At 63.8% G+C, this 48,767-nt stretch carries 47 protein-coding genes; 21 read left to right on the forward strand and 26 right to left on the reverse strand.

Going from position 1 to position 48,767, the window contains the following annotated elements; translation table 11 throughout:
- Positions 1-12: 12 nt before the first annotated feature.
- The 5 genes from J7359_RS18185 to J7359_RS18205 form a co-directional block, all read right to left on the reverse strand.
- Positions 13-1,404 (reverse strand): FAD-binding oxidoreductase, encoded by a 1,392-nt coding sequence (locus J7359_RS18185; RefSeq protein WP_209058858.1) that lies wholly within the window; start codon positions 1,402-1,404, stop codon positions 13-15.
- Positions 1,405-1,412: 8 nt separating this feature from the next.
- A complete protein-coding gene (locus tag J7359_RS18190; protein WP_209058860.1) occupies positions 1,413-1,820 on the reverse strand; it encodes a nuclear transport factor 2 family protein in 408 nt (135 codons plus the stop codon).
- Between the two features lie 16 nt (positions 1,821-1,836).
- Positions 1,837-3,177 carry a TRAP transporter large permease gene (locus J7359_RS18195; RefSeq protein ID WP_209058862.1) on the reverse strand — a complete coding sequence of 447 codons (1,341 nt, stop codon included), beginning with the start codon at positions 3,175-3,177 and terminating at the stop codon, positions 1,837-1,839.
- Positions 3,177-3,734, reverse strand: a complete 558-nt coding sequence (locus J7359_RS18200) for a TRAP transporter small permease (RefSeq protein WP_209058864.1) — start codon at positions 3,732-3,734, stop codon at positions 3,177-3,179. The genes J7359_RS18195 and J7359_RS18200 overlap by 1 nt, the downstream gene beginning before the upstream one ends.
- A 75-nt stretch (positions 3,735-3,809) precedes the next feature.
- Complete coding sequence (locus J7359_RS18205; protein WP_209058866.1) at positions 3,810-4,814, reverse strand: TRAP transporter substrate-binding protein; 1,005 nt, start codon at positions 4,812-4,814, stop codon at positions 3,810-3,812.
- A gap of 111 nt (positions 4,815-4,925) precedes the next feature.
- Between J7359_RS18205 and J7359_RS18210 the strand changes: the two genes are divergently transcribed.
- Positions 4,926-6,398 carry a PLP-dependent aminotransferase family protein gene (locus J7359_RS18210; protein ID WP_209058869.1) on the forward strand — a complete coding sequence of 491 codons (1,473 nt, stop codon included), beginning with the start codon at positions 4,926-4,928 and terminating at the stop codon, positions 6,396-6,398.
- A gap of 85 nt (positions 6,399-6,483) precedes the next feature.
- Positions 6,484-7,308: a DUF6635 family protein gene (locus tag J7359_RS18215; RefSeq protein WP_209058873.1), complete on the forward strand. Its 825-nt coding sequence runs from the start codon at positions 6,484-6,486 to the stop codon at positions 7,306-7,308.
- Positions 7,309-7,366: 58 nt separating this feature from the next.
- Here the strand turns inward: J7359_RS18215 and J7359_RS18220 are convergent, their stop codons facing one another.
- From J7359_RS18220 to J7359_RS18260, 9 genes are all read right to left on the reverse strand, one after another.
- Positions 7,367-8,392: an extracellular solute-binding protein gene (locus J7359_RS18220; protein WP_209058885.1), complete on the reverse strand. Its 1,026-nt coding sequence runs from the start codon at positions 8,390-8,392 to the stop codon at positions 7,367-7,369.
- Complete coding sequence (locus J7359_RS18225; protein WP_209058887.1) at positions 8,389-9,204, reverse strand: ABC transporter permease; 816 nt, start codon at positions 9,202-9,204, stop codon at positions 8,389-8,391. Before J7359_RS18225 ends, J7359_RS18220 begins: the two co-directional genes overlap by 4 nt.
- Positions 9,197-10,096: an ABC transporter permease gene (locus J7359_RS18230; RefSeq protein WP_209058889.1), complete on the reverse strand. Its 900-nt coding sequence runs from the start codon at positions 10,094-10,096 to the stop codon at positions 9,197-9,199. Before J7359_RS18230 ends, J7359_RS18225 begins: the two co-directional genes overlap by 8 nt.
- A complete protein-coding gene (locus J7359_RS18235; RefSeq protein WP_209058900.1) occupies positions 10,093-11,142 on the reverse strand; it encodes an ABC transporter ATP-binding protein in 1,050 nt (349 codons plus the stop codon). Before J7359_RS18235 ends, J7359_RS18230 begins: the two co-directional genes overlap by 4 nt.
- Before the next feature lie 119 nt (positions 11,143-11,261).
- Positions 11,262-13,337, reverse strand: coding sequence for an OmpA family protein (locus tag J7359_RS18240; protein ID WP_209058902.1), 2,076 nt, complete (start codon positions 13,335-13,337; stop codon positions 11,262-11,264).
- A gap of 123 nt (positions 13,338-13,460) precedes the next feature.
- A complete protein-coding gene (locus J7359_RS18245) occupies positions 13,461-14,225 on the reverse strand; it encodes an amino acid ABC transporter ATP-binding protein (RefSeq protein ID WP_247740518.1) in 765 nt (254 codons plus the stop codon).
- Positions 14,222-14,893: an amino acid ABC transporter permease gene (locus J7359_RS18250; protein WP_209058904.1), complete on the reverse strand. Its 672-nt coding sequence runs from the start codon at positions 14,891-14,893 to the stop codon at positions 14,222-14,224. The genes J7359_RS18245 and J7359_RS18250 overlap by 4 nt, the downstream gene beginning before the upstream one ends.
- 74 nt (positions 14,894-14,967) lie before the next feature.
- A complete protein-coding gene (locus J7359_RS18255; RefSeq protein ID WP_209058906.1) occupies positions 14,968-15,726 on the reverse strand; it encodes a transporter substrate-binding domain-containing protein in 759 nt (252 codons plus the stop codon).
- Between the two features lie 129 nt (positions 15,727-15,855).
- Positions 15,856-16,530, reverse strand: a complete 675-nt coding sequence (locus tag J7359_RS18260) for a DnaA N-terminal domain-containing protein (RefSeq protein ID WP_209058910.1) — start codon at positions 16,528-16,530, stop codon at positions 15,856-15,858.
- 496 nt (positions 16,531-17,026) lie between these two features.
- On the opposite strand from J7359_RS18260, the gene J7359_RS18265 reads away from it, so the two are divergent.
- Both J7359_RS18265 and J7359_RS18270 read left to right on the forward strand, forming a co-directional pair.
- On the forward strand, positions 17,027-18,331 hold the full coding sequence (locus J7359_RS18265) for an AAA family ATPase (RefSeq protein ID WP_209058914.1): 1,305 nt from the start codon (positions 17,027-17,029) through the stop codon (positions 18,329-18,331).
- On the forward strand, positions 18,328-19,434 hold the full coding sequence (locus tag J7359_RS18270) for a ParB N-terminal domain-containing protein (RefSeq protein WP_209058918.1): 1,107 nt from the start codon (positions 18,328-18,330) through the stop codon (positions 19,432-19,434). The genes J7359_RS18265 and J7359_RS18270 overlap by 4 nt, the downstream gene beginning before the upstream one ends.
- A 31-nt stretch (positions 19,435-19,465) precedes the next feature.
- On the opposite strand, the gene J7359_RS18275 is transcribed toward J7359_RS18270, so the two are convergent.
- Positions 19,466-20,188, reverse strand: a complete 723-nt coding sequence (locus tag J7359_RS18275) for a hypothetical protein (RefSeq protein ID WP_247740519.1) — start codon at positions 20,186-20,188, stop codon at positions 19,466-19,468.
- A 51-nt stretch (positions 20,189-20,239) separates the two neighbouring features.
- Here J7359_RS18275 and J7359_RS18280 point away from each other — a divergent pair, with 51 nt between their 5' ends.
- Together J7359_RS18280 and J7359_RS18285 are read left to right on the forward strand one after the other, a co-directional pair.
- Positions 20,240-20,482, forward strand: coding sequence for a type II toxin-antitoxin system Phd/YefM family antitoxin (locus J7359_RS18280; RefSeq protein ID WP_209058920.1), 243 nt, complete (start codon positions 20,240-20,242; stop codon positions 20,480-20,482).
- A complete protein-coding gene (locus J7359_RS18285) occupies positions 20,482-20,889 on the forward strand; it encodes a type II toxin-antitoxin system VapC family toxin (RefSeq protein WP_209058922.1) in 408 nt (135 codons plus the stop codon). Before J7359_RS18280 ends, J7359_RS18285 begins: the two co-directional genes overlap by 1 nt.
- Positions 20,890-21,230: 341 nt before the next feature.
- Here the strand turns inward: J7359_RS18285 and J7359_RS18290 are convergent, their stop codons facing one another.
- Positions 21,231-22,370, reverse strand: coding sequence for a tyrosine-type recombinase/integrase (locus J7359_RS18290; RefSeq protein ID WP_247740520.1), 1,140 nt, complete (start codon positions 22,368-22,370; stop codon positions 21,231-21,233).
- A gap of 126 nt (positions 22,371-22,496) precedes the next feature.
- Here J7359_RS18290 and J7359_RS18295 point away from each other — a divergent pair, with 126 nt between their 5' ends.
- Both J7359_RS18295 and J7359_RS18300 read left to right on the forward strand, forming a co-directional pair.
- Positions 22,497-23,381: a DUF1403 family protein gene (locus tag J7359_RS18295; protein ID WP_209058924.1), complete on the forward strand. Its 885-nt coding sequence runs from the start codon at positions 22,497-22,499 to the stop codon at positions 23,379-23,381.
- A gap of 3 nt (positions 23,382-23,384) precedes the next feature.
- Positions 23,385-23,996, forward strand: coding sequence for an SMC-Scp complex subunit ScpB (locus tag J7359_RS18300; protein WP_209058926.1), 612 nt, complete (start codon positions 23,385-23,387; stop codon positions 23,994-23,996).
- A 55-nt stretch (positions 23,997-24,051) separates the two neighbouring features.
- Here the strand turns inward: J7359_RS18300 and J7359_RS18305 are convergent, their stop codons facing one another.
- Both J7359_RS18305 and J7359_RS18310 read right to left on the reverse strand, forming a co-directional pair.
- Entirely contained in the window at positions 24,052-26,448 is a 2,397-nt protein-coding gene (locus J7359_RS18305; RefSeq protein ID WP_209058927.1) for a 1-deoxy-D-xylulose-5-phosphate synthase N-terminal domain-containing protein, read from the reverse strand.
- A 6-nt stretch (positions 26,449-26,454) separates the two neighbouring features.
- Positions 26,455-27,474, reverse strand: a complete 1,020-nt coding sequence (locus J7359_RS18310) for a 1-aminocyclopropane-1-carboxylate deaminase (protein ID WP_209058931.1) — start codon at positions 27,472-27,474, stop codon at positions 26,455-26,457.
- 140 nt (positions 27,475-27,614) lie between these two features.
- On the opposite strand from J7359_RS18310, the gene J7359_RS18315 reads away from it, so the two are divergent.
- The gene (locus tag J7359_RS18315) at positions 27,615-28,091 is read left to right on the forward strand and encodes an Lrp/AsnC ligand binding domain-containing protein (RefSeq protein ID WP_209058934.1); all 477 of its coding nucleotides are present in this window, start codon (positions 27,615-27,617) and stop codon (positions 28,089-28,091) included.
- 69 nt (positions 28,092-28,160) lie between these two features.
- Here the strand turns inward: J7359_RS18315 and J7359_RS18320 are convergent, their stop codons facing one another.
- Together J7359_RS18320 and J7359_RS18325 are read right to left on the reverse strand one after the other, a co-directional pair.
- The gene (locus J7359_RS18320; RefSeq protein WP_209058937.1) at positions 28,161-28,352 is read right to left on the reverse strand and encodes a hypothetical protein; all 192 of its coding nucleotides are present in this window, start codon (positions 28,350-28,352) and stop codon (positions 28,161-28,163) included.
- A gap of 190 nt (positions 28,353-28,542) precedes the next feature.
- The gene (locus tag J7359_RS18325; protein WP_209058939.1) at positions 28,543-29,373 is read right to left on the reverse strand and encodes an alpha/beta hydrolase; all 831 of its coding nucleotides are present in this window, start codon (positions 29,371-29,373) and stop codon (positions 28,543-28,545) included.
- Positions 29,374-29,534: 161 nt separating this feature from the next.
- On the opposite strand from J7359_RS18325, the gene J7359_RS18330 reads away from it, so the two are divergent.
- Positions 29,535-30,533 (forward strand): GlxA family transcriptional regulator, encoded by a 999-nt coding sequence (locus J7359_RS18330; RefSeq protein ID WP_247740521.1) that lies wholly within the window; start codon positions 29,535-29,537, stop codon positions 30,531-30,533.
- Positions 30,534-30,572: 39 nt separating this feature from the next.
- Here J7359_RS18330 and J7359_RS18335 read toward each other — a convergent pair whose 3' ends face one another.
- On the reverse strand, positions 30,573-30,731 hold the full coding sequence (locus tag J7359_RS18335; RefSeq protein ID WP_209058941.1) for a hypothetical protein: 159 nt from the start codon (positions 30,729-30,731) through the stop codon (positions 30,573-30,575).
- Positions 30,732-30,840: 109 nt separating this feature from the next.
- Between J7359_RS18335 and J7359_RS18340 the strand changes: the two genes are divergently transcribed.
- Positions 30,841-30,981 (forward strand): hypothetical protein, encoded by a 141-nt coding sequence (locus tag J7359_RS18340; RefSeq protein WP_209058953.1) that lies wholly within the window; start codon positions 30,841-30,843, stop codon positions 30,979-30,981.
- 92 nt (positions 30,982-31,073) lie between these two features.
- On the opposite strand, the gene J7359_RS18345 is transcribed toward J7359_RS18340, so the two are convergent.
- On the reverse strand, positions 31,074-32,108 hold the full coding sequence (locus J7359_RS18345) for a LacI family DNA-binding transcriptional regulator (protein ID WP_209059005.1): 1,035 nt from the start codon (positions 32,106-32,108) through the stop codon (positions 31,074-31,076).
- Positions 32,109-32,275: 167 nt separating this feature from the next.
- On the opposite strand from J7359_RS18345, the gene J7359_RS18350 reads away from it, so the two are divergent.
- The 9 genes from J7359_RS18350 (at position 32,276) to J7359_RS18385 (ending at position 42,783) form a co-directional block, all read left to right on the forward strand.
- Positions 32,276-33,685 carry an aldehyde dehydrogenase family protein gene (locus J7359_RS18350; protein WP_209058956.1) on the forward strand — a complete coding sequence of 470 codons (1,410 nt, stop codon included), beginning with the start codon at positions 32,276-32,278 and terminating at the stop codon, positions 33,683-33,685.
- Complete coding sequence (locus tag J7359_RS18355; protein ID WP_209058959.1) at positions 33,682-35,211, forward strand: AMP-binding protein; 1,530 nt, start codon at positions 33,682-33,684, stop codon at positions 35,209-35,211. The genes J7359_RS18350 and J7359_RS18355 overlap by 4 nt, the downstream gene beginning before the upstream one ends.
- Positions 35,212-35,332: 121 nt before the next feature.
- Positions 35,333-35,551 (forward strand): hypothetical protein, encoded by a 219-nt coding sequence (locus tag J7359_RS20075; RefSeq protein WP_247740523.1) that lies wholly within the window; start codon positions 35,333-35,335, stop codon positions 35,549-35,551.
- Between the two features lie 11 nt (positions 35,552-35,562).
- Positions 35,563-36,216 carry a tripartite tricarboxylate transporter substrate binding protein gene (locus J7359_RS18360; protein ID WP_348524420.1) on the forward strand — a complete coding sequence of 218 codons (654 nt, stop codon included), beginning with the start codon at positions 35,563-35,565 and terminating at the stop codon, positions 36,214-36,216.
- Between the two features lie 9 nt (positions 36,217-36,225).
- A complete protein-coding gene (locus tag J7359_RS18365) occupies positions 36,226-36,840 on the forward strand; it encodes a tripartite tricarboxylate transporter TctB family protein (protein ID WP_209058964.1) in 615 nt (204 codons plus the stop codon).
- Between the two features lie 12 nt (positions 36,841-36,852).
- The gene (locus J7359_RS18370; protein WP_209058966.1) at positions 36,853-38,349 is read left to right on the forward strand and encodes a tripartite tricarboxylate transporter permease; all 1,497 of its coding nucleotides are present in this window, start codon (positions 36,853-36,855) and stop codon (positions 38,347-38,349) included.
- A gap of 22 nt (positions 38,350-38,371) precedes the next feature.
- Complete coding sequence (locus J7359_RS18375) at positions 38,372-41,161, forward strand: molybdopterin oxidoreductase family protein (protein WP_209058968.1); 2,790 nt, start codon at positions 38,372-38,374, stop codon at positions 41,159-41,161.
- The gene (locus tag J7359_RS18380; RefSeq protein ID WP_209058970.1) at positions 41,158-41,907 is read left to right on the forward strand and encodes a 4Fe-4S dicluster domain-containing protein; all 750 of its coding nucleotides are present in this window, start codon (positions 41,158-41,160) and stop codon (positions 41,905-41,907) included. Before J7359_RS18375 ends, J7359_RS18380 begins: the two co-directional genes overlap by 4 nt.
- Positions 41,908-42,783: a DmsC/YnfH family molybdoenzyme membrane anchor subunit gene (locus tag J7359_RS18385; RefSeq protein ID WP_209058972.1), complete on the forward strand. Its 876-nt coding sequence runs from the start codon at positions 41,908-41,910 to the stop codon at positions 42,781-42,783.
- 90 nt (positions 42,784-42,873) lie between these two features.
- Here J7359_RS18385 and J7359_RS18390 read toward each other — a convergent pair whose 3' ends face one another.
- Genes J7359_RS18390 through J7359_RS18405 form a run of 4 tightly spaced genes read right to left on the reverse strand, consistent with a single transcriptional unit; the run spans position 42,874 to position 47,024 of the window.
- Positions 42,874-43,656 (reverse strand): IclR family transcriptional regulator, encoded by a 783-nt coding sequence (locus J7359_RS18390; RefSeq protein WP_209058974.1) that lies wholly within the window; start codon positions 43,654-43,656, stop codon positions 42,874-42,876.
- 38 nt (positions 43,657-43,694) lie between these two features.
- Positions 43,695-45,053: a TRAP transporter large permease gene (locus J7359_RS18395; protein WP_209058982.1), complete on the reverse strand. Its 1,359-nt coding sequence runs from the start codon at positions 45,051-45,053 to the stop codon at positions 43,695-43,697.
- Positions 45,054-45,062: 9 nt separating this feature from the next.
- Positions 45,063-45,731, reverse strand: a complete 669-nt coding sequence (locus J7359_RS18400) for a TRAP transporter small permease subunit (protein ID WP_209058987.1) — start codon at positions 45,729-45,731, stop codon at positions 45,063-45,065.
- Between the two features lie 54 nt (positions 45,732-45,785).
- Positions 45,786-47,024, reverse strand: coding sequence for a TRAP transporter substrate-binding protein (locus tag J7359_RS18405; RefSeq protein WP_209058990.1), 1,239 nt, complete (start codon positions 47,022-47,024; stop codon positions 45,786-45,788).
- Positions 47,025-47,147: 123 nt separating this feature from the next.
- On the opposite strand from J7359_RS18405, the gene J7359_RS18410 reads away from it, so the two are divergent.
- Complete coding sequence (locus J7359_RS18410; protein ID WP_209058993.1) at positions 47,148-48,737, forward strand: choline dehydrogenase; 1,590 nt, start codon at positions 47,148-47,150, stop codon at positions 48,735-48,737.
- Positions 48,738-48,767 lie beyond the last annotated feature (30 nt).

Here is a 48,767-nt window from a genome sequence, read left to right on the forward strand (position 1 = left end):
CGGCGTCGCTCCTTATTTGCGCTCGTCGCGGAAGTGGTAGAGATGGTAGAGGCCCCATTGGCCAAGCCGTCGGAAGGGCGTCTTCCATCCCTCATGCGGCAATTCGGTATTGAAGATCGGCAGGTCGGGGACCGTCTCGCCGGCGACAAGCTGCGCCATGCGGCGGCCGGCCATTGCGGAATACATGACCCCGTTGCCGCCATAGCCAAGCGCGTAGAACGCGCCGGGCAGGTCGGGCAGGCCGGTGATGCGCGGCATCATGTCATGGCTGACATCGACCCAGCCCCACCATGAATAATCCAGATCGATCCCGCGCAGGACCGGGAATTTCCGCGCCATGCCCTCGCGCAGCGCCTTCAGATGCGCCGGGTTGGCGGCGTCGCGCCCGGTGATCGCCGCGCGCGATCCGATCTGCAGCCGGTTGTCGGGCAGCAGGCGGTAATAATGGCGCAGCGTCCGGGTATCGGTCAGCGGCGACAGCTTGCGGATGCCCACCGCGTCCAGTTCGTCCGCGGTCAGCACCCGCGTCACGACGCTGTTCGACATGATCGGCATCAGCCGGTCCTTCAGCCGCGGATGCAGCGCGCGGGGCGCATAGGCCGCTGTCGCCACCGCTACCCGCCGTGCGCGGACGGTGCCGCCCGGCGTGCGCAGATGGTGGATTCCGTCCTTCAGCACCCAGCCCTGGACCGGGCTGTCGGGATGCACCGTCGCGCCCAGTTCGCGGGCCACGCGCAGATAGCCGAAGGCCAGCCGGGCGGCGTGGATGCCGACGCCGTCGGGTTCCCACATCGCGCCATGCGCCTCGTGGTCGCGGGCGACGGTCCGAAACAGCTCGTCCCGGTCCAGCATCCGCGCGCCATAGCCGAAGGTCTCGTTCAGCAGCCGCGTCTCGGATTCCAGCGCGGGCATCGCGGAGGCCTTGTGGGCGATATAGTAATGCCCGCCGTCCTGTGGCTGGCAGTCGATGCCATGATCGCGGATCAGGCCGCGGAACAGGTCGAAGGCTTCGACCACCTCGTCATGCAGCGCACGCGCGGCATCAAGGCCCCAGCGGGCGATCCACTGGCTGCGCTTGAGGCGGCCCGAGCTGATCTGCGCCTGACCACCGTTGCGGGTGGAACAGCCGTAAGCGACACCATTCGCCTCCAGCACCGTGGCCTTGATGCCGTGCATCTTGGCCAGGTGGATGGCGCAGGACAATCCGGTATAGCCCGACCCGATCACCGCAACATCGACATCCATATCGCCGGTGACGGGGCCATCGTCATCGGGGATCTCACCCGCCGTGCCGATCCAGTAGGTCGGCGCGTAATCGCTGCCCGGACCCAGTTTCGGGGCGGTCATGGGATCGTAGAACGGGTCGAACGGCACTGACCCTGCCCTTTTCGCCATTACGTCCATTGCGTTTCTCACTTGGCCGGCACAGAGGGACGTTGCTTGCGGATCGCCTGTTTCTCGACGATCTGGCCGTCACGGATGCGGAACAGATCGACGCCCTGCACCTCGGTCCGCGTGCCGTCGGGATTGGTGGCGCGGAAGGTCCACTGGCTGACGCCGCGAGTGCCGTCCTCGGACAGGAAATGGCTGTGATCGGCCCACTGGACGTCGGGCATCGCGGTCCAGACACCCTCGAAAGCCTTGGCGATCGCGGGCTTGCCGTCGATCCGGTTGCCGTATTCATTCTCGCCCGCGACGGTGAAGAATACGCAGTCATCGGCGAAATGGGTCATCACCCCGTCAATGTCGTGGCGGTTGAAGGCGTCGAAGGTGGCCTTCAGGTCGTCGGCGGTCAGTGTGCGGGTGGTCGTGGCGGTCATGTGTGGACTCCTTGCGTCAGTAGCCCATCATCCGGGGCAGCCACAGGGCGATTTCCGGGAAGATGGCGATGATGAAGATTGCGGTGACAGAGGCGATCGCGAACGGGATCGCCCGCAGGCTGATCCGCTCGATCGAGATGCCCGAGATGCCCGAGGCGATGAACAGGTTCTCGCCCAGGGGCGGGGTCTGGAAGCCGACCGACAGGGTGCAGATCATGACGATCCCGAAATGGATCGGATCGATGCCCATCATGTAGGCCACCGGCAGCATGACCGGCACCAGGATCATGATCGCGGCCAGCGTTTCCATGAACATGCCGATGATCAGCAGAAGACCGATCACCATCGCCCAGATCAGGTAGATGTTGTCGGTCAGCGACAGGATGCCGCCGGCGATCACGCCCGGCACGTTGTTCTCGACCAGGATGCGGCCGAAGATCGTGGCGGTGAACAGGACCAGCAGCACACGCCCGGCAAGCCAGGTCGTGGTGTCCAGTGACTTGATCATCTGGCGCAGATCCAGTTCGCGATAGATCACCCCACCAACGAACAGCGTGTAGAAGATCGCGACGATGGCGGCCTCGGTGGGCGTGAAGAAGCCGGAATAGATGCCGCCCAGGATCACCACCGGGGCCAGCAGCGCCCAGAACCCGTGATAGCAGGCCGACAGGATCTTGCCGACCGACAGCGGCTCGGACGAGCCGTGGAAGCCGCGCATCCGGCAGCGGATATAGTTCATGGTCAGCAGGCCGCCGGCCATCACCACGCCCGGCAGGAACCCGGCGATGAACAACTTCGAGATCGACACCGACTGGAACGCGCCATGCGCCTCGATCGCTTCGGGTGGCGGTTGCATGCCCATGGCCGAGATGCCGTAGATCACCATCGGGATCGATGGCGGGATGATGATGCCAAGCCCACCTGCCGCGGCGGTCACCGACGCGGCGTAGCCCGCGCCGTACCCCTGCCGCACCATCGCCGGGATCATCAGCATGCCGACGGCGGCGGTGGTGGCCGGACCCGACCCCGAGATCGCGCCGAAGAACAGGCAGGCCATCACGGTGGCGGCGGACAGCCCGCCGGTGAACGGACCTGCCAGGCTTTCGGCCACGTTGATCAGCCGCCGCGACAGGCCCGCGGCCTCCATCAGCGCGCCGGCCAGGATGAAGGCAGGCAGCGCCATCAGCGGGAACGAACCCACCGAGGACCACGCCATCTGCACCATCTTGATCGGGTTGTCGCCCAGATACAGCATCGCGGCCAGCGACGACACGCCAAGCGCCACGGTGATCGGGGCGCCAAGGACCAGCAGGGCGAAGAAGGCGCCGAACAGGATTTCGATCAGCAGGGAATCCATCAGCGTTCCCCCTTCTCGAAGTTGCGCTTCTCGTCCTCGGCCAGTTCCAGCGCCGCCTGAACGCTGGCCTTGTCGGGATCGGTCGGATCGATGCCGCGCACCAGTTTCAGGTAATTCACCTGCAGGATCCGCAGCGTCATCAGCGTGAAGGCGATGGGCAGCGCCAGATAGACATGGCGCATCTCCCAACCCAGGGTCTGGGCCTTCACGAACGGCTTCAGCCGGCTGATGAATTCGATCGATTGCCAGACGAAGACCAGGTTGAATGCGATCCAGAACGCGTCGCCCATCGCCTCGATGACGCGCGCCTTGGTCCGGGGCAGCGCGTTCAGGTGAAAGGTCACGCGGTTATGGGCAGCGATCCGGGCGGCGTAGGACGCCCCGAAATAGGCGAACCAGACGAACAGGATGATCGACAGCTCCTCGATCCAGGTGATCGAGAAACCGAAGATCTGGCGGGACACGATCTGCACGAACAGCAGTGTCACGAAGACAGCCAGCAGAACGCGGCAGACATGGCTTTCGAACCTGTCGAGAAACGACCAGTGCGCAGACATGACGGGCCTCCGAATGGGGGCAGCGAAAAAGGACGGGCGGCAAACGGGGACGCGCGGGCCGAGCCGCGCGCCCGGTCAGTCGGCGGCGGGCTCGCGACCCAGCGAGGTCAGGACATTGTCCAGCACTTCCTTGCCGCCGATCTGGTCATAGAACTTGGGCCAGACCGCCGAGGTGGCCAGATCGATGAATTCCTGCTCGTCATTGGCCGGCTGGGTGATTTCCATGCCGCGATTGACCAGCTCTTCGCGGATCTTGGCCTCTTCGGTGCGCAGGAACTCTGCCGACGCCTGCGTCGCGGCCTCGCCTGCGGCCAGCACCTGCTGCTGCTCTTCTTCGGACATGCCTTCGAACAGCGCCTCGCTGACGATCAGCGGTTCGATCGAGAAGATATAGTGCAGGTCGGTGATGTATTTCTGAACCTCGTCGAACTTCATCGCATAATTGGTCATGTAGGGGTTGTCCTGACCGTCGACGACCTTCTGCTGAAGCGCGGCGAACGTCTCGCCCCAGGCCATCGGGGTCGGGTTGATGCCCCATGACTTGTAGGTTTCGATCATGATCTCGTTCTTCGGCACGCGGACGACCAGACCCTGCAGATCCTCCACGGTCGAGACCGGCTTTTTCGAGTTGGTCAGAACGCGGAACCCCGAATAGCCCCAGCCGATGATGCGCACGCCGGCATCCTCGATGGTCTGGTCGATCATCTGCTGGCCGACCTCGCCCTGGGTGATCGCCTCGGCGTCATCCTGGCTGAGGATGACATAGGGCAGCGTCAGCGTGCCGACCGACGGCGAAAAGGGCGTGATGTTGTTGATCGCGAGGATCGAGAAATCCAGCGTGCCGGTGGCGGCGGCGGTGACGGTGTCCTGTTCGTCGCCAAGCTGGCCGTTCAGGAACAGCTTGCCGGTCATCTCTCCACCCGACTGTTCTTCCAGCGCGGCGATGAAGGCCAGCCCCAGCGCCTCTTGCGTACCGCCGGCGCCGTCGCCGACCGCGACGCGGTATTCGGTGGCCGCGGCCGGAACGGCCAGCGCAAGCGCGGCCACGGTGCCGGTCAGCAGGCGGGTCATATAGGTCATCGAAGTCTCCCTGTTTGTCGTCGCGTTGATCGCGATGCGTGGTGATGCGGCAGAATGTTGCAGGTGCGGCGCCGGAACGATATGTCCAGTTTGAACCGTTCATAGGTCCAGATGTCAGCCCGCATACCCACCGAGATCATCTTTCTGCGCGACGACGAGGCGCCGACGCTGCAGGGTCGGCTGGCGGCGGCGATCGTGCGGGCAGTTCTTGAAAGTCGCGCCCGTCCGGGCACGCGGCTGCCCTCCAGCCGCAGCCTAGCATCGGCGCTGGGAATCTCGCGGATGACGGTGACGCTGGTCTATCAGGATCTGGTCAGCCAGGGATATCTGGAAACCCTGCCGCGTTCGGGGATCGCGGTGGCGGCGACGGTGCCGCATCGGCGCCTGCGACCGCCCGGCATCCGCCCGCAAGCCGCACGTCCGCCCGACTGGTCGGACTGGCTGTCCGGCCATCAACTGCCGCGCCGGGTGATCCGCAAACCCGCGAACTGGCGCGACTTCCGGTTCCCCTTCATCTACGGGCAAGCCGATCCCACGCTGTTCGACCACAACGCGTGGCGCGACTGCGCGCGCCGCGCCCTTGGCACGCGCGACTTCGCCGATCTGGCCGCGGACCGGTATGGTGCCGACGATCCGCTGCTGATCGACTATATCTGTTCCAACACCCTGCCCCGCCGCGGCATCCATGCCCGCCCCGACGAGGTGCTGGTGACACTGGGCGCCCAGAATGCGCTGTTCCTTGCGACCGAATTGCTGGCCCGCGCCGACCGTCTGGCGGTCACCGAAGAACCCGGCTACCCGGATTTTGCCGAAACGCTGCGCCGCGCGCAAAGCCCCACGACCTTTCTGCCGGTCGATCATGGCGGGCTGAACCCCGACGATCTGCCCGAAAAGACCAGCCTCGTGATCATCACGCCCAGCCACCACATTCCCACCGGGGCGACGATGCCGCTGGACCGGCGCTGCGACCTGATCGCCCGCGCCGCCGCGCAGGATTTCCTGATCATCGAGGATGATTACGACTTCGAGATGTCCTATCTGGCGCCGCCCGCCCCGGCCTTGAAGTCGCTGGATCGCGACGGGCGCGTGGTCTATGTCGGCAGCTTCTCGAAGTCGCTGTTTCCGGGGCTGCGGATCGGCTACATGGTCGGCCCGGCCGACCTGATCGCGCAGGCCCGCGCCCTGCGGTCGATCATGCTGCGCCACCCGCCCAGTCACCTGCAGCGCATCACCGCCTATTTTCTGGCGCTGGGGCATTACGACGCCCATATCGTGCGGCTGCGGCAGACGCTGAAGACACGCCGCGCGACCTTGCAGGAGGCATTGGCCTCCACCACGCTGCAGATCGCGGGGGCCCCCAGTTCGGGCGGCTCCAGCATCTGGCTGCGCGCGCCCGGCGATGTTGACAGCGCCGTTCTGGCACAGCAGCTTCTGACCGACGGGGTGCTGATCGAACCGGGCGCCGTATTCTTCGAGACGCCCCCGACCCCCTGCCCGTTCTTTCGCCTCGGCTATGGTTCGATCTCGCAGCGCGACATCCCCGAGGGGATCCGCCTGATCGCCGCGGCGGCAAGCCGCTGCTGAATTCGCGCATGGCGGTTCTGGACCCGCAGCCGCGCTGCGCCTATGTCTTGGCGCAGCGGAATCCCAGCGCGGGGGCGGCAGGACGGTGACCGGCAATCCAGACGATATCGAGGCGGCGCGGCAAAGGGCCATTGCGGGCTTCGTCCGCGATCGTTACGGCCCGCGCGGCACACTGCGCCTGCATCGGGCGGTGCTGGGACTGGATCTGCTGCGCGCGCCCGTCAATGTCGCGCTGTCGCCGGTATTCCTTCTGACACGTCTGGGTGCCTGGGTCTGCGGCAAGGTGGGCTTGCACGCGGCCGGCGGCTGGCTGGCGCGGCGACGGGTGTTCCTGCCATCAGATCTGGCGCGGCTGCTGCATGACGACCTGACCGCCTTCCTGCGCGCGATGCAGGCCGAAGGGTTGGCACCCGACATTCCCGACGCAGATCTGCGGCGCGCCGTCTCGGTCTATACCGAAACCCGCAACGCCGTGGCCGAGATCACCACTTCGATGATCGTGCTGATCGTCGGGGTCGCGATGTTCGGTGCAACGACGCCGGGGGTGATCTCGTTGGCCGGGCCGGTCGCCGAACTGCGCGCGCAGCGCCAGGCCATCGACGATTTCGTGCTTGGCAGCGGGCTGGGGCGGCTGTGGAACGGCATGTTTCCGGTCGAACCCAGCGCCGCGCAGGTCGCCGTCACGGGCGTCGCGCTGGCCATTGCCGCGTCCGTGGTCACCGCCTTCGCCGGGCTTCTGGCCGACCCGCTGCAATTATGGACCGGGGTGCATCGGCGCAGGCTGATGCGGCTGCTGGCGCGCCTTGACCGCAAGGCCGAGGCGCCGGGCCTGGAACGCGAACATCTGCTGGCGCGCAGCGGCGATCTGGCCGACGCCGCGCTGACCCTGTGGCGCAGCCTGCGCGGCTGACGCGAACTGGTCATCGCAATCGGCCCGGGCAGACGCCCGGACCGGCATCCAGCGGAACTTACTTCTGCAGTTCGGTCCAGATCGCGGTCATGTAGTCGCGCGCGGTGGGCGAACACAGCGGCATCCACTTGCCGTTGGCCAGATGTTCCTCGGGCACGACCATCTCGGGCGCGGCCCGCATTTCGTCGCTGAAGAATTCCTCGCTGCCGGCGATGCCGTTCGGATATTTGGTGTAATCCGAATTCATCGCGGCATTTTCCGGGTCCATGATGAAATCGAGGAACTGATAGGCCTCATCGACATTCTGCGCGTCATGCAGCAGCGCGATGCTGTCCATGAACAGCGGATAGCCTTCCTTCGGATAGCCATAGACGACCGCCGGGTTCTGCAACCGCGCCCGCATGATCGCGCCCGACCAGTATTCCGACGCCTTCACGTCGCCGCTGCCCATCTTGTCGGACATGCCGTAATCCATCGACATCCATTTGGGCTTGGCCTCGACCAGCTTGTCACGGACCTTCTTCAGCATCTCCTTGTCCTCGGTGCAGGGCTCGCCGCCCAGATACATCGTGGTCAGATGCATGATGTCGGTCATCTCGGGGGCGACATTGACCTTGCCCACCAGCTCCTCGGGCGGGTCGAGGAAGATCGCCGAGGTGTTGGGATCGCCGTCATAGGTGTCGGTGTTGACGCCCATGCCGACCGTGCCCCACAGCCACGGGATCGAATGTGTGCGGCCCTGATCCCACGGCACGTCCACCCATTTCGGATCGATGTTGCCGAAATTCTTCAGCCGCGCATGGTCCAGTTCCGCAAGCAGCCCCTTTTGCACGAAGATCTGCAGATAGTTGTGCGACGGCACGATCAGATCAAAGCCGTGCCCGCCCGCGCTGACCTTGGCCATCGAGGTGTCGTTGCTGTCGTAATCGGTAATGGTGACGTCGATGCCCGTCTGGTCTTCGAACTTCTTGATCATCTCGGGGCTGGTATAGTCGCCCCAGTTGTACAGATTCAGTTGCCCCTCGGCCAGCGCGGGCAGCGCAAGCGCCGAGATGCCGATGGCAAGGATCGCTGTGGTTTTCATTGTTTTCCCCTGTTGGTCTGCTTGTTGATGATGAAGAACGCGGTCAGCAACACGACGGTGACCATCAGCAGCATGGTCGAGATCGCATTCACCTCGGGCGAGACGCCGCGCCGCATCTGCGCCAGCATATAGGTCGGCAGGGTGTCCTGTCCCGCCGACTTGACGAATTCGGTGATCACCACGTCATCAAGGCTGATGACGAAGGCCAGCATCGCCCCCGCGATGATGCCGGGCGTCAGCAAGGGCAGCGTGACATGCCGGAACGCCTGCCGCGGCGTGGCGTAAAGATCGGCCGCCGCCGCCTCCAGCGTGGCGTCCATGCCTTCCAGCCGGGCCGAGATCGGCAGATAGGCAAAGGGCACGCAGAATGCGGCATGCGCCGCGATCAGATAGCCAAGACCCTGATAGCCGGTGAACTGCCGGACACTGGCAAAGAAGATCAGCAACGCCACCGCCGTCACGATCTCGGGGACCATCAGCGGCTGGTTGATCGCCATATAGACCACCGCCCTGCCCTTCATGCGACGGTTGCGCACGACGCCCACCGCCGCCAGCGTCGCCAGGGTCGTGGCCAGCGCCGAGGCGCAGGCGGCGATCACCACCGACCGCAGCGCGGCGGCCTTGACGGTTTCATTGGCCCATGCCCGGCCAAACCAGTCCAGCGAAAAGCCGCCCCAGACGGCCACCGAGTCCCCGCCATTGAAGCTGTAGGCAACCAGTGTCGCGATCGGCAGATACAGCAACACGAACACCCCCACGGCGACGGTCGCAAAGCCCGGCAGCCGGGTCGGATCGAAACGCCGCTCAGCCATCGGCCCGCCCTGCCCCGCCCAGAACCCTGACATAGACCGTCAGCGCCAGCCCCACCACGATCAGCAACAGCACCGCCAGCGCGGCGCCAAGCGGCCAGTTCTGCCCCTGCCCGAATTGCAGTTCGATGAAGTTGCCGATCATCATGTTCTTGCCGCCGCCCAGAACGCGCGGCGTGACATAGGCCCCCAGCGACGGCACGAACACAAGGATCGACCCCGCAAGGATGCCCGGCCGGATCACCGGCAGCACCACATGCCACAACGCCTGCCAGCGATTTGCGAACAGGTCATAGGCGGCTTCCAGCAGCCTGGTGTCGAACCGGTCGATGGCCGCATACATCGGCAGCACCATCATCGGCAGATAGACATAGGCCATGCCGATCAGCACCGCCGTGTCGGTATAAAGGATCTGCAACGGCACGCCGATCACCCCCAGCTTCAGCAGCATCTGGTTCAGCAGCCCCTCGTTGCGGATGATCTCGTTGATGGCGATGGTCCGGATCAGCAGATTGGTCCAGAACGGGATGGTGATCAGGAACAGCCACAACGCCCGGCGGTCGGGCGGCCGCGTGGCGATGAACCACGCCGTCGGCAGGCCAAGCAGGAAGGTGATCACCGCCGTCAGGACCGACAGCTTCACCGACCGCCAGAAGATGGTCATGTGCGCGTCCGCCCATCCCAGCGTGTCGTCGAAGATGTCACGGGTCAGAAAGACCTGTTCCCACGCCTGGGTGGTGAAGGGCCGCTGGACACCGGAATAGTCGCCCGGCGTCATGAAGGAATAGACCAGCACGATCAGCAAGGGCCCGATCGACCCGATCAGCAGCAGCGCCAGCGCGGGTGCGGCAAGGCTCCAGGAGGTGCGGTTGGCCTGCCCCTGCCCCGCGCTCATTCCGCCTCCAGGATCTGGACGGCTTCGGCGGGCAGGCGTAGCCCGATCCGCTGTCCGCTTTCCGGCAGGTCGATGGTCGCCGGCTGGCGCAGCGCGATCCGGGTTCCGTCCTCCATCCGCGCCATGATCTGCACGGCATTGCCCAGATAGACCGTATCGGTCACCTCGGCCGACAGCGCGGCGCCGGGCTCCAGCAGGATATCCTCGGGCCGGATCGCCAGCGTCGCGGGACCGGGATTGGCGGGTGCGGCCAGGCTGATGCGATGATCGCCGATCCGCGCCGCCCCGTCCGCGACGGTGACCGGCAGGAAATTGCTTTCGCCGATGAACCCCGCGACAAAGCGGTTGGCCGGGTGGGCATAGATCTTGCGCGGGGTGCCGATCTGCTGGACGCGGCCCGCCGACATGACCGCGATGCGGTCCGACATGGTCAGCGCCTCTTCCTGGTCGTGGGTCACGAACACGAAGGTGATGCCGGTCTCGCGCTGCAACCGCTTCAACTCGATCTGCATTTCCTTGCGCAGCTTCAGATCCAGCGCCGACAGCGGTTCATCCAGCAGCAGGACACGCGGCTCGGGCGCCAGCGCGCGGGCCAGTGCCACCCGCTGCTGCTGGCCGCCCGACAGCTGCGCGACCGGGCGTCCGGCAAAATCCTGCATCCTGACCAGCGCCAGCATCCGGTCCACGCGCGATTCACGTTTCGCGCGCGCGATGCCCTGCATCTTCAGGCCGAAGCCGACATTCTGCGCCACGCTCAGATGCGGGAACAGCGCGTAGGACTGAAACACCGTGTTGATCGGACGGCGATTGGGCGGCAGCGCGGTCACGTCCTGATCGCCCAGAAGAATGCGCCCGCCGGTCGGCGTCTCGAACCCCGCCAGCAGCCGCAGAAGCGTGGTCTTGCCGCAGCCCGACGGCCCCAGCAGCGTGAAGAACGACCCGCCCTCGATCGTCAGCGTCACATCGGCCAGTGCGTGGACGGCAGCGGCGCCATGGCCGAACCGCTTGCTGGCACCCTTGACGTAAACCCGTGTCGCCTCGTCCATCCCGATCCCCCTCTGAGCGGAAAGATTGCGTCAGCCGGGTCAGAACTTGCAAGCATCGAAATGTGAAGACGGGCGGCCAGCGCCGCCCGTCCCCGGTCGTTCGTGGCCGTGATCCGCGTTCAGTCGGCCGATGCCTGCTGCAGCAGATCGGTGATCCTGCGAACCGAAGCGCGGCGGTTCTGGCGCACATCGCCTTCGCGCCGGACCTGCAGATATTGCTCACCATAGCCCTGCACGACCATGTTCTCGGGCGGCACATCGAAATACTCGGTCAGGGCCAGGGCCACCGATTCCGCACGGCGATCCGACAGGGCAAGGTTCGCCGCGTCCGACCCGACCGTGTCGGTATGGCCTTCGATCAGGAACACCTCGCCCGAGTTCTCGGCGATCGACTCGCGCAGCGCGTTGCCCAATGTCGACAGCTGCTTTGCCTGATCGGGGCTGATCGCGGCCGAACCGGTGTCGAAGGTGATGCCGCTGATGGCGACCGGCGCCACCAGCGCGCGCACCTGAGGGATGTCCCGGATCTGCGCCAGCGAAAAGCGGCGGTCAACATTCGCCTCGCGGCGCAGCGCCTCGCGCAGCTGATCCTCGTTCATTTCGCCAGCGCTGCCGTTCGACGTCGCAGCCGGCGCGGGCAGGCTGGCGATATCGACGGGCTGCGCGCTGGTATCGTCGATCAGCCGCGTCGTCGTGCCATCGGCCGAGACCAGCGTGCGGCGCAGCACCCGCAGATCGGCGTCACGAATGGTGACGACCTTGCTGCCGTCCTGACGCGTGACGATGGTGCGCGACGACCCGTCGTCGAAATTCTCGGTCGCCACGGTCGATCCCGGCTGCCGCAGCAGCGCGACCTCGTCCTTGATGACCTGCTGGCTGCCATCGGGCCGCGTCACCACAACCCGGTCCGGCGTGCTGAGCGAGACCTGCCGGTTGTTGTTCAACATCGCGCCGACCGCCAATGCGCCCGCACCCAGAAGCAGCGCTTTGGTCAGATCGTTATCGTCGTCGTCGTCATCCTCGCGGCTGCGTGCCTCGGCCTCGGACTGGCCGGTGGCCGCGCCAAGCGCCTCGCTGAGACTGGTCGCGAAATCCTCGGCAGACGAACGGCTGTTGTCCTCGGTCACCTGCTCTTCGGTGATCTCGGCATCGCTGCTGGCATCGTCGTCAAGGGCTGCGGCCTTCGGGGCCTCGGACGCTTCGGCAGCCTCCTTGGCGGCCTCGGTTTCCTTTGCATCGGCCTCGGGGGCTTCTGCGCTTTCCTCGGTCGCCTCGGCGTCCTGTTCGGCGCCCTCAGCGCCCGACTGTTCCTGCTCCAGCGCCTCGGCCAGCGGGTCCTGATCGGTCGCAGCTTCGCCGTCGGTGGTGTCGGCAGCCTCGTCGGTCATGTCCTCGGCGGGCTGATCCATATCCGCCGGCGCGCCATCCGCCTGCGCGTCACTGTCTTCGGCTTCGCTGGCCTCCTGCTCCGCCGCGAGGGCCTCGGCCAGCGGATCCTGATCGGTCTCGGCCTCCTCGGCTGCGGGTTCAGAGCCTGTGGTCTCGTCGGTCATCTCTTCGGCGGGCTCCGCCTCCGCCTGCGCCTCGCTGGCAGCTTCGGGCGCATCGGCCTGTTCTGCCTCCAGCGCCTCGGCCAGCGGATCGCCGACCGGCTCTGCCGCGTCCGAGGTTTCGGCGGCGGCATCTTCCTCGGGGGCGACCTCACCGGCCGTCATGTCGTCGGCTGCCATATCATCGGCGGCACCCTCTGCGGACGACGCTTCGCTGGCTGCATCGGCGGGTTCGGCCGCTGGCTGCTCGGTTGCGTCCTGCTCCTCGGCCATGGGCTCGGGCTGCGCATCCATCGCGCCTTCGTCCACAGTCTCCTCTGCGGGTTGCGCCTCTTCGGCGGGTTCTTCCACCGGCGCCGCGGCCTCGGCTGCCGGCTGAGGCTCCTCTGCGGCAGCTTCCGCCTCGGCCTCGGCCTGCCCGGCGGCGTCCCCGACTTCAGCGCCAGCTTCTTCCTGCTGCGCCAAGGCGTCCGCCAGCGGGTCTTCCGCCCCCTCGGGTTGCTGCTCCGCCTCGGGCGGCAGCACTTCGGGTTGCTGTTGCTGAGCCTCGCCTTCCACGGCGGCGGTCTGTGCCATCGCAAGATGCGGGGCCATCAGCGACAGGCATGCCGCTATGGCGGTGGTGTTGTGAATGATGCGGCGCATCGGTGCCCTCCTGTATCGTCCGGCGTCGCGGACAAAGTCATCTGCAACCGAACAGTCGGCAGCAAAGGGCAGTTCCAAACGATCCCGTGACCGGGCGCCATTCCGCCGTCCCCGGCCTTGCGATCAATGCGTCAGGACGCGCGCCAGAAAGCTCTGGGTGCGTTCGTTGCGGGGGTTGTCGAAGACCTGTTCGGGCGTCCCCTCCTCGGTGATCTCGCCCTTGTGGATATAGATCACGCGGTCCGCGACCTCGCGGGCAAAGCTCATCTCGTGGGTGACGATCATCATCGTCATCCCCTCGCGCGCCAACTCGCGCATCGCGTCCAGAACCTCGCCGATCATCTCGGGGTCCAGCGCCGAAGTCGGCTCGTCGAACAGCATCAGCCGCGGCTCCATCGCCAGCGCCCGCGCCAGCGCGACCCGCTGCTGCTGCCCACCCGACAGCTGCGACGGGAATTTCCGCGCCTGATCGGTGATGCCGACCCGATCCAGCAGCCGCATCGCGGTGTCCTCGGCCTGCTGCCGGCTGACATTGCGCACCCGCATCGGCGCCAGCATCACGTTGTCGATGACGCTGAGATGCGGAAACAGGTTGAACTGCTGGAAGACCATCCCGACCTCGGTGCGGATCGCCTGCAACGCGCCGCCGGACTTGCCGTCGGGTTTCAGAAGATTGCCATCCACCTCGATCTGGCCGCGCTGGAATTCCTCCAGCCCGTTCACGCAGCGGATCAGGGTCGATTTGCCCGATCCGCTGGCGCCGATCACCACCACCACCTCACCGGGTGCCACCTGCAGATCGATATCCTTCAGCACATGCAGGCTGCCGAAATGCTTGTTCAGCCCCTCGATGCGGACGATCGGCGCCTTGTCGTCGTCTTGGCTCATTGTCCCACCAATCCCTTGCGTTCCAGAAGCCGCAGACCGGCCGACAGCGACAGCGTGATCGCCAGATACAGGACGGCGACCATCAGATAGACCTCAAGCGCGGTGAAGGTCGTGGCGATATAGATCTGCCCCTGGCGCACCAGTTCGCCCACCCCGATCACCGCGAACAGCGAGGTGTCCTTGATGCTGATGATGCCCTGATTGCCAAGCGCCGGGATCATCCGCCGGAAGGCCTGCGGCCAGATGACAAAGCGGAACGTGTCGATCCGCGTCAGGCCCAGGGACAATCCCGCCTCGCGCTGACCGCGTTCGATGGACTGCACGCCGCCGCGCACGATCTCCGAGATATAGGCCCCCGAATTGACCGCGATCGCGGCGATCCCCGCCGTCACCGCATCGATCGGCCCGCCCAGGATCTGCGGCAGCCCGTAGAAGATGAACAGCACCTGGACCAGAACCGGCGTGCCGCGAAAGACCTCGATATAGATGATCGCGATCCAGCGCAGCCACGCCATCGGGCTGATCCGCAGAAGTCCGAAGATGATGCCGATGACAAAGCCGATGGCCAGACCCACGCCCGAAATCAGCAGCGTGTAGGGTATGCCCTTCAGCAGATACGGGATCGAATCGAACGCCGCCTGCCAGTCGAATTGAAATGTGCTGTCCAAGTGATCCGCTCCGTGACAGGACCCGCGTCATGGTGGCGCCGCCCGTCAGCCGGGCGGCGCATGGTGCCCGAAGATTATTCGGTACTTTCGCCGAACCATTTCGCGTGGATCTCGTCATAGGTGCCGTCCTCGCGCATCGCGGCCAGCGCCTCGTTGGCGGGTTCCAGCAGTTCGCTGCCCTTGACGAAGGCGATCCCGTATTGCTGACCCTCGTACAGCGGGCCGACGACCTTCACGCGACCCTCGCCGCGGGTCTGCGCGAAATAGGCCACGTTCGGCGCGTCATAGAAGACCGCGTCCACGCTGCCGCCCATCAGCGCCATATACATGTCGCTGGAGCCGGGATAGGGCGTGATCTCGGCGTCCTCGCCCAGATTTTCGGTCAGATAGTCGAAGCTGGTCGATCCGATCTTGGTGCCGATCGTCATGCCGGCCAGATCCTCGACGGATTCGACATCGTCGTTATCGGCGGCGACCAGGATTTTCAGGCCGCTGTCGTAATACGGGTCCGAGAAATCGACGATCTCGCCGCGTTCCTCGGTGATGGTGATCCCGGCGATCGCGATGTCCACATTGCCAGTCTGCACGGCCGGAATGATGCCATTGAAGTCCATCGTGTTCAGATCGTATTCGAACCCGGCGCGGTTCGCGATCTCGGCGATGATGTCCATGTCGAAGCCGATCATCTCGCCGCTTTCCTGATCCAGCATCTCGAACGGAACGAAGCTGGGGTCGGTCGCGACCTTGGCCGTCTGCGCGGTTGCCATGCCGGCGCTCATCGCGCCCAGACCGATGCAACCCGCCAGTGCCAGAGACTTGAATTCGCGTATCATCTTTTCCCCTTTTCCCTGTCTGAAGACGGCGGATCTTCACCCGCCATTTATCACCGGGTAGCATGTCGGGGGGCCGGGACAGCGTCAACCGCATTTCCCAAGCTGTTGTTCCTGAATGATTTAATTGCCTCAAAGCGTGTCGATGACGACATCCGCGATGCTGCCGTCATGGCGTCGCGCGGCGATCTTCAGCCGTCCCAGAAGATGCGTGCGCACATAGGTCGCATGAAACCGCGACGGCGCGATCAGGGTCAGCCGCCCCTCGGCGATCCCGGCCTCGCGCAGCGCCCGGAACCAGGCGTCGCACAGCGCCGGGTCCTCGTCGGCAAGCCGGTCACAGATGGCAGGCCAGACGCCGTCGCCCGGCACCGGATCGGGCCTGCGGAACGGAACCACGGTGCTGTCCGCGGGCTGCGGCCCCTGTCCGACGCGGGCCACGAAATCCTCGCCGATATGGGTCCATTCGGGGCGCGTATCCAGCATGATCCGTTCCAGATCCAGCCCCAGGACCGAGACCCTGCCGCGGGCCCCTGCCCGCTTGACCTGAACCCAGCCAAGTCCGCGCAGACGCGCCATGTCGCGCTTGACGGTGCGTTCGTCCACGCACCACAGCCGGGCGATCTCGCGCTGTCCCGTGGCAAGTTCGTTGCGCTGCCAGTTGTAGCGTGTGGTGATCAGCGCCATCAGTCGCAGGATCAGCCGTTGCCGGTGCTGGTCACCGGCCAGCGCATGGGCCATCATCGCCGACAGGATGTCGTATTTTTTCGCCGCGGCCTCCCGGCCGACGGGTCGGATCACCTGCATCACTGCTCCTGCCGGTCATACACCGGCTGCCCTTGCCATGCCGCCTTGCTGCGGCCTTTCTGCCTCGATGGCCTGGGGGGTCTTTGCCACCCTGTCTGGTGTCTTGGCCGAACGACCGCAACGCTTTTCGCCATCCTTACCGCATTTGCGTCCTGAAATCCGATTCTGTCAAGAACTTTGCTTGACCGGATCTTTTCCTGTCCCGATCCTGATTGAAAAATCGGTATCACTGGTATTGGGTGACGCCTTGGGTGTCCCCTGATATCACGCCGATGTCCCCCAATCTGTGGTGGGCGCCGTTTCTGCGTCCCCCATTTGTGGCGCCCTGTCCGATTGCTGGACGCTGCGCCGGATGCGGGCCGATTCGCCGATATGGGCCGCGATTCGCGCCTTGGCGGTCGATGCTGCCCTGATTGAAAACCTCTTTTGCCAAAAGCGCAAATTCGGCGTAAAAGCAGAGATGGCAGTAATCAACGTCCTTCAAGACAGGCACAACATGTATACGCACGAAGACCTTGCCCGGCTGCAGGCACAGTCCCTGAAGATGCAGGGCTGGATCCGGCGCCAGACCTTCAGCCCCGATAACGAGAAGACGCTGCGACGATTTTCGTCCTGGGAAGTCTCGGAGCTGATCTTCCGCATCAACCAGTCCACCTTCCGCGGCAAGCTGGCGGCGGACCCGAACCTTCCCCTCGGGGAAGTCGAGGAAGAAGGCCGGCAGCGCTGGTTCAGCCTGGACGAGATCAACGAACTGCGCCGCCGCATCCGGATCGGCAAGCGGTCGCTGCTGCCGCCCCGCCCGGCGGGCAAGCGCGCCTTCCGCGCGGCGATCGCCAACTTCAAGGGCGGCGCGGGCAAGTCGACCGTGGCCCTGCATTTCGCCCACGCCGCGGCGCTGGACGGCTATCGTGTGCTGCTGGTCGATTTCGACCCGCAGGCGACGCTGTCCCATTCGATGGGGCTGACCGATGTCGGTGAGGACCACACCGTCTGGGGCATCATGGCCCGCGATCTTGAACGCGAGACGGATCGCATGAACGCGGTCGGGTCCGGCGCCGAAAGCGGAACCGCCCTGCCCCAGCGCAAGCTGCCATCCTCGATCCGGGACATGGGCCTGGGCGCGCTGCGCCCGTCGGACTTCATCAAGCCGACCGCGTGGCCGACCATCGACATTGTTCCCAGCTGCGCCAATGCGGCCTTCGTCGAATTTGCCAGCGCACAGTATCGGCACCTCAATCCCGAATGGACCTTCTTCGGCGCGGTGTCGCGGTTCCTGGACGGGCTGGCCGACGACGCCTATGACCTGATCCTGTTCGACTGCCCGCCCGCCATCGGCTATCAGTCGATGAACGCGGTCTTTGCCGCCGACATGCTGTATATCCCGTCAGGCCCCGGCTACTGGGAATACGACTCCACCACCAGCTTCATCGGCCAGTTGTCCGAGGCGCTCGAGGATCTGTCGCACGGGTTCGAAAATTTCCCCACGGGGAAGATCGCCCTGCCCAAGGCCTTCCATGATGTCCGCTTCCTGATGACCAGGTTCGAGCCGTCTAACGAGTTGCATCAGGCGATGCTGAACGCGTTCCGGCAGGTGTTCGGCGACCGCATGGCCCAGCACCCGATCGAGCTGACGCGCGCCGTCGAACAGTCCGGCCGCTTCCTCAGCTCGATCTACGAAATCGACTATCGCGAGATGACCCGCAACACATGGCGACGCGCCCGCGCGACATTCGATCAGGCATACGAGGAGTTTCGCAGCCATGTCCTGGCGGCATGGGACCAGATGGAGGCTGACGCATGAGCCGCAAACGCCGCATGTTCGACATCGAGATGCCAGAGGAAGATCCCGCCGAAACCTTCCCCGCGGGGAAGACCGACGACCGTGACGCGCGGCGCGGTCCGATGGCCACGGCGATCGCCGAAACGGCCGAATCCAGCCGCGACCGCGCGCAGGTCGAGGCGCGGATTCGGGCCGAAAATGACGCGCTTGCGCAGGAACATGTCCGGCTGAAGCGCGCCGGTCTGATCACCGACATGATCCCGCTGGACGCGATCGACACGCAGAAACTGATCCGCGACCGCGCGCCGGGGGCGGATTTCGAACTGGCCGAGCTGACGGATTCGATCCGCGAAATCGGTCTGTCGAACCCGATCCGGGTCGAGCCTTCGGGTGATGGAAGATACGAGCTGATCCAGGGCTGGCGCCGCCTGTCGGCCTATCGCGCATTGCTTGAGGAGACGGGCGATGCCGAAACCTGGGGCCGGATCCCCGCCGGGATCGCGGCACGCGGCGACGCGTTGGAACAGCTGTATCGTCGCATGGTGGACGAGAACATGGTCCGCAAGGACATCTCGTTCGCCGAGATGGCGCAGCTTGCCGTCCATTATGCGATGGACCCGCTGACCCCGGAGAACGATCCCGAAAAGGCCGTCGCGATCCTGTTCCGGTCCGCGGGCTATCAGAAGCGCAGCTATATCAGGAATTTCATCCGCGTGGTGGAAAGGCTGGGCGAGACGCTGCTGTATCCGCAGGAAATCCCGCGCGCGCTGGGTCTGGCTTTGGCGCAACGGCTGGACGAGATGCCGGGAACGGCTGCCGCGATCAAGGCCGAGTTTCGCGACTGGGACACGCGATCGGTCAAGGACGAGCTTGAGGTTCTGCGGCGCTTTGCGGGGCAGGGCGGTGATGCCGGGTCGGGCGATGCCGCGCCGCGTGCGCGGTCCGCGCCGACCGGGTCCGGCGGCAAGGCCAAGACCACCTTCCAGCTTGCCCGCCCGCAGGGCAGCGCGAAATGCGTCGCCGCGAATGGCCGGCTCGAGATCCGCCTGCCGCGCGATTTCACCGCGGTGGACCGCCGACGGCTGGAGGCGGCGGTGGCCGCGCTGCTGGACCAGATCGACTGATCTTCCCCGCGGGGAAGATCGCCGGTCCGGGTCAATCCTCCAGAAGGTCGGTGGCGGGATTCCGTTCGATTTCGATATCCGCGTAATACTGCTGTGCCTGATTCACGCTGCGGTGCAGCGAAAGCTGCATCGCCGCCTGCAGGGGCGCACCGTCCAGCGCCGCCTGCGTCAGAAACCCCGCGCGCAGACCGTGGGCGCTGGCGAATCCGGGCGGATAGCCCGCCAGTTCAAGCCGGTGTCGCAGCAGCACCGACAGGCCGTCGAACGACAGTCGGCGGGGCAGGGGGCGGTCAGCCAGGCTGACCGGCCGGAACAATGGGCCCGAATCGATCCGCGCGGCGGTGATCCAGTTCATGACGGCGCACGCCGCGCGTCCCTTCAGCGGCAGTCGGGGCGCGGCGTTGGGCCCGGTCGTCTTGGTGGTCAGCAATCTGATGCGCAATATGCCCTTGGCGGTCAGGTCGCGGTCGTCGATGCCGTCACGGTTCAGGGCCACGATTTCGGACCGCCACCGCCCGCCCGAGTCGTCGCCGAGGTCGCTGGCGTGATCCAGCACGAAACGCAATGCCACGGACTCGGCTTCGGGCCATGTCAGCGTGGCGCCGAACGCCGCCTGTTTCCAGGCGGTGACACAGGCCAGGTCGCGTTCCCATGCCCGCACGGTGTTGTCGGGCGTGCCGCGGCGATACAGCTCGGCCAGTGCGGCGGCATCGGTCCACGGCAGGTGATAGGTGAAGGGCAGGGGGGTTGTCATGTCGCCCTGCTGATGCCATATCTAGACAGATAGCTAGACAGGAACGATGTCATGTGGACGCTCCAAGATGCGAAGAACCGCTTCAGCGCGGTGGTCGAAGCGGCGCTGGCCGGGCAGCCGCAAGAGGTCAGCCGACGCGGCAAGCCTGCCGTTGTCGTGCTGTCGGTCGAGGAATATCGGCGCATGCTGGCCGGTGAGGTGCAGGGCCGCGAAAGCTTTGCCCAGCACCTGATGAGATTTCCGGGGGCCGAGATCCCGCGTGCCAAGGTGCAGCCCCGGGATGTCGAGTTCTGATGTATCTTCTGGATACCAACGTCATCTCGGCGGCGCGCCGTCCCGACCGCGCGCCGCGAGTCGCCGCGTGGCTTGCCGACAAGGCCGAGGCGGATCTGTTCCTGAGCGTCATCACGGTGGGCGAGATCGAGCGCGGCATCCAGCAGCAAGTGCAGCGCGACCCCGGCTTTGCGTCTGATCTGCAGGCGTGGCTTGACCGGACGCTGCGGATCTTTGGCGACCGGATTCTGGATTTCGGGGCCGAGGACGCCCGGATCTGGGGCCGCCTGAGCCGGCAGATCGGCCATTCCGGCGCCGATCTGATGATCGCAGCGACCGCATTGCGGCATGGCGCGGTCGTGGTGACGGGCAATGTCGCGGACTTTGCGCCGACTGGTGTCGCGTTGGAAGATCCCTTCCGATCCTAGTGTGTGCTGTCGCGCGGCTGCATGAGCGGAAGAATGGGGACGGTTCCATGCTGTTGTGAACAGTCGTGATAAGTGAACCTTATCAAGAGCAATAGGAAACCTGAAAGCGCACTTCTGTAATCCGCAGAATTCCTCTAACCTGCGGATATGATGGTTCAAACCCTTTTGTCCGATGCCGGATGATGACCCTTCGCGGATCATCGATTCCGTCACCTGGCAGGCCGCCGAGGCGAGTCTTTCTGTCGCGTTTAATATCCGATCTCAATTTGAAACAGTAACCTGAAGCTGAAGCGCCGGAATTTCATCTTAGCGCTTCACCAACGCTTCAAGTTTCCTAAGCTTCACAGCCCTGCGGCTTTGGTCAGGTTCGCACTGAACCTGTCGCGCCTGCGCTGGTAGCGCCGGGTCATCTCGGCGGACGCATGTCCGAGTTGCTTTTGAACGTAGCGCTCATCAACCTCTGCCGACGAGGCGAGCCCGGCGCGTAAGGAATGCCCCGAGAACATTGCCAGCCGTTTGGTTTCCGGCAGATCGGATCTGACGCCACCCTTCAGAACGGTTGCCTTGATCAGTCGCGCGACGTGTTTGTCGGAAAGGCGGGTCTCGAGGGCGCGTTTGCCGTCCCGCGAGGTGCGCACGAAGATCGGCCCAAAGTCGATCTTCGCAAAGTGTAGCCATTGCTCCAGCGCGTGGACGGGACATGTCTGGTCGCTTGAGCCGCGGCCGACCTCGACCTCGCGCCACCCGGTCTTGGCGTTGAGCGTCAGCAGAACACCGCCTTTGAAGGCCTCGATCCAGCCGCCGGAGTCCGGAGTATCGTTCTTATGCACATCGAGGCAGACCACCTCCGAACGGCGCAGACCGCCTGCAAAGCCCAATAGCAAGATCGCCCGGTCTCGAAGCCCGCGGAGATCGTAGGGAAGGGTGGCCACCATGGCCTGGATGTCCGCTGGCAGGATCGCTTCTTTCTGAACCGGCGGGCGCGCATGTTTGCGTTTGATCCCGGCCAGAACGGTAGCGATGTGACGGTTCTTGCGATCAAGAGCGAACCCGCGCTGCCTGTAATTCCAGGCAAGCCCCGAGAGGCGACGGTCGATCGTCGAGACCGAAAGGGCAGGGGCCTTCCCGGTTGGTGCGGCCAGATCAGCCAGATAAAGTCCAACCATCTCGGGCGAGGGGGGCAGAGGTTCCGTGCCTTTCAGCCGACACCAGCGGGTGAAGTGTTTCCAGTCGGCCGAGTAGGCCTTGTTGGTGTTCCCAGCCGTCGAGGCCTCGGCGTAGTCGCGCGCGGTGTCGATCAGCCGGTCGAGCGCGCCGGAGCCGACCACATGGGCGGGCAGAGCGATTGAGGCTCGGTCCCGAGAGGTTCTCTCGTCGTGTTCGTCACTGTTCGGCGCATCATAGGACGCTGAACTCGAATTCCCTGCGTCAGACGCGTCGGAATCCTCGATTTTGGTGCCGTTATGCGTGAGATTGCTCATGTTTCTGAGCATATCATTTATATGTCCGATAACGCAAGATTATCGGACATTCTTGCAAAAGCTAGAGTGAGGCGGTTTGTACGCAATTTTCTGGCATAAAGCGCCGCGACGATGTAGGCTTCAAGGATGACATTTGCTCGGCACGACCACTGCGACGACCTGGGCACGCCACCCCGGATGCCGCATTGGGTCACATCGACACGGGTCGAAGCCCTTGAAGATGTGGTATTTTTGTCGGGCGCTGCGCTTGCTCTCCTGCATCTTGTGTTTGCACGAGACGATCTCCCCCACGCCTTGTTGCGGGCGCGGCTTGCGCTGCGCGCGGCTGAGGCTTGTATCGTGTTTTCCGGACGACCTGAGAGGGCAGGAGAATTGCGCGACGCCGTACATCTTTTGCGCCCCGGCGACCTGCCCGGCCCGGCAGGGGAGACATATCTATCTTGGCGTCGCGCCGCTGAACGACCGGTGTCGGTCAAGGCTCTGGGGCGGGCCCTGCCGAGCCTCGACCCGGGTCAGATCGCCACGTGGCTCGATGCGAGGAGTGGGCCGCCGGTGAACCGCGCTGTGATGGTACTGGAGGCAATGCTGACCGAGGCACCCCGTGCCGAAGTCCCGGCGTTGATCCTCGCGGACGCCGCCCTCGCCGATGCGCTTGGTTGGTCTCATGTCGTGCCGCTGCTGGCTGCGGGTTTGAAACTCACAGACCTGCGCAAGCGGGGACACGATTTGCGCCTAGCCTGTCATCGCGCTGTGACCGCATCCGCGATCGAGGCCACGCGTCTGGCCGTTGACCTCGCGCGTCGGGCTGCGTTTTTGAAAGGGGTGGCACCAAAGCTTCGGGCCAAGGGGGCGGCCGACGCCGTCGAGATCTTCCTGACACAGGACGCGGTCGCCCCCTCAGCCTTGCCTTTGTCGGATCGCGCGGCGCGTCGGCTCTGCGACCGGCTGGTTGACCTTGGGGCGGTGCGCGAACTGACTGGTCGCGACACCTTCCGGCTCTACGGAGTCTGAGCGATGGTCAAGGATGGACCCGGCACAGAGCTTGACCGCGAGTTGACCGACCTGCCGAAGGAGCTGCGCTGGCGCGAATGGATGCGGAGGATCGAGGCTGTGCTGTTTGCGTCCGCCTCGCCTGTACCGCGCGAGGATCTGGCGCGCGTGGTGGGGCAGTCGGCCTCGATTGATCTTCTTTTGGAAGACCTTGCCGCCGATCTGGAAGGGCGGGCGTTCGAGATTGCCATGGTCGCAGGGGGATGGATGTTCCGGACGCGGACCGCTTATGCGCCTGCGATCCGCGCCGCAGCGGATGTCGCGGACCAGTTGCTGGACCTGAACGACTTCGACGTCGCGATTTTGGCGGCCATCGCCTACCACCAGCCGATCACCCGCCACGGGCTCAAGGATATCTTCGGCAAGGAGATCAGCCGTGACCTGATTGGTCGGCTGCATGCGCGAGACTTGATCGGGACCGGGCCGCGGTCCCCTCAGCGAGGGGCTCCCTACACCTTCGTTACCACCAAGCAGTTCCTGGTGGCCTTCGGGATGGAGAGCTTGCGCGACCTCCCGGATAGGGAGCAGTTGGAGGATGTGGGCTTGGCTCGTGCAATGGATCGTTCAGCGACCTAGCGGAGCTTTAGTTTCCTGCTTGCGGAAACCGGGTCCGGCCAAGCGATGTTCCCGATCAAGATGGCATAAAACTCTGCATGGCGGCTGCCACCGAGTGGTTGCCTTCGGACAAGGTCAGAACCGCGTTCGCGATTGAATGCCGATCCAGCCCGAAGTGACGGTATAGATCGCCAACGGTGCCAGTCTGGCCGAAATGCTCCACCCCGTGCGAGACTGTCCTGTGCCCGTGCACCGATCCCAGCCAGGCCAGGGTGGCGGGATGCCCGTCGATGGCGCTGACGATCAGGCAGTCGCGGGGCAGATCCGCAAGCAATGTCTCGATATGGCTGCGGGCCTTGCGGTCGCCCCGCGCGCGCGCACGTTGTGCGGCGGTCCAGCCGGCGTTCAGCCGGTCCGCCGACGTGATGGCCAAGACGCCCATGTCGCGCCGGTGTTCGCCGATGATCCCCGCCGCGGCGATGGCTTCATGGGCCACGGCACCCTGATAGGCGATGACGGCCTGGCAATTCGGTCCGGGCTTGCGCAGCCAGTAGGCCCCGTCAATCGCACCTTGCCGGAAAGCATCGTCATGACGTTTTCCAGGCTGTTCAAGTGGGTTGGTGGACAGCCGCAGATAGACGGACCCGCCTGTTTCATCACGCAGCCAGGTGCGTTCGTCCGGGTCCTGGTCGCCCTCGCGTTGCATATAGTCGAATGCCCATTCCATGATGACGGCAAGTTCGTCGGCAAAGGCCGGTTCAAACGCGGCAAGGCCGTCCTGGGACATGCCTGTCAGCGGCGTGCCGATGGATTGATGCGCGCCGCCTTCGGGGGCAAGCGTCACGCCGGACGGTGTGCCGACGATCATAAACCGCGCGTCCTGATAGCAGGCATAATTCAGCGCATCGAGTCCGCGATGCACGAAGGGGTCATAGACCGTTCCGATGGGAAACAGCCGCTTGCCGAACAGGCTGTGCGACAGGCCCGCCGCACCCAGAAGCAGAAACAGGTTCATCTCTGCGATGCCCAGTTCGATATGCTGGCCTTCCGGCGCAAATTCCCATTTTGCTGTCGAAATGATGCGATGTCCGATGAAAGCGTCTGCCCGTGGCGCCCGTGCGAAAAGCTTGCGCCGGTTCACCCAAGGCCCAAGATTGGTTGTTCCCGTTACATCTGGTGAGGTCGTGACGACCCGCACGGCGAGCGGGCTGTCGCCCTTGGACAGATCATCGAGGATCTTCCCAAAGGCAGCCTGCGTTGAAATCTCGCGGTGCGTATCAATCGCGATTTGCGGCACTGCGATATGATCATCCCCAAAACGGCGTCTGCCACGGGAAAAGAACGGAACGCGCGATAGAAACGCCTGCAGTGCGTCAGGGTCCGTAACAGCGGCCAACGGGTCCCATTCCTGGCCCTGCGCGACGCCCATGTGCTTTTGCCATGCGGCGAATTGCGTCGGGTTCATCAACCCGCCGTGATTGTCCTTGTGACCGGCAATGGGGGTGCCCCAGCCCTTGATCGTATAGGCCAGAAAACATGTCGGCCTGTCATGTGTGACTGCGTCGAACGCTTCGGCCATGGTCTGCACGCAGTTGCCGCCAAGGTTTTCCATCAACGCGGCAAGGGCCTCATCGTCGCGCCGGTCGATCAGCGCCGACACATCGCCCTGGTCGCCCAGATCCTCCATCAGGCGCTTGCGCCAGACGGCACCGCCCATGAACGTCAGGGCGGCATATTCCTGGTTCGGACAACGATCTATCCAGTCGCGCAGCGCCTCTCCGCCTGGCTCGGTAAAGGCGGCGCGCTGCCGGGCGCCGTACTTGATCCGCACGACATCCCATCCGAACGCATCAAAGATCTTTTCGACGCGTGCAAACAGCCCTTCGCGGACGATGCCATCCAGCGATTGGCGGTTATAGTCGATGATCCACCAACAGTTGCGCAGATCGTTCTTCCACCCTTCCTGCAAGGCTTCATAGACGTTGCCTTCGTCAAGTTCGGCATCTCCCACGAGTGCCACCATGCGGCCGAGGGGCAGGTCGCGGCCCCAGCTTTTGGCAGCCACATAGTCCTGCACCAGTGAGGCAAAAGACGTGATCGCGACGCCCAGCCCGACGGACCCGGTCGAGAAATCCACATCATCCATGTCCTTCGTGCGCGACGGATAGCTTTGCACGCCGCCGAAACCGCGAAAGTTTTCCATCTTCTCGCGGGTCTGGTGGCCCATCAGATACTGGATCGCATGAAAGACGGGGGAAGCATGAGGCTTGACCGCCACCCGGTCCTCGGGCCGCAAGGCATGGAAGTAAAGCGCGGTGAGGATCGACACCATCGAGGCGGAAGAAGCCTGATGCCCGCCGATCTTGATCCCGTCCACCTTCGGGCGGACATGGTTCGCATGGTGGATCATCCAGTGCGACAGCCACAGCAGTCGCTGTTCAATGGTTTTCAGATGAGCGAAATCGGCGGGCATCTGGAATCAGCCTTCCTTGTAATAATAGCTGTAGCCATTGATGGCCGGTGCGCCGCCCAGATGAGCATACAGCACCTTGGATCCTTCCGGGAAAAACCCCTTGCGGGTCAGGTCGATCATCCCCTGCATCGATTTGCCCTCGTATACGGGGTCGGTGATCATTGCCTCGGTCCGGGCGGCCAGTCGGATGGCGTCGTTGGTTTCCTCGGATGGAACGCCATAGGCCGGATAGGCATAATCGGGGTTGATGACGATTTCGTCCTCGCGGATCTTGCGGCCAAGGCCTACCAGTTCCGCCGCATTGTCGGCGATCTGCCGCACCTGCGCGCGGGTCTGGTCCAGCGTGCCGGATGCGTCGATGCCGATCACGGATTGCGCGCGGTCTTGTGCTGCAAAGCCCACGATCATGCCGGCCTGCGTCGATCCGGTGACAACACAGACCACGATGTAGTCGAAGGTGATCCCCAGTTCCTTTTCCTGTTCCGCAACCTCCTCTGCAAATCCGATGTAGCCCAGTGCACCATATTTGTGCACGCTGGCACCGGCCGGAATGGCATAGGGGACGCCGCCTGCGTCCTTGACGGACTGGATTGCGTTTTCCCAGCTTTGGCGGATGCCGATATCGAACCCGTCGTCGACCAGCCGGGAATCAGCCCCCATCAGGCGGGTCATCAGGATATTGCCGACACGGTCATAGACGGCATCATAATGGGGCACCCATTTTTCCTGAACGACGACGCATTTCATCCCGATCTTGGCGGCTGTTGCCGCAACCATGCGCGTATGATTGGACTGCACGCCGCCGATGGAGACCAGCGTATCGGCGCCCGATTTGATCGCGTCGGGAACGATATATTCCAATTTGCGCAGCTTGTTGCCGCCCATGGCAAGGCCGGAATTGCAATCGTCCCGCTTGGCATAGATCTGCACCTTTCCGCCCAATGCCTCGGTCAGGCGGGGCAGGTGTTCGATAGGCGTGGGACCATAGGTCAGCGGATAGCATTCAAAGTCTGCAAGAAGTGACATGGCGGTCTCCTGATGTGCGTTGTGCAGGAAACGTATCAGGCTTTTTCAAAAACAGGCTTTCATAGTTCATGTCATAATTGTTGGCTTTGACGCATGGTTGATGGTAAATGATAAGCTTTAGAAAATGTTTTGGGTAAGAAATGGAAGAATCTTCCACTGCGGATCTGGACCGAATCGACCGTAACATGTTGCGGGCGCTGCAAAGTGACGGGCGTCTGGCCAATGCGGATCTGGCGAAACAGGTGAATATCAGCGCAGCCACCTGCCATCGCCGCACCCAAAGGCTGATTCAACAGGGCTTTATCACCAGCGTCCGGGCGCAGGTCGATCCGGATGCCGTGGGCCTTGGGGCCCTGGTGATGGTGGGTGTGGTGCTGGACCGATCCACGCCGGAAAGCTTTGCCGCCTTCGAGGCCGCAGTCGGCGAAATGAAGGAGGTGCTGGATTGCAATCTGGTCGCGGGTGACTTCGACTATCTGCTGAAGCTGCGTGTCCGGGATATGGCCGGGTTCAACCTGTTGCACGGTCGCCGGCTGATCGCCTTGCCTGGTGTGCGCCAGATCCGGACGTTTTTTGTCCTTAAGGAGGTCAAGGACAACGCGCCGCTTTCGTTTTGAGAAATGGGGTTAGGGAAGACCTGTCCCCTGTCCCTTCAGTTCGTCGGCTCGAGGATCGGAAAAAACGCCTCATGTGCCGGTTTCCCGTGCGAGGTGGGCTGCCACCAGCCATGAAAACTTGTCAGCCTGTCGCGACTGGCCAATGAACAAGTCGGCCGTTCCGGCATCACCAATATCCGCCATTCTGTCGATGGCCGTTCGCAGCGCCTTGGCATGTATGGAAATCGACCCGGCCAGAGCGACAGGCAACTCACGTTCCAATGCGCTTCTTTCGCGCGGGCACGCAGTTCGAGAGCGTCGGACAGACGCGCCTGCAGGATCGGAACAACAGCCGCACGGATCGCTGTGTCAAGGTCAAGTTGTGATGCGTAAGTCACCATACCTCTTCAGCCTGTTGGGGGCATGGTTGGGAAGGGGCGGCTCTTGACCGCCCCTTCCCGTATCTCGATCTTCAGGATCTTGCGAACTCCAGAAGGTCGGCGTTGACCAGATCGGGATGCGTGGCGAAGGGCGCGTGCGACAGGCCCGGGTAGGTTTTCAGCGTCCCGTTCTTCAGCATCTTGATGGCCCGACGTGCCGTGTTGTCGATCGGCACAAGCTGATCGTCTTCGCCGTGCAGGATCAGGACCGGGACGTTCAGCGACTGAAGATCTTCGGTAAAGTCGGTTTCCGAAAAAGCCTTGATGCAATCGTAGTGGGCTTTCGCGCTTCCTGTCATGCCTTGCTGATACCAATGGCGGATCTGGCCTTCGCTGATCTCGGTACCCTCGCGGTTGAAGCCGAAGAAGGGGCCCGACGCGATGTCGAGATAGAACTGAGCCCTGTTCCTGATCAGCGAAGCGCGGAACCCGTCGAACACCTCCAGGGGGATGCCTCCGGGGTTCGATGCGGTCTGGGCCATGACTGGCGTCACCGCGCCGATCAGCACGACCTTGGAAACCCGCCCCGGTTCGGCGATGGCGGCATAGCGCGCAGCCTCTCCGCCGCCGGTGGAATGGCCGACGTGGATCGCATTCTTCAGGTCCAGGGCACGGGCAAGTTCGACGACGTCCTGCGCATAGGTCTCCATGTCATGCCCGTGTTCGGGCTGGTCTGACCGGCCGTGCCCGCGGCGGTCATGGGCGATGACGCGATAGCCTTGCTCGAGGAAGTGGAGCAACTGGCCGTCCCAGTCGTCGCTCGACAGCGGCCAGCCGTGGTGGAAGACGATGGGTTGCGCGTCGCGGGGACCCCAATCCTTGTAGAAGATGTTGGTGCCGTCGGTTGTGGTGATCGTTGTCATGATGATGTCTCCTTGGGTTTGCGCGTTGATGCTGTTGCGGTTCAGGATGAGCAGGGCGGCGGCCGCCGCTGCGGTCGTGATCAGGGTCCGTCTTGTGATCGTTGTGTCCATTGCGGGGCCTTTCGTTTCGGTATGGACAATCTACGCACCCGCACCGAAGGATGGGCGTGGCGAAAATGACAATGATCGGGTCAAAAATGACAAATGAGCGCTTGGTAGCGGATATTGGGCTGCTGATCTATCCGGGGGGCGCCTTGGCAGCCATTTACGGACTCACGGACCTGTTCCAGATCGCCGGGGACTGGACGGGCGAAGAGAAACGCGCCATCCGCGTCTCGCACTGGCAGCTTGGTGCCGATGGCATGGACTGTGTCTGGGACAGCCACCCCGGTACCGCCCATCGCCTGACGCACATCATCGCCCCGCCCAGCATCATCATGCCGGAACGGATGCAGCCCGCACCCGTGATCGCTGATTGGATGCGCGATCAACATTCGCAGGGTGCCACGCTGTGTTCGGTCTGTGCGGGGGCGTTCGTCCTGGCGGAGACCGGGCTGATCGACGGGCGCAGTGCGACGACCCACTGGGCCTTTGCCCGCCAACTGGCAGAGCGGTTTCCCAAGATCCATCTGGCCGATGAACATATGGTGGTAGATGATGGCGACATTATCACCGCAGGCGGCATTCTAGCATGGGCCGATCTTGGGCTGACGCTCGTTGATCGGCTGCTTGGCCCGGCGACGATGCTGGCGACAGCGCGGTTCCTGTTGATCGAGCCGCCGCGCCAAAGCCAACGTGTCTTTGCGCAGTTCATCCCACGGTTCGATCACGGCGACGATGCCGTGCGAGCCAGCCAGCATCATATCCATGCTCACGCCGCGAACATGCAGGGTGTGGCGGACTTGGCCGATCAAGCTGGTATGACGGGCCGGACATTCCTGCGCCGGTTCCGCACCGCGACGGGTCTGACGCCGGTTGAATACTTGCAACAGGTGCGGATCGCCAAGGCGCGTGAGGCGCTGGAACGAACGTTGGCTCCGGTTGACCGAATCGCCTGGGATGTTGGTTATTCTGATCCGGCAGCTTTCCGGAAGCTGTTTCAAAAGCTGACAGGGCTGCCGCCCGCAGCCTACCGCCAACAATTTGGGATCGCTCGCTGACCTGAGTCGTCCACCGCTCATCCTTGGGACGGGCGGTCGTCACGCAACGACTTCGAGCACAGCGCCGAACGCTTCCACGAGCTTTGTCTTCGCGACACTGATCGAGGTTTCGCGCGCTTCAGGTCCAAAGGCCAGCTTCTCTGCCAGGATGCATGTTTGATCGGTAGTGCCGATGAAGCCGAGCAGCGCCTGCGGCAATAATCGCAAATCTCGTAGCGTTTCTGGCCTCCGATCTGACGAGCACAATCACGGGGACAGGGGCGACAGCCCTTTGCGGATCGTCGCGGTTCTGGCGGCGTCGCTACAGATGACCACCGCGATGGTCGAGGCCGAGGCCGGGATCAGCCGCGACACCGGGGAACGCCTGCTGGTGCACCTGGCCGGGATGGGCCTGGTCCGCGAGACCACCGGCGCCACGCGATGCCGGCTGTGGACCGCCGCGCTGTGAATCCGGCAGGGTGCTTGGTGCACCGGATAGGCGCGCCTTGCGACCCGCCTTTTGCGCTACTGGATCGACATGGGGGCCCTAGCCCTGGCGGATTATCCGACCGGAGGGGTTGCGGTGGTGGCCCTCATGATCAGCTCGCATTCAAAACAGGTGCGGATCATCGCGTCTTCGGATTCGCTGTCCACCGCGGCCACCAGATGATCCGCTGACGCCGCCCCGATCCGGCGCGCCGGGATGCGGATCGTGGTCAACGGTGGCTCCAACTCGGCCGAGCCGACGAAATCGCCGATGCCGATGATCGACAGATCCCCAGGCACCTTCAGCCCCAGCTTCAGCGCAGCATACAACGCCCCCTGTGCGATCACGTCATTGCCGCACAACAGCGCGGTCGGCCGGTCGGCAGAGGCCAGCAGTTCCAGGCAGGCTCGCTTGGCCTGGCCGGTATTGTAGGGCGTCTGGATCTGCCAGTCGGCGCGTTCAGCAAGTCCTGCGGCCTGAAGGGTTGCCTGCGCGGCCGATCGCCGTGATCGGGCCCGGTCATTCTCGCCCGTATCGGGGAAGATTGTCGCGATCCGGCGATGGCCCAGCATCAGAAGATGGCTGGCGGCGATCCGCCCGGCCTCGGCATTGTCTATCCCGAGACAGGAGATCGTCGAGGCCGGATCATAGTTCCAGATGGCCAGCGCCGGCAGCCCCTGTTCGCGCAGCACCCGATATGTATCTTCGCCATGATCCAGCCCGATCAGCGCAAGCGCATCGACCCGGTGTTCCAGAAGCTTGCGCACCAGCGCGTATTCGGTCGCCAGATCATAACCGTGAGATGCCAGAAGCAGGGTGAAGCCACGCTGGCTGACCGCGTCGTTGAAGGCCTGGACCAGCTCGGCGAAGATGACATTGGCGATCGTCGGAACGACCAGACCTATGGTGGCGCTGCGCCGGCCGTGGATCGTCTGGGCGGCCCGATTGCGGATATAGCCCGACTTCCGAATCGCCAGATCGATCTTCTTCCGGGTCGCCGGATGAACCAGATCGGGGTGATTCAGCGCCCGCGAAACGGTGGCAGCCGACACGCCGGCAAGACGTGCTACGGAAACAATATCAGGTTTATCATTCTGTTTTTTCAACAGTTCTAGCCCTACTGCGGATACTCTATGAAAACATTTGCAAGACTATTTTCATGTCCTATCGTGAAAATCGTGATCCGGCAATCGAGGAGTTGCGGGGTCGCACATCAGGGGAGGACCACCGGCGCACGCGTCGGCGTCCATGGCTTTTCGGAAAGCGTGTGACGAATATGAATATTTCGAATGATATCCTTTCGGTCGACGCGGTCATGGCCGATGCGCGCGATGCTCAGGCCGTGTTCGAAGCCGAAGGCAGCCAGGCGCGTTACGATCGCGCAGCGCAGGCGGCGGCCTGGGCGATCATGGAGCCTGGACGCAACCGGCGTCTGGCCGAACTGGCGGTCGAGACGACCGGGCTTGGCAATGTCGCCGACAAGATCACCAAGAACCACCGCAAGACACTGGGCCTGATGCGCGACATCAGCGGCGTTCCGACCTACGGTATCCTGTCGGACGACCACGCCACCGGAATCGTCAAAATCGCCCGGCCCATCGGCGTGGTGGGGGCTGTCGTGCCCTCGACCAACCCGGCCGCGACGCCGGCGAACAATATCATCAACGCCCTGAAATGCGGCAATGCGATCATCCTGTCGCCGTCGCCCAAGGGCGTTGCCTGTTGCGAGATGCTGCTGGATTTCATCCATGCCGAGTTCGACAAGATCGGCGAGGACAAGCGCCTGGTGCAGATGCTGCCCGCGCCCGGCAGCAAGGCGAAGACCCAGCGTCTTCTGGAAACCTGCGATCTGGCGATCGTCACGGGCAGCCAGGACAATGTCCGCCGCGCCTATGAAAGCGGCACCCCGGCCATCGGTGTCGGCGCGGGCAATGTCGCCGTCATCGTGGACGAGACGGCTGATCTGGCCGCCGCCGCCACCAAGATCGCCGCATCGAAGACCTTTGACAATGCGACCTCGTGTTCGTCCGAAAATGCCCTGATCGTGGTTGACGCGGTCTATGATGATTTCGTCGCTGCGATGGCGGCCGCGGGCGGTGCCGTGGTATCTGCCGCCGAAGCCGGTGGTATCGTCGCGAAACTGTGGCCCGACGGGCATCTGAACCGCGAGATCATCGCGAAGGATGCCGATGTCATGATAGAAAAGCTGGGCCTGACAGGCACAGTTCCCGAAGGGACCAGCTTTCTGGCTGTCGAGACCAATGGAATAGGACCGGCACATCCATTGTCCGGTGAAAAGCTGAGCCGCGTCGTCGCCCTGTACCGGGCTCGCGATTTCGACGATGCGACCGCCATAGCGCGCCTGATCCTTGACCATCAGGGCGCCGGCCATTCCGTCGGGCTGCATTCCGACGATTCTGAACGGCCCGTCGCGATGGGCCGCGCCTTGCCGGTCTGCCGGGTCATCGTCAACCAGGCGCATTGCTTTGCCACCGGCGGGGCGTTCGACAATGGACTGCCCTTCTCTCTGTCGATGGGATGCGGTTCCTGGGGCGGCAACTCGATCGATGCGAATCTGCATTGGCGGCATTATCTGCAGCATACCCGCGTGGTTCGGCCCATCACGGCCCGCGAACCGGCGCTGGAGGATATCTTTTCCGAATACTGGGCCGAGGTCGGCAAATGAGGTTCGATCCGGACCTGCCGCCGGGCGGAACGACCCGCGACTGGCTGGATTTCCGCGCCGAGAACGAGGCGCGGCAGATCAGCCATGTCTTTCCCGATGATGACAGCACGCTAAGCTGGGCCGAGTTGCGCGACCGCGCCGCCGAGATAGCCGGCAACCTGGCCGGGATGGGGATCGCGAAGGGCGACAGCGTCGCGCTGATGATGCCCAATGGGCGCAATGCGGTGCTGGGACTGTTCGGGGCACTCTATGGCGGGTTCCGGGCGACGATGATCAACCTTGTCGCGGGCGCTGATGCCATTGGCTATGCGCTGTCGCATTCGGGTGCGAAGATCGTCCTGGTGGCCGAGACGCAGCGCGATCTGCTGGACCGCGCGCTGGTCGGCAACCAGAACACGCCCGTGGTCGTGACTACCGGGACCGGCGGTTTAGCCTGGCCTGCGGATCTGGTGGCCGCCGCGCCGCATCCGCATGGCGCCGACGATGACGCATTGCTGATGTATACATCCGGCACGACCGGGCGGCCCAAGGGCGTGCTGCACAGTCATGCCAGCCTGCTGGCCGGAGGCTGGACGACAACGGCGGCGCATCACCTGACCGAGGCGGACCGCGCGATGTGCGTGCTGCCCATCTATCATATCAACGGGCTGTGCGTGACGATCATGGGTCCGCTGATCGCGGGCGGGACCGCGATCGTCTGCGAACGGTTCTCGGCGGGTCGGTTCTGGTCGCTGTGCGAGGAATACCGCGCGACGTGGTTTTCGGTCGTGCCCACGATCATCTCGCATCTGCTGCATGGCGAGAAGACGCCGGATCTGACCACGCGGTCGCGCATCCGGTTCGGCCGATCCGCCTCGTCCGCGCTGGCCGTCGAGGTGCAAAGCGCGTTCGAACAGCGCTTCGGCATCCCGATCGTCGAGACGATGGGCCTGACCGAAACCGCCGCGCAGATCCTGTCGAACCCGCTGCCCCCCGGCATGCGCAAGATCGGCTCGCCCGGTCGGGGCGTGGGCAACGAGGTGGCGATCATGGATGCCGAGATGCGTCCCCTGCCGCCGGAAACCGAGGGAGAGATCTGCGTGCGTGGCCCCAATGTCATGCGCGGCTATCTGAACAACCCCGAGGCCACCGCGGCTGCGCTGACCGCCGATCGCTGGCTGCGCACGGGCGATCTGGGCCGGATCGACAAGGACGGATATGTCTTCGTGACCGGCAGGTTGAAGGAACTGATCATCAAGGGCGGCGAGAACATCGCACCGCGCGAAATCGACGAGGCGCTTTATGCCCATCCCGACGTGATCGAGGCCGCAGCCTTCGCCCGCAAATGCGCCCGCTACGGCGAACGCGTCGAGGCCGCAGTGGCCCTGCGACCCGGATCAGGGCTGAGGATCGAAGAGCTGACGCAACTTTGCGAGGACCGCCTGGGCAAGTTCAAATCGCCCGATGTCATTCACCTGATGGCCGAACTGCCGAAAGGCCCGTCCGGAAAGATTCAACGCCTGCGGCTGGCACAGATGACCGAATAAGACCGCAAGCCCGTCCGCTTTGGGAGGAGAAGACGGGACAGCATAAAGCAACGGTCGTAATGGGAGGAGAAACCGATGACCTACCGGCGCAAGCACGGCGGCACTGATCGCCTCGGCCGGGATGGCCAGCGCGCAGGACTATCCGCAGCGTCCGATCGAGATGGTCGTGACCTTTGGTCCCGGCGGCGGCGCGGACCTGATGGGCCGGCAGATGGGCCGGTTGATGGAAAAGCCGCTTGGCGTCTCGATCCCGATCTCGAACGTGGCGGGCGCATCCGGGAATGCCGGCCTGACCCGGCTCAGACCGACGCACCGGATGGATACACGATCGGCACGCTGATTTCGCTGACGGTGGCCTCGTGGGCATCGGGGCTGGGCGATAGCAACATAGATGACTTCGAGGTTCTGGCGGTCGTGCAGAATTCGCCGTCGTTTCTGTTCGTGCCCGCCTCTAGCCCTTACCAGACCGCCGAAGATCTTTTCGCCTACGCAAAGGAAAATCCGGGCGAACTGACCGTGGCGACATCGGGGTATGGCACGCAGGATGACGTCACGCTGAAACTGCTGGCCAAGGACGGGGTCCAGATGGAGAACGTGCCGTTCCAGTCACCCGGAGAGCGCTACGCATCCCCCATCGGCGGCCATACCGCCGTCCTTTATGAAGAACCGGGCGATGTCGCACAGTTCCTGAAGGCCGAACAGCTGAAACCGCTGGTCGTGTTCTCCGAGGAACGACACCCGGCCTTCCCGGATGTCCCCACCTCGACCGAACTGGGATACGAAATCTCGGGGCTGGACAATTTCCGCACGGTCGCGGTGCGCGCCGGAACCGATCCCGCCATTGTCGAAAAGCTGCAATCGGCGGTCGAGGAATCGGTCGCCAGCGAGGAATGGCAGAAATTCTGCGCCGAGACCTATAGCTGCATCGAGCCGGTCACCGGCGAGGACGCGCAGAAGATGGTCCAGGACTTCCTTCAGCTGATCACGGATCAACTGGCAAGCTGAGGCAGGACGATGGCGATGGTCGAGAAGGCGCGAGACGACCGCGTGTCCTGGCGCGACGCGGAACCGAAACACGTGGCGGCGCAGGGCGGTCGTGGCAAGGCGATGGCGCGGCTGATCCCGGTGGCGGTACCGGCGATGTTGCTGGTCGCGGCACTGGTGCTGCCCGCCTTCATGTTCACCGGCGACCGACGACCGGACGTGCCCGGCCTTGGTCCTGCGGCCTGGCCGAACATGGTTCTGCTGCTGTTGGGTGTCTTCTCGGCCATCTGGCTTGCGATCGAAGTCTGGGGGCTGGTCAAGTGGCGCGTCTCGACCAGCCTCTCGGCCCCCCATGACGAGAATGTCTATCACTATGGCAAGGCGCTGGTGGGGATCGGCCTTGTCATCGCCTTCGGCTGGCTGCTGCCCTATGTCGGCTTCGCTGTGGCCTGCGCGGGGTTCCTGCTGATCTGGTGCCTGTATGGCGGGATTCGAAACCCCTTCGTCCTGGTTCTGGTCCCGACTCTGGGCACGGTCGCGCTGCTGTGGATGTTCATGGGCCTCGCGCTCATGCCGCTCAGCCGGGGTGTCGGCATCTTCGACCAGTTCAGCGTCGCATTGCTGCAACTATTGGGCATCTACTGAGGGGGCGCGACCATGCAGACCATAGATCTTCTGTTCGCCGGGTTTGCCTCGGCATTCCAGATCGGCGCCTTCCTGACGGTCGTTGTCGGCCTTCTGGTCGGCGTTATCGCGGGCGCCCTGCCGGGCATTTCCTTCGTCAACGCGATGGCGATGGCGCTGCCTTTCACCTATGCGATGAATGTGACCCACGCGATGCTGTTTCTGGGCGGCATCTATGTCGGCGGCGTCTTCGGCGGCTCGATCTCGGCGATCATGATCAACGTTCCCGGCACGCCGGCCTCACTGCCGGCCACCTGGGACGGCTATGCGATGACCAAGAAAGGCCAGGTCAAGCGCGCGTTGACCATCGCGGTGACGGCCTCGGCCGTGGGCGGTCTGGCCAGCGCCCTGATGCTGACCTTCCTGTCCGCGCCCTTCGCCAAGTTCGCGATGAAGTTTTCGCAGCCCGAATTCTTCGCGGCCACGGTCCTTGGTCTTGTCAGCGTCATTGCCATCGCCAAGGACAAGCCGATCATCACGATGATCTCGCTGCTCAGCGGCATGGCCATCGGGACCGTCGGCGTCGATCCTCTTTACGGGCAGGCCCGGTTCAGTTTCGGGATTCCCGAGGTCGAAAGCGGCATCCGCTTCGTCGTCGTGATGATCGGCCTGTTTGCCATCGGCGAGGTCGTCGATCTGGTCGCCACCGACCGCGATCTGCGGCCCAAGAAGGCGGACGGCAAGATGGCCGGTGCCAGTTTTCGCGACATCTGGAACGTCAAGGGCGCCATTGCGCGGGGCACGGGCCTTGGCTGCATGATCGGGGTCATTCCGGGCGCTGGCGCCACGCCCGGCGCGGTCATCGCCTACGGGGTCGAAAAGCAGATCAATCCGCGCGGCAAGGAATTCGGCACCGGCGTCGAGGCCGGGCTGGCGGCGCCCGAGGCCGCCAAGAACGCGACCACCGGCGCCGCGATGGTGCCGCTGCTGACACTTGGCATTCCCGGCAGCGCGGCGACCGCGATCATGCTGGCCGCGATGATGCTGCAGGGCGTCAATCCCGGCCCGCTGCTGTTCATCATGGATCCGTCGATGGTCTATACGATCTTCGCCGCGATGATCATTGCCAACGTGCTGATGATCGGTGCGGGCGTGGGCGTGGCCCAGATGTTTTCGACCCTGATGCGGACGCCGCCGGCGATCCTTGCCGGGTTCATCGTGATCCTCAGCCTGATCGGGGCTTACGGTGTCAGGAACAATATCTTCGATGTGCATGTCTGCCTGATTTTCGGCGTCATAGGCTGGGCGATGAAACGCGTCGGCTTTCCGTCGGCGCCGTTGGTTCTGGGCGTGATCCTGGGCCCCCTGGCCGAGCGTTACTTCCTGACCGCGGTCGCCAATTCCCGGCAGGATTACACGGTCTTCTTCACCCGGCCGATCAGCGCGACGATCCTGTTTCTCGCCCTGATCTTCGTGCTGTGGTCGCTGTGGCCGTCTGTCAGATCGCGCATCAAACGGCAGCCCGCATAAGCGGGCGACCCAAGGAGCAATCATGAACCAGCCATGGATCGACACCTCGCCCAAGGTTTCGGACGAGATCCGCAAGACCACCTGCTACATGTGCGCCTGTCGCTGCGGCATCAACGTCCACATGAAGGAGGGCCGCGTCGCCTATATCGAGGGTAATCGCGACCATCCGGTGAACAAGGGCGTGCTGTGCGCCAAGGGTTCGGCCGGGATCATGCAGGTCAATGCGCCGGCGCGGCTGCGCGCACCGCTGCGGCGCGTCGGCCCGCGCGGCTCGGGCGAGTTCAAGGAGATCTCATGGGACGAGGCCCTGGGCCTTGCCAGGGAATGGCTGACCCCGATCCGTAAATCCGACCCTTCGAAGCTGGCCTTCTTCACCGGTCGCGACCAGTCGCAAAGCTTTACCAGCTTCTGGGCGCAGGCCTTCGGCACACCCAACTATGCCGCGCATGGCGGGTTCTGTTCGGTGAACATGGCGGCGGCGGGCATCTATACGATGGGCGGCGCCTTCTGGGAATTCGGTCAGCCGGACTGGGATCGCGCCAAGCTGTTCATGCTGTTCGGTGTCGCCGAGGACCATGACAGCAACCCCATCAAGATGGGCATCGGCAAGCTGAAGGCACGTGGCGCGCGGATCATCGGCGTGAACCCGATCCGGTCGGGCTATAACGCGGTTGCCGATGAATGGCTGGGCATCACGCCGGGCACGGATGGCCTGCTGATCCTGTCGCTGGTCCATTGCCTGATGGAGGCGGGCAAGATCGACCTTGATTATCTGGCGCGCTATACCGATGCGCCGTTGCTGGTCGATGACGAGACCGGACTGTTCCTGCGCGATGACGGCGGCAAGACGCTGGTCGTCGACCGCGCGACCGGTCATCTGAGACCGTTCGACGAGAAGGGTGTGCGCCCCGACCTGAACGCCAGCCATCCCGGCCATCGCACGGTGATGCAGCTGATGGCCGAGCGTTACCTGAAGCCCGAATACGCCCCCGAGGCCGTTGCAGATCGCTGCGGGATCGCCGCGCCCCGCATCCGGGCGGTCGCGGCGGAGATCGCGCGCGTGGCCTTTGACGAGGCGATCACGCTGGACCAGGCCTGGACCGATTTCCGGGGCGAGCGGCACGAGAAGATGACAGGCCGCCCCGTCGCGTTTCACGCGATGCGCGGGATCTCGGCGCATTCCAATGGTTTCCAGACCTGCCGGGCGCTGCATGTCCTGCAGATCCTTCTGGGTGCGGTCGAGGTTCCGGGCGGGTTCCGCTTCAAGCCACCCTATCCGAAGCCTGCCACGGCGCATCCGAGGCCGCACTGCAATACCACGCCCGAAATGCCGCTGGACGGCCCGCATCTGGGCTTTGTCCATGGCCCCGAAGATCTGGCGCTGAAGGCGGATGGCAGCCCGGCGAGGATCGACAAGGCCTTTACCTGGGAAAACCCGATGTCGGCGCACGGGCTGATGCATATGGTGATCTCGAACGCCCATGCCGGCGATCCCTACCGGATCGACACGCTGTTCATGTACATGGCGAACATGTCGTGGAATTCGTCGATGAATACGGGCGGCGTCATGAAGATGCTGACCGACACCGACGAGAACGGCGACTATGTGATCCCCCGGATCATCTATTCCGACGCTTATTCGTCAGAGATGGTGGCCTATGCCGATCTGATCCTGCCCGATACGACATATCTGGAACGCCACGATTGCATCAGCCTGCTGGACCGTCCGATCTGCGAGGCCGACGCTGCGGCGGACGCGATCCGCTGGCCGGTGGTCGAACCGGACCGCGATGTTCGCGGGTTCCAGACCGCCCTGATCCAGCTGGCCAACCTGATGGAGCTGCCGGGCTTTGTTCATGAAGGCGGCAGCCCGAAATGGCAGGATTACGCGGATTACATCGTCAATCACGAACGCAAGCCCGGCGTCGGTCCGCTGGCCGGGTTTCGGGGCGACGGTGAACAGGTGGGACGCGGGACGCCGAACCCCGACCAGTTGAAGCGCTATATCGACAATGGCGGCTTTTTCGTCTCGCATATCCCCGAAGGCGCGGACTTCTACAAGCCGTGGAACATGGCCTATCAGGATTGGGCTGTCGGCATGGGCCTTTATAATGCGCCGCAGCCCTATCTGTTCAACCTGTATGTCGAACCGATGCGCAAGTTCCAGCGCGCGGCCGAAGGCCATGGCGACCGCCAGCCGCCCGATCATCTGCGCGACCAGATCCGCAAGGTGATGGACCCGCTGCCGATCTGGTATGCGCCGTTCGAGGACGACCACGTCGATCCCGAGGAATATCCGATCCACGCCCTGACCCAGCGTCCGATGGCGATGTATCATTCCTGGGGCAGCCAGAACGCGTGGCTGCGGCAGATCCACGGCCAGAACCCGATGTATCTGCCGCGCGAGATCTGGGAGGCGCATGGCTTTGCCGACGGCGATTGGGCGCGCGTCAGTTCGATCCACGGGGCGATCTCCGTGCCGGTCGCGCTGCATGCCGGCCTGAACGGCAGCACCATCTGGACCTGGAACGCGATCGGCAAGCGCAAGGGGGCGTGGGCCCTGGACAAGGACGCGCCCGAGGCAACGAAAGGCTTTCTCTTGAACCATCTCATCCATGAATTGCAGCCGCCCCGCGGCGACGGGATGCGCTGGTCGAATTCCGACCCGATCACCGGTCAGGCCGCGTGGTTCGACCTGCGCGTCAAGATAGAAAAGATGCCGGCGCAGCACGAGACGGATCCGGACATGGGCGTCATGGCGTCTCCGGTTGGTCGCGGCCCGCGCAACCTGCGCTGGAAGGTGGGCAAATGACTGCGCTTCCGGAACGGACCGAACGCAAGCTGGGGCTGGTGATCGATCTTGATACCTGCGTCGGCTGCCATGCCTGTGTCATCAGCTGCAAGGGCTGGAATACCGAGAACTATGGCGCGCCCCTGTCGGATATGGACGCATATGGGGCGGACCCCGTGGGCACCTTCCTCAATCGTGTCCACAGCTACGAGATCGAGCCCGAAGGCGGCGGCTGTGCCCAGACCGTGCATTTCCCGAAATCATGCCTGCATTGCGAGGATGCGCCCTGCGTGACCGTCTGTCCCACCGGCGCCAGCTACAAGCGCGCCGAGGATGGGATCGTGTTGGTCAACGAGGATGCCTGTATCGGCTGCGGCCTCTGCGCCTGGGCCTGCCCCTATGGCGCGCGGGAAATGGACCGCGCCGAGGGCGTGATGAAGAAATGCACGCTGTGCGTGGACCGCATCTACAACGAAAACCTGGAAGAGGTGGACCGTGTCCCGGCCTGCGTGCGCACCTGTCCGGCAGGTGCGCGCCATTTCGGGGATCTGGGCGATCCTGACAGCACCGTCAGCCAGCTGGTTGCGGAACGCGGCGGCTTCGATCTGATGCCGGAACAGGGCACCAAGCCGGTGAACAAGTACCTGCCGCCACGTCCCAAGGATCGGTTGACCGGCGCTGCCGCCACGGCGCCCGCCTTGCCGACGAAACGGCGCGATGCGACCGGCTTCCTTGCCTGGCTCGACCGCACGCTGGAGAAGATCTGAATGCATCCTGCACCTTCCGTCATTCTCTTTACCGTGCTGTCTGGCGCTGGCTTCGGCTATCTGGCCCTCTTGGGGCTGGGGGCGGCATCCACCGGCTGGCCCGCCTTCTGGCAATTCGCGCTGGCCTTCGCGATGGCGGTGGGTGGCCTCGTTTCGTCGGTCTTTCACCTGGGCAACCCGCAGCGCGGATTGCTGGCCTTCACGCAGTGGCGCACCAGCTGGCTGTCGCGCGAAGGCTGGGCTTCGGTCGCGACGCTTCTGGTCATGGGGCTGTTTGCGATTGCTGCAATCTTCTTCGCGGCGATCCTGCCGATCCTGGGCGTGATCGGGGCAGCCCTTTCCGTCGCGACGGTCTTCGTGACTTCGATGATCTATGCACAGATGAAGACGGTTCCGCGCTGGAATTCGCCGCTGACCCCGACCTATTTCATCGCCTGCGCGCTGACCGCCGGTGCGATCCTGTCAGCGATCTGGAGCCTTGCCCTGATCCTGCTGGTCGCGCTGGGGCTGTTGCAGGTTTCCTGCTGGATGTCTGGTGACGGACGCTTTGCGCAAAGGGGCCACGACATGAACTCGGCAACCGGCCTGCATGGACAGATCCGCATGTTCGAATCCCCGCATAGCGGGACGAACTACCTGCTGCAGGAATTCGGGTTTCAGGTAGCCCGGCGCCATGCGGCCAAGCTGCGGGTGATCTGCATCTGCCTGATCTCGGTCCTGCCTGCGATCATGCTGCTGTTTGGCGCGCACCCGATCGCCTTCGGCCTGGCCTTCGCGCTGCATCTGTTGGGTGTGTTCGTGTCGCGCTGGCTGTTCTTCGCCGAGGCGCGCCACGTGGTGCAGCTGTATTACGGGCGTGAAGCGGTCGCGGCCTAGTTTCGGCCACCATCGCCAATCGCAAAGGGCCTTCTGCAGGGGTCATATCGCCCTTTGCCTGAGTTATAGCTGCCGGGAAGCCCGCGCTGATCAGACTGTCTCTGCCAATTCCGTGGCCGTCCGCTGCATCAGCGGCAGGTGCAGTCTTGCGTCATCCAGCGTCAGGCGCTGGACCGGCGCATGAAAGGAAAGCGTTCCGAAGACCCTGTCGAGATTGTCGCGGATCGGCACCGCCAGCGCGATCATGCCCTCGATCATTTCCTGGGCGTCTTCGGCGTGGCCACGTTCCCTTGTCGTCTTCAACTCGGCGACCAGCGCGTCTCGTTCGGTGATCGTGTGCGGGGTCTGTGCGGTCAGCGTCATGCGGCGCAGCAAGCGCGACAATTGCGATTGCGGCAATGTGGCCATGTAGGTCTTGCCGGATGCGGTGCAGTGCAACGGCACCCGGCTTCCGATCGGCAGCCGGATGCGCAGCGGCCAGTGGGTTTCGACCCGATCGACATAGACCATCGCATCCCCTTCGGGCATCGAGATGTTGCAGGTCTCGCCAACCTCGCTTGCCAGACGCTGCAGGATCGCCATGCGTTCGCGGCGCAGGCCCGGACCGCTGAACGTATTCGCCGCCAGCCGTCTCAGCAGGTGACCGGCGACGAAACCGCGACCGCCAAGATCCCGCATCAGCCAGCCATCATCCTCGAGCGTCTGAAGCAGGCGGTGAATGGTGGGCTTGGGCAGGTCCAGCGCCTGACCGATCTCAAGCGCGGACAGCGGCGCTGCCGCCTCGGCCACGGTCTTCAGGATGTAAAGCGGTCGCAGGTTGTTCTGCGGCGCCTTGTCGGTGCTCGCGTCATCTTCCCGGCCGTTGCTGTCCATATCCCCTGTCCACAAAATCAGCGCCACCGCATGTCCCCTCAGCGCGAGGGAAGCAGGATTGTCGTCAGCGATGGTGTCACGGCGACAAGAATCCAGACGGTCAGCAGAGCCGCAAGATAGTAAAGCGCATAGCGCAGCAGCCGCATGTAGGGAACCCCCGTGACGCTGGAGGCGACATAGAGGTTCAGCCCGTAGGGCGGTGTCACGAAGCCGATCGATGCGCCGACCAGAAAGATCACGGCAAAATGCACCGGGTCCATTCCGTTCGCCGCCGCCAGCGGAGCCAGGATCGGTGCCAGGATGATGGTGACCGGAAGGCTTTCCAGAACCATTCCACCGATGAAGATGATCGCCATCGACGCCGCCAGCACGATCCAGTAGCCACCCAGTCCGGCAACCCAGGTTCCGATCGCATCCTGGGCGCCAAGCAGCGACAGGATCTGCTGCATGACCACGGAAATCCCGATTAGGGGTGCAAGAATTCCGGTGATCTGGGCGGATCGCATGGTGATCGAGGGCAGATCCCTTATCCGGAACCCTTCAACCAGAATGCTGGCGGTGTAGGTCCGGGGCCGGCCGTCTTCGTCCATGCCCGAGGCGACCAGCGGATACAGCCAGCGGCTGAGAATGCCGACGATGACGCAGAAGCCGACGGTGACCGCCGCAGCCTCGGTCGGGGAAAACTTGCCGGTGTAGATGCCCCACAGTACCAGGCCGATGGCGAAGAAACCAAGCCACGCACCGAATGCGGTCCGCAGCACTCGGCCGATATCGAAGGGGATGATATGGCCCCAGCGGTTGTATCGCGACACGATCCAGCAGACCACCTGCATCGCGACGACCATCAGGATGCCGGGGATAATCCCTGCGACGAACAGATCCGAGATCGGCAGGTTCATCAGAAAGCCATAGACGATGAAGATGATCGATGGCGGGATGATGATGCCGACGGTCCCCCCAGCCGCGGCTGTCGCGGCCGCAAAGCGCGTATCATAGCCGCCCTTCACCATCTCGGGATGCATCATCGACCCGATCGTGGCGGTGGTCGCGGAATTCGAACCCGAAATGGCGGCGAACAGCCCACATGCCCCGATGGCGGCCATGGCAAGCCCGCCGCGCAGCCAGCCCAGGACCGCGTAGGCGAAATCCGACAGGCGTCGTGCGATGCCCGCCTTGTTGATCAGGTCGCCGGTCAGGATGAACAACGGCATGGCCAGCAGCGCGAAGCCGTTGGAAAACGCATAGGTCAGTGCCGCGCCGATATTGTCGAAGGTCATCCCCAGGACGATCGAGCAGCCGATGACCCAGTAGGCGATGACCAGAAAGACCGGCACGCCCAGCATGAACAGACCCGTCACGGCCAGCGAAATCAGAGTGATCCACGTGGAATCGGTCATTTTGGCCTCTCAGCTGTCGCCCAGGGTGGTCAGTTCGATCAGCGGCGCACCCGTCCGAAAGCGGCGCAGATCCTCGATCAGGTTCTCGACCGCACGGGCGGCGAGGATGGTGAACGAGACCGGCACAAGGATCACGAACCACCAGACCATGACGTTGTCGGTTCCCAGCAGGATCTGGAAATTCGAGGCCGAGTTCGCGGCCAGCCGCAACGTCGTCGTGACCGCAATCCAGGCCATGCCCAGCCAAAGCAGATTGTCGACCACCAGACAGCCCAACTGCCCGCCGCGCCCCATGCGGCTGCGGAACTCGCTGAAGGCCAGATGCGCGCGCAGCTTAACGTTGAACGCGCAGCCGAACCAGGTCAGCAGCAGGAACAGATAGGGCGGCAGGGTCGTGGACCAGGGTTCTTGCAGGCTGAAGACGAAGCGGCGGATCACCTCGACGAATATGATCGCGGCGATGGCCAGATAGACGGCGACCATCAACACGCGCTCAAGGTGGCGGTCCAGAACCGGAACGGCCCGGAACAGCGCCAGGATAAGCGCCGCACCGACAGACATCACCATCAACCCGAACAACCACGCCGCGGGTTGGCCAAGTGCGGTGTTGATTTCCCAGGAATCCCGCGTCGCAAGCGCGGAAAGGATCGTGCCCAGATCGGCAAATATGCTTGCCATGATAAGAATTCCCCCCGATTGCGACGCCCTTGAACGGACGTCGCCTTGTTGCAATCAGGCCGACCGCCACCAGCGGCGCGGCTCGACGTTTTCGGGCTTCATGTCCGTCGGGATCTCGCGCGCGATGCGATAGATCTCGTCATAGGTGTCGATGCCGCCCGACCACTGCATCAGTCGCTCGCGCCACTGGCTCCACGGATCGGGGTTGAACTCGGGCGAGCACATCTCTTCGGCCTTGCGACGTTCTTCGTCGGACAGGAAGGCGCAGCGAACGCCGTGTTCGGCGAACAATGTCCCGGGCATCTGGGGGTCCGAGAAGCCGACCGTCTTGATCAGCGCGGCCTCGTTCGCAGCTTGCGCATGCACCTGTGCCAGATAGGCGGATTCCATCACCGCATCCTGCAGATGCGGTTCCAGCGCGTCGAAGACCTTGGATGACATCGCACAATGTTCGGTGCCGCAGAAAAAGCGAAGATCGACGGACTGGCTGACCACCGGCGTCATGTTGGCATAGGCCACGGCCGAGGCCCAAGTCTCGGCCCCATCGATCAGCCCCTGCTTCAATCCGTCGATGGTCTCTTCCCACGCCACCGGCACCGGGTTCAGGTTCATCAGCTGCATCGCGATCCGGCCCAGTTGTGTGCCGGTCACGCGGTTCTTCGTGCCTGCCAGCTGGTCGACGCTGGTCACCAGATCGCGGTCCTTCCATTTCAGACCCAACTGGATCCCGCGCAGTTCGCAATGCGAGAAAAGGAACTTGATCCCGTGCCGCTTTTCCAGCGGATCGCGCAGGATGCGCTGGCTTTCCGGGCTGTACAGGAAGTGATATTGCGACGCCCGGGTCGGGAACATGTAGGCAAAGTCCAGCACGTTGTAATACGGTGCCACCCCGGCCGAGTTCTGGGTCGAGGCCGCGAAGAATTCGACGACGCCAAGCTGGGTCTTCTCGACGCAATCAAGCTGGCCGCAGATCTGGTTGTCGCCGATGAATTCGATCCGGATCTCGCCGTCGGTGCGTTCTTCCAGATCCCGGGCGAATTCCAGAAACCCCGTGCGTTCGATCAGCAGGTTGCGGGCGTTGAAGCCCGACGCGCCCATCTTGAACGTGTGCTTCGGTTCCTTCGAGAAACGCTTTTCATAGGTGCTTTCGGCGGCGCTGGCCAGTTCCGCGGTCGTCAGCAGGCCTGCCGCACCACTTATCGCCATGGCGGTGGAAGTCATTCCGAACCGGCCTGCGACGCGAAGAACATCGCGGCGCGAAAGCCCGCGGATGGTGCCCATATTTCCCTTCATCACATTCCTCCTCCCTAAAGATGCGATTTTTGAGACTTGTAGTATCATTTCTAATTGTTTACGTTCGCATTGCAAGAGGAATCTGCGGTCTTCTGTCATTCGCAGGCTTGTGGGAGGGATGAGTTGGAAACCGATTATCTTGTGGTCGGAGCGGGTTCGGCCGGTTGCGCGCTTGCAAATCGCCTGTCTGCGGATCCCGGCGTGACGGTCACGCTGCTTGAAGCCGGATCGTGGGACTGGAATCCGTGGATCCATATCCCGGTCGGATATTTCAAGACCATGAACAACCCTTCGGTGGACTGGTGCTATCGGACCGAGCCCGATCCGGGTCTGAACGGGCGTCAGCTTGACTGGCCGCGTGGCAAGGTCATGGGCGGGTCGTCGTCGCTGAACGGGCTGCTGTATGTCCGGGGGCAACCCCAGGATTATGACCGTTGGGCGCAGATGGGCTTTTCCGGCTGGTCATGGGACGATGTTCTGCCGTTGTTCAAGCGGGCCGAAAATCAGGAACGCGGGGCCGATGACTTTCATGGCGCCGGCGGACCGCTGAACGTGTCGGACATGCGCCTTTCAAGGCCGATCTGCGATGCGTGGGTGGCTGCGGCACAGGCGGCAGGCTATCCGTTCAATCCCGATTACAACGGTGCCACGCAGGAAGGTGTGGGATATTTTCAGCTGACCACCCGCAAGGGACGGCGCTGTTCCGCCGCCGTGGCCTATATCCATCCGGTTCGCAAGCGCCCGAATCTGCGCATCATCACCCGCGCTCAGACTCGCCGGGTCATCATTGAAGGGGGTCGCGCCGTCGGCGTCGAATATTCCGACCGCTCGGGCGCCGTGCAGCGGATCGATGTGAAGGGCGAGGTCATCCTGTCTGCCGGCGCCATCGGCAGCCCGCAGATCCTGATGCTGTCAGGTGTCGGCGATGCCGGGCATCTGGCCGAACACGGCATCCCTGTCGTCGCTGATCTGCCCGGTGTGGGGCAGGGTTTGCAGGACCATCTTCAGGCCCGGCTGGTCTATACCTGCAATGAACCGACCCTGAACGACGAGGTGCGCAAGCTGTGGCAGCAAGCCCGGATCGCCCTGAAATACGCGATGTTCCGCGCCGGGCCGATGAGCATGGCCGCCAGTCTCGCCACCGGGTTCATGCGCACGAATGACCGTGTCGCGACGCCGGATATCCAGTTCCATGTCCAGCCCTGGTCCGCCGACAGCCCGACCCAGGGGGTGCATCCCTTCTCGGCCTTCACCATGTCTGTCTGCCAGTTGCGGCCCGAAAGCCGGGGCAGCATCCGCCTGAAATCGGCGGACCCGTCGGCCTATCCGGCGATCCATCCGAACTACCTCGCGACCGAGACCGACTGCCAAACCATGGTCGATGGCGTGAAGATCGCCCGGAACATCGCCAGGGAACGGCCGCTTTCCGGCAAGATCACCGCCGAAATGCGTCCTGGCCCCGAGGCGCAAGACGATGCCGCCTTGCTGGAATGGGTGCGCAATTCCGCAGGCACGATCTTTCATCCGACGGGCACAGCCGCGATGGGCCCGGTTCTGGATGAAAGGCTGCGCGTCAAGGGCATCCGTGGCCTGCGGGTCGCCGATTGCTCGATCATGCCCGAGATCGTCTCGGGCAACACCAATGCCCCCGCGATCATGATCGGCGAAAAGGCCGCCGACCTGCTGCGCGAGGATCGCAGGCGGGGTGCCTGACAACCAATCGAAGAAAGGGAGGATTTGTCC

It is taken from the genome of Paracoccus sp. R12_2 (assembly GCF_017744015.1).
Lineage (GTDB): Bacteria > Pseudomonadota > Alphaproteobacteria > Rhodobacterales > Rhodobacteraceae > Paracoccus.

Coding starts and splice junctions, on each gene's coding strand:
- J7359_RS18260 (WP_209058910.1), bottom strand. CDS start 16,530: ATGCAGGTGATCCGACCCGTCGGCCGGGAGGCCGCGGCGAAAAAATAC.
- J7359_RS18270 (WP_209058918.1), top strand. CDS start 18,328: ATGAGCCGCAAACGCCGCATGTTCGACATCGAGATGCCAGAGGAAGAT.
- J7359_RS18190 (WP_209058860.1), bottom strand. CDS start 1,820: ATGACCGCCACGACCACCCGCACACTGACCGCCGACGACCTGAAGGCC.
- J7359_RS18365 (WP_209058964.1), top strand. CDS start 36,226: ATGGCGATGGTCGAGAAGGCGCGAGACGACCGCGTGTCCTGGCGCGAC.
- J7359_RS18230 (WP_209058889.1), bottom strand. CDS start 10,096: ATGAGCGCGGGGCAGGGGCAGGCCAACCGCACCTCCTGGAGCCTTGCC.
- J7359_RS18305 (WP_209058927.1), bottom strand. CDS start 26,448: ATGCCCGCCGATTTCGCTCATCTGAAAACCATTGAACAGCGACTGCTG.
- J7359_RS18245 (WP_247740518.1), bottom strand. CDS start 14,225: ATGAGCCAAGACGACGACAAGGCGCCGATCGTCCGCATCGAGGGGCTG.
- J7359_RS18295 (WP_209058924.1), top strand. CDS start 22,497: ATGACATTTGCTCGGCACGACCACTGCGACGACCTGGGCACGCCACCC.
- J7359_RS18380 (WP_209058970.1), top strand. CDS start 41,158: ATGACTGCGCTTCCGGAACGGACCGAACGCAAGCTGGGGCTGGTGATC.
- J7359_RS18390 (WP_209058974.1), bottom strand. CDS start 43,656: ATGGACAGCAACGGCCGGGAAGATGACGCGAGCACCGACAAGGCGCCG.
- J7359_RS18200 (WP_209058864.1), bottom strand. CDS start 3,734: ATGTCTGCGCACTGGTCGTTTCTCGACAGGTTCGAAAGCCATGTCTGC.
- J7359_RS18300 (WP_209058926.1), top strand. CDS start 23,385: ATGGTCAAGGATGGACCCGGCACAGAGCTTGACCGCGAGTTGACCGAC.
- J7359_RS18265 (WP_209058914.1), top strand. CDS start 17,027: ATGTATACGCACGAAGACCTTGCCCGGCTGCAGGCACAGTCCCTGAAG.
- J7359_RS18285 (WP_209058922.1), top strand. CDS start 20,482: ATGTATCTTCTGGATACCAACGTCATCTCGGCGGCGCGCCGTCCCGAC.
- J7359_RS18315 (WP_209058934.1), top strand. CDS start 27,615: ATGGAAGAATCTTCCACTGCGGATCTGGACCGAATCGACCGTAACATG.
- J7359_RS18205 (WP_209058866.1), bottom strand. CDS start 4,814: ATGACCTATATGACCCGCCTGCTGACCGGCACCGTGGCCGCGCTTGCG.
- J7359_RS18195 (WP_209058862.1), bottom strand. CDS start 3,177: ATGGATTCCCTGCTGATCGAAATCCTGTTCGGCGCCTTCTTCGCCCTG.
- J7359_RS18395 (WP_209058982.1), bottom strand. CDS start 45,053: ATGACCGATTCCACGTGGATCACTCTGATTTCGCTGGCCGTGACGGGT.
- J7359_RS18375 (WP_209058968.1), top strand. CDS start 38,372: ATGAACCAGCCATGGATCGACACCTCGCCCAAGGTTTCGGACGAGATC.
- J7359_RS18280 (WP_209058920.1), top strand. CDS start 20,240: ATGTGGACGCTCCAAGATGCGAAGAACCGCTTCAGCGCGGTGGTCGAA.
- J7359_RS18350 (WP_209058956.1), top strand. CDS start 32,276: ATGAATATTTCGAATGATATCCTTTCGGTCGACGCGGTCATGGCCGAT.
- J7359_RS18255 (WP_209058906.1), bottom strand. CDS start 15,726: ATGATACGCGAATTCAAGTCTCTGGCACTGGCGGGTTGCATCGGTCTG.
- J7359_RS18290 (WP_247740520.1), bottom strand. CDS start 22,370: ATGAGCAATCTCACGCATAACGGCACCAAAATCGAGGATTCCGACGCG.
- J7359_RS18325 (WP_209058939.1), bottom strand. CDS start 29,373: ATGACAACGATCACCACAACCGACGGCACCAACATCTTCTACAAGGAT.
- J7359_RS18275 (WP_247740519.1), bottom strand. CDS start 20,188: ATGACAACCCCCCTGCCCTTCACCTATCACCTGCCGTGGACCGATGCC.
- J7359_RS18225 (WP_209058887.1), bottom strand. CDS start 9,204: ATGGCTGAGCGGCGTTTCGATCCGACCCGGCTGCCGGGCTTTGCGACC.
- J7359_RS18210 (WP_209058869.1), top strand. CDS start 4,926: ATGTCAGCCCGCATACCCACCGAGATCATCTTTCTGCGCGACGACGAG.
- J7359_RS18405 (WP_209058990.1), bottom strand. CDS start 47,024: ATGAAGGGAAATATGGGCACCATCCGCGGGCTTTCGCGCCGCGATGTT.
- J7359_RS18400 (WP_209058987.1), bottom strand. CDS start 45,731: ATGGCAAGCATATTTGCCGATCTGGGCACGATCCTTTCCGCGCTTGCG.
- J7359_RS18220 (WP_209058885.1), bottom strand. CDS start 8,392: ATGAAAACCACAGCGATCCTTGCCATCGGCATCTCGGCGCTTGCGCTG.
- J7359_RS18240 (WP_209058902.1), bottom strand. CDS start 13,337: ATGCGCCGCATCATTCACAACACCACCGCCATAGCGGCATGCCTGTCG.
- J7359_RS18355 (WP_209058959.1), top strand. CDS start 33,682: ATGAGGTTCGATCCGGACCTGCCGCCGGGCGGAACGACCCGCGACTGG.
- J7359_RS18330 (WP_247740521.1), top strand. CDS start 29,535: ATGGGCGTGGCGAAAATGACAATGATCGGGTCAAAAATGACAAATGAG.
- J7359_RS18185 (WP_209058858.1), bottom strand. CDS start 1,404: ATGGACGTAATGGCGAAAAGGGCAGGGTCAGTGCCGTTCGACCCGTTC.
- J7359_RS18340 (WP_209058953.1), top strand. CDS start 30,841: ATGACCACCGCGATGGTCGAGGCCGAGGCCGGGATCAGCCGCGACACC.
- J7359_RS18385 (WP_209058972.1), top strand. CDS start 41,908: ATGCATCCTGCACCTTCCGTCATTCTCTTTACCGTGCTGTCTGGCGCT.
- J7359_RS18235 (WP_209058900.1), bottom strand. CDS start 11,142: ATGGACGAGGCGACACGGGTTTACGTCAAGGGTGCCAGCAAGCGGTTC.
- J7359_RS18370 (WP_209058966.1), top strand. CDS start 36,853: ATGCAGACCATAGATCTTCTGTTCGCCGGGTTTGCCTCGGCATTCCAG.
- J7359_RS20075 (WP_247740523.1), top strand. CDS start 35,333: ATGGCCAGCGCGCAGGACTATCCGCAGCGTCCGATCGAGATGGTCGTG.
- J7359_RS18310 (WP_209058931.1), bottom strand. CDS start 27,474: ATGTCACTTCTTGCAGACTTTGAATGCTATCCGCTGACCTATGGTCCC.